46 protein-coding genes (2 of these 46 cut by a window edge) are annotated in these 57671 nt (G+C 60.7%); 21 read left to right on the top strand and 25 right to left on the bottom strand.

Going from position 1 to position 57671, the window contains the following annotated elements; genetic code table 11:
- The 3 genes from BLV09_RS23435 to BLV09_RS23425 all read left to right on the top strand — a co-directional run.
- On the top strand, positions 1-1317 hold the 3' portion of the coding sequence (locus tag BLV09_RS23435) for a cytochrome c peroxidase (RefSeq protein ID WP_146689075.1). Its footprint begins 60 nt before the window's first position; only the last 1317 of its 1377 coding nucleotides appear in the window; its start codon lies off the left edge, out of view; the stop codon is at positions 1315-1317.
- A 427-nt stretch (positions 1318-1744) separates the two neighbouring features.
- The gene (locus BLV09_RS23430; protein WP_174556562.1) at positions 1745-3766 is read left to right on the top strand and encodes a phospholipase C; all 2022 of its coding nucleotides are present in this window, start codon (positions 1745-1747) and stop codon (positions 3764-3766) included.
- Positions 3767-3877: 111 nt separating this feature from the next.
- Positions 3878-4597, top strand: coding sequence for a hypothetical protein (locus BLV09_RS23425; RefSeq protein ID WP_244548799.1), 720 nt, complete (start codon positions 3878-3880; stop codon positions 4595-4597).
- Positions 4598-4732: 135 nt separating this feature from the next.
- On the opposite strand, the gene BLV09_RS23420 is transcribed toward BLV09_RS23425, so the two are convergent.
- The 5 genes from BLV09_RS23420 to BLV09_RS23400 all read right to left on the bottom strand — a co-directional run bounded on the left by BLV09_RS23420 (position 4733) and on the right by BLV09_RS23400 (position 12648).
- Complete coding sequence (locus tag BLV09_RS23420) at positions 4733-7429, bottom strand: bifunctional diguanylate cyclase/phosphodiesterase (protein ID WP_244548798.1); 2697 nt, start codon at positions 7427-7429, stop codon at positions 4733-4735.
- A gap of 152 nt (positions 7430-7581) precedes the next feature.
- Entirely contained in the window at positions 7582-9420 is a 1839-nt protein-coding gene (gene recQ / locus BLV09_RS23415) for a DNA helicase RecQ (protein WP_146689072.1), read from the bottom strand.
- A 111-nt stretch (positions 9421-9531) separates the two neighbouring features.
- The gene (locus BLV09_RS23410; protein WP_244548797.1) at positions 9532-10251 is read right to left on the bottom strand and encodes a polysaccharide deacetylase family protein; all 720 of its coding nucleotides are present in this window, start codon (positions 10249-10251) and stop codon (positions 9532-9534) included.
- A 46-nt stretch (positions 10252-10297) separates the two neighbouring features.
- The gene (gene metA, locus BLV09_RS23405; RefSeq protein WP_146689070.1) at positions 10298-11326 is read right to left on the bottom strand and encodes a homoserine O-succinyltransferase MetA; all 1029 of its coding nucleotides are present in this window, start codon (positions 11324-11326) and stop codon (positions 10298-10300) included.
- Positions 11327-11343: 17 nt separating this feature from the next.
- Positions 11344-12648, bottom strand: a complete 1305-nt coding sequence (locus BLV09_RS23400; RefSeq protein ID WP_146689069.1) for an O-acetylhomoserine aminocarboxypropyltransferase/cysteine synthase family protein — start codon at positions 12646-12648, stop codon at positions 11344-11346.
- A 331-nt stretch (positions 12649-12979) separates the two neighbouring features.
- Between BLV09_RS23400 and BLV09_RS23395 the strand changes: the two genes are divergently transcribed.
- Positions 12980-13852, top strand: coding sequence for a branched-chain amino acid aminotransferase (locus BLV09_RS23395; protein ID WP_146689068.1), 873 nt, complete (start codon positions 12980-12982; stop codon positions 13850-13852).
- A gap of 3 nt (positions 13853-13855) precedes the next feature.
- Here BLV09_RS23395 and BLV09_RS23390 read toward each other — a convergent pair whose 3' ends face one another.
- Genes BLV09_RS23390 through BLV09_RS23380 form a run of 3 tightly spaced genes read right to left on the bottom strand, consistent with a single transcriptional unit; the run spans position 13856 to position 16966 of the window.
- On the bottom strand, positions 13856-14734 hold the full coding sequence (locus tag BLV09_RS23390) for an acyl-CoA acyltransferase (RefSeq protein WP_146689067.1): 879 nt from the start codon (positions 14732-14734) through the stop codon (positions 13856-13858).
- A 26-nt stretch (positions 14735-14760) separates the two neighbouring features.
- Complete coding sequence (locus tag BLV09_RS23385) at positions 14761-15705, bottom strand: amino acid--[acyl-carrier-protein] ligase (RefSeq protein WP_146689066.1); 945 nt, start codon at positions 15703-15705, stop codon at positions 14761-14763.
- 31 nt (positions 15706-15736) lie between these two features.
- A complete protein-coding gene (locus BLV09_RS23380) occupies positions 15737-16966 on the bottom strand; it encodes an acyl-CoA dehydrogenase family protein (RefSeq protein ID WP_146689065.1) in 1230 nt (409 codons plus the stop codon).
- A gap of 334 nt (positions 16967-17300) precedes the next feature.
- On the opposite strand from BLV09_RS23380, the gene BLV09_RS23375 reads away from it, so the two are divergent.
- On the top strand, positions 17301-17573 hold the full coding sequence (locus tag BLV09_RS23375; protein WP_100384656.1) for a phosphopantetheine-binding protein: 273 nt from the start codon (positions 17301-17303) through the stop codon (positions 17571-17573).
- Between the two features lie 21 nt (positions 17574-17594).
- Here the strand turns inward: BLV09_RS23375 and BLV09_RS23370 are convergent, their stop codons facing one another.
- Together BLV09_RS23370 and BLV09_RS23365 are read right to left on the bottom strand one after the other, a co-directional pair.
- Complete coding sequence (locus BLV09_RS23370; RefSeq protein ID WP_146689064.1) at positions 17595-18524, bottom strand: HpcH/HpaI aldolase/citrate lyase family protein; 930 nt, start codon at positions 18522-18524, stop codon at positions 17595-17597.
- The gene (locus BLV09_RS23365; protein ID WP_146689063.1) at positions 18521-19690 is read right to left on the bottom strand and encodes a CaiB/BaiF CoA transferase family protein; all 1170 of its coding nucleotides are present in this window, start codon (positions 19688-19690) and stop codon (positions 18521-18523) included. Before BLV09_RS23365 ends, BLV09_RS23370 begins: the two co-directional genes overlap by 4 nt.
- A gap of 189 nt (positions 19691-19879) precedes the next feature.
- On the opposite strand from BLV09_RS23365, the gene BLV09_RS23360 reads away from it, so the two are divergent.
- Genes BLV09_RS23360 through BLV09_RS23350 form a run of 3 tightly spaced genes read left to right on the top strand, consistent with a single transcriptional unit; the run spans position 19880 to position 23993 of the window.
- Positions 19880-21268 carry a cytochrome c gene (locus tag BLV09_RS23360; RefSeq protein WP_146689062.1) on the top strand — a complete coding sequence of 463 codons (1389 nt, stop codon included), beginning with the start codon at positions 19880-19882 and terminating at the stop codon, positions 21266-21268.
- A complete protein-coding gene (locus BLV09_RS23355; RefSeq protein WP_146689061.1) occupies positions 21265-21762 on the top strand; it encodes a (2Fe-2S)-binding protein in 498 nt (165 codons plus the stop codon). Before BLV09_RS23360 ends, BLV09_RS23355 begins: the two co-directional genes overlap by 4 nt.
- Positions 21759-23993, top strand: coding sequence for a xanthine dehydrogenase family protein molybdopterin-binding subunit (locus BLV09_RS23350; protein ID WP_146689060.1), 2235 nt, complete (start codon positions 21759-21761; stop codon positions 23991-23993). The genes BLV09_RS23355 and BLV09_RS23350 overlap by 4 nt, the downstream gene beginning before the upstream one ends.
- A gap of 60 nt (positions 23994-24053) precedes the next feature.
- Here BLV09_RS23350 and BLV09_RS23345 read toward each other — a convergent pair whose 3' ends face one another.
- Entirely contained in the window at positions 24054-25418 is a 1365-nt protein-coding gene (locus BLV09_RS23345; RefSeq protein ID WP_146689059.1) for a vWA domain-containing protein, read from the bottom strand.
- A gap of 6 nt (positions 25419-25424) precedes the next feature.
- A complete protein-coding gene (locus BLV09_RS23340; RefSeq protein ID WP_146689058.1) occupies positions 25425-26372 on the bottom strand; it encodes an AAA family ATPase in 948 nt (315 codons plus the stop codon).
- A gap of 148 nt (positions 26373-26520) precedes the next feature.
- Between BLV09_RS23340 and BLV09_RS23335 the strand changes: the two genes are divergently transcribed.
- Positions 26521-27285, top strand: coding sequence for a S1 family peptidase (locus tag BLV09_RS23335; RefSeq protein WP_146689057.1), 765 nt, complete (start codon positions 26521-26523; stop codon positions 27283-27285).
- A 16-nt stretch (positions 27286-27301) separates the two neighbouring features.
- Here the strand turns inward: BLV09_RS23335 and BLV09_RS23330 are convergent, their stop codons facing one another.
- Positions 27302-28231 carry a response regulator transcription factor gene (locus BLV09_RS23330; protein ID WP_146689056.1) on the bottom strand — a complete coding sequence of 310 codons (930 nt, stop codon included), beginning with the start codon at positions 28229-28231 and terminating at the stop codon, positions 27302-27304.
- Positions 28221-31592 (bottom strand): hybrid sensor histidine kinase/response regulator, encoded by a 3372-nt coding sequence (locus BLV09_RS23325; RefSeq protein ID WP_146689055.1) that lies wholly within the window; start codon positions 31590-31592, stop codon positions 28221-28223. Before BLV09_RS23325 ends, BLV09_RS23330 begins: the two co-directional genes overlap by 11 nt.
- Before the next feature lie 162 nt (positions 31593-31754).
- Here BLV09_RS23325 and urtA point away from each other — a divergent pair, with 162 nt between their 5' ends.
- From urtA to BLV09_RS23290, 7 genes are all read left to right on the top strand, one after another.
- Positions 31755-33017, top strand: coding sequence for an urea ABC transporter substrate-binding protein (gene urtA, locus BLV09_RS23320; protein WP_146689054.1), 1263 nt, complete (start codon positions 31755-31757; stop codon positions 33015-33017).
- 149 nt (positions 33018-33166) lie between these two features.
- The gene (gene urtB / locus BLV09_RS23315; RefSeq protein ID WP_100384645.1) at positions 33167-34093 is read left to right on the top strand and encodes an urea ABC transporter permease subunit UrtB; all 927 of its coding nucleotides are present in this window, start codon (positions 33167-33169) and stop codon (positions 34091-34093) included.
- Positions 34094-34111: 18 nt separating this feature from the next.
- A complete protein-coding gene (gene urtC, locus BLV09_RS23310) occupies positions 34112-35260 on the top strand; it encodes an urea ABC transporter permease subunit UrtC (protein ID WP_167558859.1) in 1149 nt (382 codons plus the stop codon).
- Positions 35261-35270: 10 nt separating this feature from the next.
- A complete protein-coding gene (urtD, locus tag BLV09_RS23305; protein ID WP_100384644.1) occupies positions 35271-36026 on the top strand; it encodes an urea ABC transporter ATP-binding protein UrtD in 756 nt (251 codons plus the stop codon).
- Between the two features lie 71 nt (positions 36027-36097).
- Entirely contained in the window at positions 36098-36787 is a 690-nt protein-coding gene (urtE, locus tag BLV09_RS23300; protein ID WP_146689053.1) for an urea ABC transporter ATP-binding subunit UrtE, read from the top strand.
- A 36-nt stretch (positions 36788-36823) separates the two neighbouring features.
- Complete coding sequence (gene fmdA, locus BLV09_RS23295; RefSeq protein WP_100384642.1) at positions 36824-38053, top strand: formamidase; 1230 nt, start codon at positions 36824-36826, stop codon at positions 38051-38053.
- Between the two features lie 93 nt (positions 38054-38146).
- Positions 38147-38485, top strand: a complete 339-nt coding sequence (locus tag BLV09_RS23290) for an FmdB family zinc ribbon protein (protein WP_100384641.1) — start codon at positions 38147-38149, stop codon at positions 38483-38485.
- Positions 38486-38511: 26 nt separating this feature from the next.
- Here BLV09_RS23290 and BLV09_RS23285 read toward each other — a convergent pair whose 3' ends face one another.
- The 3 genes from BLV09_RS23285 to BLV09_RS23275 all read right to left on the bottom strand — a co-directional run bounded on the left by BLV09_RS23285 (position 38512) and on the right by BLV09_RS23275 (position 42351).
- The gene (locus BLV09_RS23285) at positions 38512-39228 is read right to left on the bottom strand and encodes a DUF1614 domain-containing protein (protein WP_146691262.1); all 717 of its coding nucleotides are present in this window, start codon (positions 39226-39228) and stop codon (positions 38512-38514) included.
- An 83-nt stretch (positions 39229-39311) separates the two neighbouring features.
- A complete protein-coding gene (locus BLV09_RS23280; RefSeq protein ID WP_146689052.1) occupies positions 39312-39881 on the bottom strand; it encodes a class GN sortase in 570 nt (189 codons plus the stop codon).
- Between the two features lie 190 nt (positions 39882-40071).
- A complete protein-coding gene (locus tag BLV09_RS23275) occupies positions 40072-42351 on the bottom strand; it encodes a marine proteobacterial sortase target protein (RefSeq protein WP_146689051.1) in 2280 nt (759 codons plus the stop codon).
- A 186-nt stretch (positions 42352-42537) separates the two neighbouring features.
- Here BLV09_RS23275 and BLV09_RS23270 point away from each other — a divergent pair, with 186 nt between their 5' ends.
- Positions 42538-43305, top strand: coding sequence for a helix-turn-helix domain-containing protein (locus BLV09_RS23270; RefSeq protein WP_146689050.1), 768 nt, complete (start codon positions 42538-42540; stop codon positions 43303-43305).
- 145 nt (positions 43306-43450) lie between these two features.
- On the opposite strand, the gene BLV09_RS23265 is transcribed toward BLV09_RS23270, so the two are convergent.
- Entirely contained in the window at positions 43451-44674 is a 1224-nt protein-coding gene (locus BLV09_RS23265) for an ABC transporter substrate-binding protein (RefSeq protein WP_146689049.1), read from the bottom strand.
- Between the two features lie 417 nt (positions 44675-45091).
- Between BLV09_RS23265 and BLV09_RS23260 the strand changes: the two genes are divergently transcribed.
- Positions 45092-45742 carry a glutathione S-transferase family protein gene (locus BLV09_RS23260; RefSeq protein WP_146689048.1) on the top strand — a complete coding sequence of 217 codons (651 nt, stop codon included), beginning with the start codon at positions 45092-45094 and terminating at the stop codon, positions 45740-45742.
- Between the two features lie 41 nt (positions 45743-45783).
- On the opposite strand, the gene BLV09_RS23255 is transcribed toward BLV09_RS23260, so the two are convergent.
- From BLV09_RS23255 to BLV09_RS23225, 7 genes are all read right to left on the bottom strand, one after another.
- Complete coding sequence (locus BLV09_RS23255) at positions 45784-46776, bottom strand: ABC transporter ATP-binding protein (protein ID WP_146689047.1); 993 nt, start codon at positions 46774-46776, stop codon at positions 45784-45786.
- On the bottom strand, positions 46773-47786 hold the full coding sequence (locus BLV09_RS23250; RefSeq protein WP_100384635.1) for an ABC transporter ATP-binding protein: 1014 nt from the start codon (positions 47784-47786) through the stop codon (positions 46773-46775). Before BLV09_RS23250 ends, BLV09_RS23255 begins: the two co-directional genes overlap by 4 nt.
- On the bottom strand, positions 47786-48679 hold the full coding sequence (locus BLV09_RS23245; RefSeq protein ID WP_146689046.1) for an ABC transporter permease: 894 nt from the start codon (positions 48677-48679) through the stop codon (positions 47786-47788). Before BLV09_RS23245 ends, BLV09_RS23250 begins: the two co-directional genes overlap by 1 nt.
- Positions 48680-48690: 11 nt before the next feature.
- Positions 48691-49638, bottom strand: coding sequence for an ABC transporter permease (locus tag BLV09_RS23240; RefSeq protein WP_146689045.1), 948 nt, complete (start codon positions 49636-49638; stop codon positions 48691-48693).
- Positions 49639-49695: 57 nt separating this feature from the next.
- Positions 49696-51294, bottom strand: coding sequence for an ABC transporter substrate-binding protein (locus BLV09_RS23235; protein ID WP_146689044.1), 1599 nt, complete (start codon positions 51292-51294; stop codon positions 49696-49698).
- A gap of 191 nt (positions 51295-51485) precedes the next feature.
- On the bottom strand, positions 51486-52409 hold the full coding sequence (locus BLV09_RS23230) for a 3-keto-5-aminohexanoate cleavage protein (RefSeq protein WP_100387291.1): 924 nt from the start codon (positions 52407-52409) through the stop codon (positions 51486-51488).
- Positions 52410-52446: 37 nt separating this feature from the next.
- Positions 52447-53388 (bottom strand): 3-hydroxyacyl-CoA dehydrogenase, encoded by a 942-nt coding sequence (locus BLV09_RS23225; protein WP_146689043.1) that lies wholly within the window; start codon positions 53386-53388, stop codon positions 52447-52449.
- 346 nt (positions 53389-53734) lie between these two features.
- On the opposite strand from BLV09_RS23225, the gene BLV09_RS23220 reads away from it, so the two are divergent.
- The 3 genes from BLV09_RS23220 to BLV09_RS23210 form a co-directional block, all read left to right on the top strand.
- Complete coding sequence (locus BLV09_RS23220) at positions 53735-54511, top strand: SDR family oxidoreductase (RefSeq protein WP_146689042.1); 777 nt, start codon at positions 53735-53737, stop codon at positions 54509-54511.
- A gap of 108 nt (positions 54512-54619) precedes the next feature.
- The gene (locus BLV09_RS23215) at positions 54620-56989 is read left to right on the top strand and encodes a PAS domain S-box protein (RefSeq protein ID WP_244549197.1); all 2370 of its coding nucleotides are present in this window, start codon (positions 54620-54622) and stop codon (positions 56987-56989) included.
- 96 nt (positions 56990-57085) lie between these two features.
- Positions 57086-57671: the 5' portion of an IS5 family transposase gene (locus BLV09_RS23210; protein WP_100385826.1), read on the top strand. Its footprint extends 518 nt past the window's final position; the window shows 586 of its 1104 coding nt (coding positions 1-586); it begins with the start codon at positions 57086-57088; the stop codon falls past the right edge of the window.

Below are 57671 nucleotides of genomic sequence, written 5' to 3'. Positions count from 1 at the left end.
TACGGGCGCGTCATGGCCTTTCCGGTCGATGGCGATCAAACCACGTTGCCCCCGAAAACCGAGCTGAACGAAGACGCGCTTACCAAGCCGCGCGAGATATTCCACTCCGAAATCGCCGGCGGCAAGTCGTATATGATCAACCTCGGCAATCTGGCCTTCAGTTCGCCGTCGATCCTCGGCGGAGTGGCGCGGCAGGCCAGCGTGAGCTGCGAGACCTGTCATGTCAATGGCGCCGGCAACGCCAAGTTCTTCATGCCGAAGATGTCGACGCGCCCCGGCAATTTCGATACCACCGGGCCGCTGTTTAATCCGAACGCCGACAATTTCGTGCTCGATCCGGTCACGATCCCGAGCCTGCGCGGCGCGCGGTACCTCGCGCCCTATGGCCATGACGGTCGCATGGCGTCGCTGCGCGATTTCGTCCACAACGTCATCGTTAATGAGTTCTCAGGTCCTGAACCGTCGCCGGCCATCCTCGATGCCCTCGTTGCCTACATCCAGGACATCGACTTCCTGCCCAATGCGAGTCTCGGTCCGGGCGGGCGATTGATCGGGAAGGCCAGCGATTCGGAGCGTCGCGGTGAAGCGCTGTTCTCAAAGCCGTTTCCGCACGATCCTAATCTGAGCTGTGCCGGCTGTCACGTTCCTTCGGGCGCATTCGTTGATCATCAGCAGCACGATGTCGGCTCGGGAGGTCTTTTCAAGACACCGACGCTGCGTAACGCTGATTTCAACGCGCCATATTTCCACGATGGCCGCTTCGACAATTACGACCAGGTGGTGGGGCATTTCGATCGGGTGTTCGATCTCGGCCTGTCCACACAGGATCGGCAGGATCTCGTCGCCTATCTTACCGCGGTAGGAGACGGTACGCTGCCTTACGAGCACGACGGCGCCAGCGCATCGCTGAAGGAAATCAACGATTTCACCACCGTTCTCGGAGTTGCGATTCCGGCGGGTGACAAGGATGTGGTTTCGCTCGCGGTCGATACCATCGGCAATGAATTGCGTGAACTCACCGAACAGTATCCCGATCGGAAGAACACCAGCGTGTCGGGTGGCGAACAGCAGCGGGTCCTTGCGCGCACGGCTCTCAAGGAGCTCGTTCTTACCTTGCGGCGAATCGACATGGCGGTCGCGGACGGCCGGGCTTCTGATGCGGCCACCGACTTCAAGAACTATCGTTCTCTCATGGCAGCCGCTGTTCCCGCGGTGCTGGCCAGCGCGGAGCCGTGGTCATTGTTCAATCCCGCGGTGCATGATTCGCATTACGGGGCGCTACGGCAGGTGATGCAGTCGAAGCACGTGTCGCACTGACGTTCGCATTTTATCGAATTATTGTTCGAAGAGCGGAAAATAATTTTTCCGCTCGAGCAGATTAATTTCTGCAGTGATTCGCGGCGTCACCGAATCCACCTGATTCGATTTTTCATGGAATCGTGCGGCTGTTTGCGGAAAGCATGCTGATACGCGCGCCGTCATCCTTTGCGATGCAGGCGACGCGCTAATGAAATCCGTGTTTCTCTCCAAATTTCTTGCGCGAGCAGCACGAAAAGTTCTTCGGCGAAAGATTTTTTGAATCGTTCTGAATTTCTTTTGCGCGTTCACATCATCGATATGCGTGCGTCATGTTGACCCACTAACTAGCGCAACGTTAACTTTAACCTTGGGGTCGACAATGAAACCGACATTCAATTTGAGTAGAAGATGGAAGGCCACGACAGCGGTGTGCATCGTTTCGACGATGGCTATCGCTACCGCGGGCTTCGCTGCCAACAACGTGGGACGAAGCAACTGGGATTTGCGCTCGCATCCCAACCGCTTCCTCAACGCAGTCCAGAACAAGATCGATCAGGATCTCAACAACCTGCTCAACAAAGGCAAGGGTGGTAACGGCAACGGGTCCAACCCGGCCGAAACCGCGAAAACCGCTTCGCCGATCAAGCACGTCATCATCCTGATCGGTGAAAATCGCGGCCTCGACCACACCTTCGGTGTGTACAAGCCGAAGGGCGCGGGTCAGACGATCTCGAACCTGCTCTCAAAGGGCATTGTCAACGAGGACGGCACGCCAGGCCCGAACTTCGCCCAGGCGCAGCAGTATTCGGTCGCCGCGCAGACTTCGTACTACATCGGCGCTCCGGCCATCAGCAAGTCGCCTTACAGCGCGACCAACGCGATGCCGCAGCCCAACACCAATGGTGCCCCGTCTGCGCAGAGCGACACCGGTGCTCCGTTCAAGACGATCGCCGAAGCGAGCGTCGAGAAGGACATCGATCCGGCGAGCCTGGACATCCTGACCACCGGCGCCACCAACCTGCCGACCGGCTCTCTTGATACCCGCGTTCCCGGCGCCGGCTCTCTGACGGGTCCGTTCCCGCTGCAGGGGCCGATACTCACCGACGACGACTACACCGGCGACACCACGCACCGCTTCTACCAGGATTGGCAGCAAGACGATTGCAGCGTCGGCAACGCGACCAAGACCAACAGCTCGGGCTGTCTGGCCGACCTGTTCCCCTTCGTGATGGCGACCTATGCCAAGAACAACAGCATGGCCAACTCGATGGGCTTCTACAATGCGGAGCAGGAAGAAGCTCCGATCCTGAAGGAACTGGCCGACCGCTTCACCCTGAGCGATAACTTCCATCAATCGTTCCATGGTGGCACCGGCGCCAACCACTTCATGCTCGGCACCGGCGACGCTGCGTTCTGGAGCGACGGCAAAGGCAACCCAATCACGCCGCCCGCAAACCAGATTGCGAACCCGAACCCGGTCACGGGCACCGTCAACCAGTACACGGCCGATAACGCGTTCAGTGCTTGCGCCGACATCAACCAGCCTGGTGTCAAGCCGATCGTGACCTATCTCGAGAATCTGCCCTACGCGGCAGAGCCGAACTGCCAGCCCAACCACTACTACATGCTTGACAACACCAACCCCGGCTATCTGCCGAACGGTGCGCTGTCGGGCGCTGGCAACCTTCCGCCGTCACCGGTCAAGACCATCGGCGATGCTCTGATGGAAAAGAGCATTCCGTGGGCCTATTATGGCGGCTCGTATAATGCCGCCGTGGCACTCTCGAATGAAGCGGTTGCGGCGAACCCGACCAGCCCGAACCTGTCGGCTGCGGCGGTTGCCGATCCGGCGAACGCCGTTGGCGTAGCCTACTGCCAGATCTGCAATCCGTTCCAATATGCGACCTCGATCATGGCCGACCCGGCCATCCGGACGGCGCATGTCAAGGACACTGCCGATCTGATCACGGCGATCCAGAACAACACCCTGCCTTCGGTGTCGTTCGGCAAGCCGGACGGTCTGCTCGACGGTCATCCGTCCAGCTCGAAGGTCGACTTGTTCGAAGGCTACGTCCTCAACGTCCTCAATGCGCTCGACGCCAATCCGCAGTTGAAAGCGGAAACCGCGGTGTTCGTAACTTGGGACGAAGCTGGCGGTTACTGGGACTCGGGCTTCATCCAGTCGATGGACTTCTTCGGCGACGGACCCCGCATTCCGCTTCTGATCCTCTCGCCGTATTCGACCGGCGGCAAGGTCTATCACAACTACGGCGACCACGTGTCGTTGATGAAGTTCATCGAGCGTAACTGGAACCTGAAGCCGCTCACGAACCGCAGCCGCGACAACTTTCCGAACCCGACAGCCTCGAAGAGCAATCCGTACGTGCCGACCAACAGCCCGGCGCTTGCTGACCTGTTCGATGCGTTCGACTTCAGCCACGCGGTCACTCAGCCCTACACCGAGTGATTGTAATCTAGCCCATTGCTGAGGTGGCGCCGATCGAGCCTGATGGCTCGGTCGGCGTCGCTTTTTTGTCAACCAGCCCACATGGCGAATGACGCCCAACGGATCTTGACGATGACCAAAGGCCCAATGATTGTTTTGCTGTCCAACCGGTCATGGTTGAGCTTGCTTGCTGTTGTGGGCTTCTTGCTCTGTGGCCGCGTTTCGGCGCAGGCGCAGCAATTTTCCGCCGATCTCGTTACGCTGAAGGATGACGGTGCGTTGGCGCCGGCCGGTAGGCTGCGCGTTTCCAGCGACAAGGTGCGCATTGAAACGCCGGAACTTGCGGATGGTTTTTTTGTAATCGACGGGGCAAAGCCGGCTGCTTTTTTCGTGCGGCCCGCCGCACGGCAGTTCATGGACGCCCGCCAGTCGAGCCGGCTCACCCGAATGTTCGTGCAGGTCGATCCGGACGATCCCTGCCGGCAGTGGGAAGCCATGGCGAAAGTGGCTGGCGTTGCGGATCAGGGCTCAAATCAGGGCAATTGGCGCTGCGAGCGAATCGGAGAGGAGACGATCGACGGCAACGGTACAATTGCCTACCGCGCGGTCCTGGCTCCGAACCGAGAGCTGTTCGGCTGGATCGATCCCGCGCGCAAATTTCCGCTGCGAATCAAGACCGAGGACGGCGCCGTTATTGCAGCCCAGAACGTTCGCGACGAGCCACAGCCTGCGCAAATGTTCGAGATACCGTCGGGTTTCCGAAAATTCGATCCCGAAGCTCTGATTCAGCGGATCAAGCAAAGCGACGTCTGGGTCGCCAACGGGAAAGATTCGCAGAACCCGCATCCGTAGCGCCGCTGCTCGGCGTCGCTTCTCGGCCGGAACGCAAAGGCGGGCGATCGGAAGATCGTTTCGGGCCTGAGACGGGTTCGCAAAGCGAGCCAGCGAGGAGCGAGCTCGATTAATTATAAATTCTTCCTGCGCCGGCTATGCCGCAGCCACGCAATTTGTTTCCGGCGACAGCAGCGACCTGATTTCCATAACCGGCCGCGGGCGACTGAACAGGAAGCCCTGCATTTCGGTGCAACCGAGATCCCGCAGCATCTCTCTTTGCGACTCGGTCTCGACACCTTCGGCTGTTGTCGTCATGTTTTGCGCGTTGGCGATGTTGATAACCGCCTGCACGATCGAGGATGATCCGTCGGATTCCGTAATACCGTCGACGAAAGAGCGATCGATCTTGATCTTGTCGAACGGGAATCGTCGCAGGTAGCTCAATGAAGAATATCCCGTGCCGAAATCATCGAGCGCGATCCGCACACCGAGGGAGCGGAGGTGCTGCAGCAGAGTCCGAGCCGTTTCGTCGTCACGGATCAGCACGGCTTCGGTGATTTCGAGCTCGAGCCGGTTGGCCGACAAACCGGTCGCCGCCAGCGTATTGGCTACCTTCAGCGAAAACGCGTGACTTCTGAACTGGACCGGCGAAACGTTGACTGCAAGCCTGATGTTTGACGGCCAGCCCGCCGCCTCCGCACAAGCAGTAGCAAGCACCCAGTCGCCGATCTCGCAGATCAGGCCGGTCTCCTCCGCGATCGGAATGAATTCGGCGGGAGAGATCATCCCGCGGACAGGATGGCGCCAGCGCAACAACGCCTCGCAGCCGACGATCTCGTTGCTGTGCAAATTAACGACCGGCTGGTAATGCAGCTCGAAGGCGCCGTCGACAATGGCCTGACGCATGTCCAGTTCCAGCGTACGGCGCGCCTTGACCCGGGCATCCATCTCCGCCTCGAAAAAGCGATAGGTCCGGCGGCCATCGCTTTTGGCGCCATACATGGCCAGATCGGCGCTCTTGAGCAGCTGATCGAGATCAGTGCCGTCGTGGGGAGCCATCGCAATGCCGATGCTGGCGTCCGTCGTGACATGATGGCCGAGACATTCGTAGGGCTCGCGGATGGTTTCATAGATTCGCTTGACGAGCTCCATGACGTCGCTTGGTTGCCCGACCCCGGTTTGGACGACGGCAAACTCATCGCCGCCGAGCCGGGCAACGAAGTCCGTTTCCCTGACGCAGTTCCGCAAGCGCGATGCCACCGCCTTGAGAAGTTCGTCGCCGACGGGATGACCAAGGGAATCGTTGACGCTTTTGAACTCGTCGATATCGATATAGAGCATCGCGAGCTGCTCGCCTCGCTTCGTTCTCTCGAGCTCGCGCTCGAGCTGTTCGCGAAACAGTACGCGGTTTGGCAGATCGGTCAGCGCGTCGTAATGCGCAAGATGCGCAATTTTCTTCTCGGCGCGCCGCCGCTCCGTGATGTCCTCCTGGGTGGCGACCCATCCGCCGCTTTTCAGCGGCTGGTTGCCGATCTCAATCTCGCGCCCGTCAGGGGTTTCAATGATGGTATGGGTGGCTTTCTTTTCAGCCACGTTGCTCAGGGTGCGCGAACAGAACGCGTCGACGTCGCCCTTGAACGAGCCGAGTGCTTTTCGATAGGCGATCAGGTCGCGAAAATGCAGGCCTGGTTTCACGATATCTCGCGACAGGCCATACATTTCCAGATAGCGTTGGTTGAATAGAACAATCCGTCCGTCCTGATCATACAGCAACAGGCCCTGCGTCATGTTGTTGACGGCGGTATCGAGGCGTTCTTTTTCGAGCGCAAGTCTTCGTTCGGAGTTCTGATGCTGCTCCGAAAGTTTCCGGACGATAAGAAACAAGGTAAGACCAATCGCGAGAGCCGCAAGCGCGGCCGCGCCAACCAGGAACCGTGTTTGTTCTTGCCAGTCCGCCAGTGCACTCGAAACCTTGATCGTCGCGAGAACCGACAGAGGAAACTGGCTCAAAACACGAGCCGAGGCGAGGCGGTCTTCACCATCGACGGGACTATGCAAACGCAATGTCCCATGGTCCGCGTTCTGCAGAAGCTTCTGGGCCGGAGCTCCGTTCAAATTCTGCCCGATCATGTTTTCGACATGGGGATAGCGCGCCAGCAGCGTACCATCGCGATGCAGCATCGAAATTGCAGCCCCTTCACCAAGCGCCACGGATTCGAAGAACTTCTCGAAGTTGGCTGGCCGCAAGCCTCTGGAAACGACACCCAAGAACTGGCCATTCGGTCCAACCACGTTGCGCGCGACGACGGTGGTCCATCCGCCCGTGAAACGGCTGTAGACCGGCGCGACGACAACAGCAGGTGAAGGATCGGCCTTCAATTCCTTGAAGTAGGCCCGATCGCCAACGTTGATGGCGGGGAGCGGCCAGAACAGGGACGAGTTGATAAGTTGTCCATTTGCATCGTAAACATTTATCCCGGCGACATCCGTCGTCCCGCTGACGAATGTTTGCAGGGCGGCGTGTGCGGCCTCACCTGACATTTGGTTTTTGAACGCTTCCGGCGTGCCCGTCGACTGCATTCGCCGGGTCAGATCTCTTTCGACGGCGTCGAAATTCTCTAGCTCCCGGTCAAAATGACGGGAAAGCAGCAGAACGGTGTTTTGAAGCTCGCGCTCGCTCTTCTGCAGGGCGCGCTGCCGAAAATTCACGATCGTGAAGGAAGTGCCGATCGCGATGGCCGCGATCAGCATGATCCCGCCGAGGATCAGCAAATTAAGCGGATTGCGATAGTTGACCGTTGCAGGGCCGTCATAGCGGCCGTTCACCGCCTCGGACATATTATCGCGCATCGCCCCCTCCTGGGGCTACATACGTACAATGCTTAAATGGAGGAACCCTTGGGAATTTCGGTTAGCGAAACCTTAATTGCGACCGAACAGGGCAATCGTTGCCCATGAATTAGCCCTTGAATGCACCGGTAATTCCGAACAATCCGGGTCGGTCAGCCTTCCGCGGCGTTCACCAGCGCGATCAGGTCACGCCCATAGCGTTCGAGCTTCTTGTCGCCGATACCGGGGATGCCGCGGAGCGCATCTGGTGTCCTCGGACGTGACGATGCGATGCCGTCGATCGTGGCATCATGCAGCACGACATAGGCCGGGACGCCATGCTTGCGCGCCACTTCGGAACGCCACGCCCTCAGCCTGCCGAGCAGAGCCATATCGCCAGCGTCACCGGGAGGGGCCGCATCGGAAGCAATATCGCCGCGCCTCGATTTGGTTCGGCTGGCGCGGTTGCGCAGGTTTGCGGGTTCTTCTCGGAGTGATACCGCGGTCTCGCCCTTCAGCACGCCGCGCGCCGAGTCGGTCAGCTTCAGCGCACCAAAGGCTTCGTTGTCGGACTGAAGATGGCCCATTGCCACCAGTTGGCGCAGCGCGGAACGCCACTGCTTTTCGTTCAGTTCGCGGCCTATTCCAAACACCGACAGTTTGTCGTGTCCAAACTGCGTGACGCGTTCCGTCGTACGGCCGATCAGAACATCGATCAGATGCATCGCGCCGAAACGCTGCCCGGTGCGATAGGCGCAGGATAATAGTTTCTGCGCAATGACTTTGCCGTCGCGAACCAGCGGTGGCGACAGGCAATTGTCGCAATTGCCGCATTTGGCGTTCGAGGTCTCGCCAAAATATCCGAGCAGGCGGCTTCGCCGGCAGTCCGTGGTTTCGGCCAGACTGACAAGGGCGTTGAGCTTGCCGATCGAGACACGCTTGAACGCCTCGGTGCCGTCGGACTCCTCGATCATGCGGCGTTGCTGCACGATATCCGACAGGCCATAAGCCATCCAGGCGCTGGAGGGCTTGCCGTCGCGTCCTGCACGCCCGGTTTCCTGATAATAGGCCTCGATGCTCTTCGGTAAATCGAGATGCGCGACGAACCGCACATCGGGCTTGTCGATGCCCATGCCGAACGCGATCGTGGCGACGATCACGATGCCGTCCTCATTGATGAAGCGATCCTGATGGCGCGCGCGCAGGCGGGCGTCGAGGCCGGCATGATAGGGCAGCGCCGGCACGCCGGCTCTGGTCAGCGCGGCGGCAGTGTCCTCGACCTTGGCGCGTGACAGGCAATAGACGACCCCGGCGTCGCCGGCGTGGCGCTCAGTGATGAAGGCCTTGAGCTGTGTCTGCGCGTTTTGCTTGCCGACGATCTCATATTTGATGTTCGGCCGATCGAAGCTCGCGACGAAGCGCGGGGCATTAGCAAGCCCGAGGCGATCGGTGATCTCCTGGCGCGTCAATTCGTCGGCCGTCGCGGTCAGCGCGATGCGCGGAACGTTTGGAAAACGCTCGGATATGACGGACAGGCCGATATATTCCGGGCGGAAGTCATGGCCCCATTGCGATACGCAATGCGCTTCGTCGATCGCAAACAAGGCGATCCTGGCGCGGCCGAGCAGGGCAAGGCAGCGCGGCGTCAGCAGCCGTTCCGGCGCGACATAGAGCAGGTCAAGATCACCGGCGAGCAGCCGCTGCTCGACCGCTTCGGCCTCGTCCCGCGATAGCGTCGAATTCAAGACCGCGGCCTTGACGCCGGCCTCAAGCAGGCCCGCCACTTGATCGCGCATCAGCGCGATCAGCGGCGAGACCACGATGCCGCAGCCCCCGCGCAACAGTGATGGCAGTTGATAGCACAACGACTTGCCGCCGCCGGTCGGCATCAGCACCAGGCAGTTGCCGCCATCGGTGACATGCCTGACGATTTCTTCCTGCTCGCCCCGAAAGGCCGGCAGGCCGAACACGGAATTCAGCAGGGAGAGCGCGTTGGGAGTGAGGTTGGCCACGCTTCAGGTCTATTCCTGATTCGGGCCGTCACGCCTATTCACTTTCAAATCGGATTGGAGCGAAATATTCGTGCAGGCCCTCGAACGACGGCTTTATGCCGGTAAAGGCGTTCAGACGCCAGCCGCCCGCAGCGCGTCGGCAATGCTCAGATTGTGGATTTTGCGGCGCGACGCCGCCTCCAGGGCATGGCGCAGCAGTGAAGGTGAGCATCCGTAAAGGCTCGGCTTGGTCGCGACGTCGTGACTATAGAAAATGACCCAGCCCTTCCTGTCGATAGCTTCGTCGAATGCGCGTTCGATGCTGTCATGGTCGACCTGACCGTCGATCAGTGGCATGGCGCGCAGATATTGCAGATCCACGGTGTCGCTGTTGACACCGGGAAGGATGCCGCGCGATGAACGAAAGATTTTTCCGAGCTGACCCTTACGCCAGACGGAGCCCGTGCCGTAGGGATAGGCAAAATTCTCGATCTTGATGGATGGGTCCAGCGCCAGCAGGTAGCGGCGATTGCTCTCAATCTCCGCTGCCATCGTTGCCGCGGTAAGGTCGGTGGCGCGCGTGTGCGAAAACGTGTGGCAGGCGATTTCATGTCCCCTGCGGTGCAGGCTGACAATGTGCTCGGCGCCGATAGCGGTCCAGTTGCCGGACCAGCTATCCGCAAGCCCGCCGGATACATAGAACGTCCCGCGCGCGCTGTGCTCCTCAAGCATACCGGCGCCGGTTGTCGCCGCGCTGACGGGGGCGTCATCGAAGGTAAAGCTGACCATCGGCTGCGTATTGAGCAATCGGTGCGGCGTGGCGCACAGATGCCGCGCGAGCCGGTTGCTCACGCGCGCCTTTAATGATGACCACAGCGGGGACATAATAAGCGGCTCTCTATCGAGGATGCGTAGTTTCAGCCACGGGTTCGACGCCCTCGGAGAGATATTCGAGCCAATTCCGGAAGATCGTCGATGCCGCCGCGCTGATTGCAAGATCCGGACGAAGCGTGAGTTTTGGAAGCTCGACACTTAGCGGAATTTGTCGCTCAGCCATGGCGCGCTTCTGATAATTGGCAAGTTTTCGTTCGGTCTCTGTGTCAAAATAATTTGCGGGCACGGTTGGAAATTTATCCCGCTGACGCGCGAGATACCGGGTGATGTCGCGCAGATATTCCCGTTGCAGCGACAACGCGTCGTATTCCGGATGGCCCTGGAAGAAGACAAAGCGGCTGCGCAGCTGCTTGACGAAGATGTCGACGCCGGCTTCCGGAGATTCGGTCAGCAGTTGATATCCGCTCGCCGTCAAATCGCTCTTGCGCAGCGCATTGAGGCGCGAATGTGCGACCCTGAGCGGCGACGTGATATCCTTCGTCAGCCCATCATTGGCGACCTTGAAGCAGTCGTAAACGCCTGAGCATTTTGCATCGAGCCGTTGGCGCTTGATCCCGTCGAGATGCAGCACCGCGGCGTGCGCTGCAAGGCATGACCAGATCGTCGAACGCGTGTTGGCTTCCGCCCAGTCGATGATCCCGGTGAGGTCTTGCCAGAACGGCTCCTCGGGGAGGATCGCCGCGTTCGGCTCGGCGCCAGTTACGATCAGCCCATCGATGTGCAGGCGATCGAGATCGGCGATGTCCCTGTAGCGTCCGTGCATCAGTTGCTTTGCCTGCTGCGACCGCTTCACGGAGGGCAGCGAAAAGCAATGGAAATGGATGTGGCTGTTTCCTGCGGCTGCCTGCAGCAGGCGCGTGAACTGGCGCTCGGTCGCCTGCAGCGCGGAGTCCGGCATGTTGTTGATCAGGCCGATGGTGAGTACGGCATCAGCCTCTTTTTGGTGATTCCGGAATTCATCGACCTCGCGCAGCTGCGTGGGTGCCAGCGCGGGACTGATGATGGGCCGATGTTTGTCGAACAGCACTGTCATGCCAGGTCCCGGCCGATCTATTCCGCGGCTTCAAGCCGCTGACGCTGTGAACAGGCCTGAGCGAGTGCCTGATCGATATCCTCAATAATATCGGCGCTATGCTCGATGCCGATCGAAAGCCGGATCGTTTCCGGCAGAACGCCGGCCGTGCGCTGCTGTTCGGGCGACATCTGGCGATGCGTGGTCGAGGCCGGATGGCAGGCCAGTGATTTCGCGTCGCCGATATTGACGAGCCGCGTGATCAGCTTCAGTGAATCATAGAAGCTTTTTCCGGCTTCAAGACCGCCCTTGATGCCGAAGGTGAAGAGCGACGAGGCCTGGCCGTTCAGGTATTTCTGGACGAGTTCATAATAGGGGCTGTCGGTAAAACCGGCATAATTCACCCACGCGACGCGAGGATCGTTGCGCAGGAATTCCGCAACCTTGCGCGCGTTCTCGACATGGCGCTCGACGCGCAACGCCACCGTTTCGATCCCCTGCAGCAGCAGAAAGGCGTTGAAGGGTGAAAGAACGGATCCCATCGTTCGCTGGTAGACGCTACGTGCTCGTTGAATATAGGCGCTGGTGCCGAATTGCTTGGCATAGACAAGACCGTGATAGGACTCGTCGGGTTCATTGAAGGCCGGGAAGCGGCTCGCATGCTCGGCCCACGGAAAGCGACCGCTGTCGACGATGGCGCCGCCGAGCGTCGTGCCGTGGCCGCCGAGAAACTTGGTCAGCGAGTGAACGGCAATATCGGCGCCGTAATCGAAGGGCTTCAGCAGGATCGGCGTTGCGACGGTGTTGTCGACGATAAGTGGCACGCCATGCCGGTGCGCGACTTTCGCAAGCGCTTCGATGTCGCAGATATTGCCGGCCGGATTGCCGATCGTTTCCGAAAATACGGCCTTGGTATCCTCGTCGATCAGTCGCTCGATCGCGTCGGCCTTATCGCTATCGGCAAAGCGGGCCTTGATGCCTTGCCGTGGCAGAATATACGAGAGTAGGGTGTGCGTTGTTCCATAGAGTTGTGGAACGGAGACGATGTTTCCGCCGGTATCGGCTACGTTAACGAAAGCATAGTGCAGCGCAGCCTGGCCGCTGGCGACCGCGAGCGCACCGACGCCGCCTTCCAGCTCAGTGATGCGTTTTTCAAGCACCGACGTGGTTGGATTTGCAATTCGGCTGTAACGAAAACCTTCCGCCTCAAGGTTGAACAGAGCGGCGCCGTGATCGGCGCTGTCAAAGGCGTAGGCGACCGTCTGGTAGATTGGAACGGCAACGGATTTGGTTGTTGGATCGGGGTCGTAGCCGGCGTGAATTGCAATGGTTTCGTTGCGCATCGTGCACCTCGCGTTGGCGTTGCGCATTTCAATATGCGTCTTATTCGCCCCGCATTGTTTTTAGAGAGGAGTCATAAGCCCGGCAATAATTCACGAAGAGATTGATGAAATAACCCTAATGGAGAGCCGGGAGTTGATTAAAATTTGAATCAAAGGATATCGGACGCCGTATCGTATTTTGACGCCGTGCACGGCACGGTTATGACTAACAAATTGTGTACTCGACGCTCGTCAGTTCGTCGCTCGATCTCCGCAACGAAATCCTTAGTAATTCTGATGATAATAGCGCCGCTGCGTGCGGTTCCGCAGGACCACAGCGTGGATAGCAAAAATGGCGCAGACGATAGCACCGGTCAATTTTTCCCAGACTTGGACGTTTTTTGAAGGCGCGTGGCATGAAGGCAATGTGCCGATCATGGGACCCCGCACGCATGCAGCCTGGCTCGGATCGACCGTTTTCGACGGCGCGCGCGCTTTCGAAGGTGTGACGCCGGATCTCGACCGGCATTGCGCGCGGGTCAATCAGTCCGCGGTCAATTTCAAGCTGAAGCCCGTTGTCGATGCTGAAACCTGGCTTGGGCTCGCACGCGAGGGAATTGCCCGCTTCGATGCCAATGCCGAACTTTACATCCGCCCGATGTACTGGGCTCAGAATGGCAGCGGCGGCGGCGTGCTGTTCGATGCCGAGACGACAAACTGGTGTCTCTGTATCTATGTAGCGCCGATGCCGCAGCCGACTGGCGCGTCGATCACGCTGTCGCCTTTCCGCCGGCCGACCATGGAGAGCGCGCCGGTCGATGCCAAAGCGGCGTGCCTCTATCCCAACAATTCCCGCGCGCTGATCGAGGCGCAGACGCGCGGCTTCACCAATTGTCTCATGCTGGACATGCTAGGCAATGTCGCCGAATTCGGCAATTCGAACGTCTTCATGGCGAAAGGTGGCGTCGTCTATACGCCGGCGCCGAACGGGACATTTCTGAACGGCATCACGCGGCAGCGGGTGATCGCGTTGCTGCGCGCTGACGGCGTCAAGGTCGTCGAAACGACCCTGAGCTACGCCGATTTCCAGCGGGCCGATGAAATCTTCTCAAGCGGAAATTTCGCCAAGGTCGCGCCGGTGATCCGGATTGACGACCGGTCGTTGCAACCGGGGCCGTTCTACCATCGGGCGCGGAAACTTTACTGGGACTTTGCCCACGCCTGAACCCTACGGGCCGTACAGCACGAGCTCGGTGTCGGTCAGATCAGCAAGACGGGGCCGATGAGGGCCCTTGAAGTATTTGCGGCCGCGCCATTTGGTGTAGATGCCGACGAGGCCGGGGACGCGGCCGTTGGCGTCGAGAATGACAGAGATCTTGCCGCGTGGGATGAGAAGCCGCCCGATGGCGCCGGCGCATTGGACATATTCGGCGATATCTCGGCAATAAATCAGCTGCATCGCCGGCGGCGCAATCCATCCTTTACGGATGCGCACCGGCTGCAGGATGAAAGGCAAGGCGTCGCCGCCGGCCGTGCGACATACCAGGCTGAGGCAGCCATATCGTGCGTGCCGGGTCAGCAACTCGACGTCGGATGCGGCCAGGCCTTCGATCGCTGTCGCATCGGGCGAGATGGTCTCGATGGTCATGCCCGGCCTGACGAGTGACAGCGCCGGAATGGAGAAGAACAATCCGCTGCAATAGGAATTGAAGCCCTGTGTCTCGATGATGGGCCAGGTCCACGTCGCGGGACTGATATTGATGTAGGTAACTTCCTTGTACTTCTGCGCGATCTTGGTCAGCAGCGGGGCGTAATTTCGAAACGCCGGTTCCACATACCAGCTTGACAGATTGCAATAGATCGTCGTCTCGACGTTGTCCGTCCTGGTCGTGTACAGCAGCAAGAGCACGCCGACCGGCAGCCCGCCATGATCGAGCATGTAGCCGAAGCGTGGGTAGCCTTTGGGCACCTCGCGCGCGGCCTGACGGCGCAACCCTTGCGTCCAGTATTCGCGCGATCGGCCAACGAATCCGCGCGTCAAAAGCTCCGCGACCGTATCGATATCGGTCTCGGCGATCTCCCGGCATCGGATTTGTTGTTTGGACACGATCGTCTACCAGCCACTTCCATGCGTCACGGCGCAAGGCCGAGCAACTTGCGCAGGTCGGCCGGCCATTTGGCGACATCTGTTCCGTGGGTGTGGAACATGGCCACGGCGAGACGATCCATGCCGAATGCCACGCAGCCGGTATGCGCGGGCTCGCCGTTGGCATCGGTGATGCCCCAGGTCGTGCCGAAATGATCGCGGTGATAATTGAAGCTCATGCAGGCGGTCGGCTGCTCTTCGGAACGCAGCGGCACCAGCAGTTCGAATTTCAGGGATTGCTGCTTCTGGCTGACCGCCTTCATCTGACCGACGCGGCCAAAGAACGGATCGCTGGCGTAATCCACCCGGAAGGTCAGGCCGAGATCGCGCGCAATCGCCTGCGCGCGTACCATCCAGCGTTCGCGGAAGTCGGAAACGTCGTCAGGATTGCCAATGCAGACATATTCCCGCATCCGGAACGATTGCAGCCGGTCGAGATGGCGCGACGGTTCGCGGCGGAAACAATCGGCAGCGACGTCAAACCGCAAGCCGCCCGATGGCAGCGGGCCCCGGGCCGCAGCGATTGGATAGACCGGATAACAGGCCGCCGGCGAAAGCACGAGATCTGCAGGGGAGAGCGACGTCGTCCAGTCGCCGCCGGCGTCGAAGCGGCTGACAGCGGAATGAATCTCGCGCTCCGTGCCGTGGAGCCCGCAGACGCAGCCGAGCAGATTGGGAAAGCTCTTCAGATAGCCGGATTTCTCAAGCTGGCCGCGGTTCATGACTGGCGGAAAGCGCATCACTTCGGTGTCGGGCTCGCGATGTCGTGTGATCAGCGCGGCGAGCCGTTCGACCATGTCTTCGTACAGCGCGGTACGGGCATAGACGCCGTCGGTGCCCATCTTGTGGAATAGGACGTCGGCGAGGTGATCCAGGGGATCAGCAGCTTGCTGTGCGGTCTCCGATGGAATCGTCCGGATGGTTATGTTCATGGTCAGGCTTCCTGGGTACGACGGTTTCGGCTCAGTCGCGCAAGGTCGCGGGCACGGCGCTCATCAGGCTTGCGGTCGCGATGTTGGTGAGGATCCGGTCGTTGTTGATCATCAGCGGCGATGAAAGGACATCGCGGAGCAGACGGCCGACGCTGAATTCGCCGTCGTTGCGATATCCCGCCAGGCCGCAGGCGCGCATCGCGTGCATCACGGTCGTGACCGCAAGCTCGGAGGCTTCCACTTTGAGCAGATTGATCGAAGACTGGAAGTCGAGCGAAGAGAGCGCTCGCTCGTCATGTTCGTGGTTGGCGTAGGTGTCGAGCGTCGAGGTAATCAAGGCGCGCAGTTTCGTCAGCGTCATCTTGGCCGAGGTAAAGTGCGCAGCGCCGGGCGGCATCTGGCCGCCGGCTCCGCGGGCCGCCTTGCGAATGAATAATTGAGCGCGATCGACGGCCGCCGCGGCGATACCAGCCCAGACCGATGACCAGCACAGATGGGCGACGGGCGTCATCGTCTGCGCGTGAATCTTGTCATAGGCTTCAGGGAAGATCTGATTGGATGAGCCCGTCGCCTTCAGTTCGAAGCCCGCGCTGCACGTGCCGCGCATGCCGAGCGTCTCCCATTCGAGACTGCGTTCGAGCGTGTAGTTGTCCTTGGTGAAGGCCACCAGGACCTGATCGGATGCAGCGGCGTCGTCGGTGCGGCGGGCGATCGTGACGATGCCGTCGGCCTGCGCGCCGTACGAAATCACGGTTGCGTTGCGCACCAGCGAGATACCCGCCTCGTTTCGGCCGACGGCTGCGGCGCTGGAACGGATGTTTCCGCCGTTCTGTCCTTCCGTTGTCGATGAGGCGAGAAGCAGTTGCTCAGTCGCCACGCGGCGCATCAGCTCTTCGTGCCAGGGGCTGCCGGTTCCGTGCCGAACCAGGCAGGCAACCTTGGTCTGATGCATCGCAAAGATCATCGCCGTGGAAGAGCAGGCGCGGCCCAGCGTGTAGCACATGTCGGTGATGTCGAAGATCGACGCACCGTTGCCGCCGAATGCGGTTGGAATCTGCGCTCCCAGAAGTTTCTGCCGACGCGCAGCGTCGATGGCAGCTTTCGGAAAGCGCGCTTCGCGATCGACATCGGCGGCTTCTGCCGCAGCGACAGACGCGACGGCGGCCGTTCGCTCTAAAAACGAGGCGCTTTGATCAAGAAGGATTTGTTCGCTGACACTGCCCGCAACGGAGTCGCGGAGCCTGGTTTCCTGCACATTCATGGACGGTATGCCTCCCAGGCTTTGTCGGGGCGAAACAGAAGAGCCAGCACCACGCCCGATGTCACATCGATCGCCAGCGGCGCCTGATCGAGGCAAGGCTATGGATTTAATTCAAATGCGTCGATGAAATTCAGGGTAAACAGCCTTGCTTTCAAAATTAACGCTAATCAACCGTGCGGAACAGTTCGTGGATTCCTCAGGTCTGGTAAACGTTTGCGCAACCGTCATTAGCGTTAAGAGCAAAATGACGGTTTGCGTCAAACGAGAGTCACTGTTTCTCAAAGCGTGCCGGCGCTAAACAAGCGTTTTCAGTGCGGCAAGATGGAAAATTGAGATGCAGGAATTTAGTGTCGACGTTCAAACCAGGATCCTTGCGCTCGTCAAGTCGATCCTCGAGCAGAATGCAATGACCGCCGAAATTGGTCCACGGACGCGGCTGGTGGATGTCGGGTTGACCTCGATGGATATGGTCAATCTCATGCTTGGCGTCGAAGCCGAGTTCGATTTTACGATCCCGCAATCGGAAATCACGCCCGAGAATTTCCAATCGGTCGAAACGCTGGAACGCATGATTGCCAGCCAGCTTCAACCGGCGACCGCCGCCTGATCCAGGTCTCGGACGGGTTACTTAATCTCGCCCCTTGAAGCTCATCAAGCGCCGCACCATCCGGATGTTGGCGTGGTCCACCATCTTGCCGTCGACGGTCACAGCGCCCTGACCGTTTCGCTCCGCTTCCTCAAGCGCTGCGATCGCGCGCTCAGCATAGGCCAATTCCTCCGCGGAAGGCACGAACGCATCGCGCGTGGCTTCGATCTGGCTTGGATGGATGACCTGCTTGCCGTCATATCCCATCGCGGCCGCCTTTACGGCCGTCGATGAGGTTGCAACGGCGTCGCGGAAGGCGCCGCAAGGTCCGTCGATCGCACGCAGGCCAAATGCGCGGGCCGCCACCAGCAGACGCATCATCGGATAGGCGAACAGATCGAGCGGAACCTGAGGATGCCCCTCCGCCGCGTTGCCGACATGTCTGTATCCGGCAGGTGACGCACCGATTTCGGCGCTACGGGCTCCGATCGATGCAGCAAAGTCACCAACACCGAGGTGCAACGCAGTCACCAAGCCGTCCGCCGCAGCCAACGCTTCCACGTTGACCAGGCCGCGCGCGGTTTCGATCAGCAATTCCATCTCGACCGGCGCATCGCGCGGCCCGGCAGCGTCCATGATCCAACGGCTGATTTTCGTGATGTCGGCCACCACCTCCGCTTTCGGAATGATGAAAGCGTCGAGCCTCCGGATACCGCCGAGGCGTTTGATTTCGGCTTGGATCGATGGGCTGTCGATGGCATTGAGCCTCACCGCGACCGTTTTGGTGCCCCAGTCGTGGGTGGTGAGCGCGGCCGCGGCGGCGTCCAGCGCGGCGGCCTTCTCGGCCGGAGGCACCGCGTCCTCGAGATCCATGAATACGGCATCGGCAGACGAGGCCGCCGCGTTTTGCACGAGTCGTGCGCGATGCGCCGGTACGGCGAGATAGGTGCGCGTCAATCGCTGGGTGGTCATGTCGCGGCGGTTTCCTTCAAGCCGAGCTCTGCAAGGATCGTATCGGTATGCGCTCCGACGGCAGGAATATCGCCCATGACGGGGGTGACGCCGGGAATGGTGATCGCGGGCAGAAAGCTGGTCAGAGGTCCGTTCGGCGATCCCACCTTGCGGACCCGGTCGCGCGCATGAAGCTGCGGATGCCGCAGGAACGCCTCGACTGTGTTCATATTGGCGTTCGCAAGGGCAGCGCTGTCGAGGCGCTGCACAACCTGTTCGGCGGAGAATTTCTCGAACTGCTGCTCGATCAAGGCCTCCAGCGCATCGCGATTTTGCATGCGCTGCGGATTGGTGCAAAAGCGCGGGTCGCTCGCAAGCGCCGCGTTCTCCAAGACCTGAGCGCAGAGCGCGGTCCATTCCCGTTCATTTTGAATCCCGAAAAACACCACGCCGCCGTCGCCGGTGCGAAACGGCCCGTAGGGCGCGATGGTGGCGTGCCGGGTGCCGGTGCGGACCAATGGCTTGCCGGCGCCTTCGGTGTAATAGGCGGGATAGCTCATCCATTCGGTCATGGAATCGAACAACGAGACCTCGAATGCCATGCCCTTGCCGGTGCGCTCGCGGTTGAACAGCGCCATCAGCACGCCGTTCAGAATGTACATGCCGGTCGCGGTATCGACGACGGCGATGCCGCATTTCGCGGGCTGTTCCTGGGTGCCGTTGACCGACAGGAATCCGGCTTCGCACTGCACCAGCAAATCATAGGCTTTCTTCTGGCTGTACGGGCCGCCGCTGCCATAGCCGGAAATGTCGCAGGCGATCAGCCGCGGGAAGCGCGCAACGAGCGTGGCGGCGTCGAGGCCGAGCCGCTGCGCCGCGCCCGGCGCCAGATTTTGCAGGAACACGTCCGCATGCGGCAGCAGGGCGTCGAGCACGCGCTTGCCTTCGGCGCTTTTCACGTCAAGCGCCAGGCTCTCCTTCGAGCGATTGGTCCAGGCGAACTGGCTCGACATCCCGTTCATCACATAGTCATAGTCGCGGCAGAAATCGCCTTTGCCGGGCCGTTCGATCTTGATCACCCGCGCGCCCCAATCGGCCAGATGCCGGCTGGCAAGCGGCGCAGCGATGGCCTGCTCAAGCGAGACGACGGTGATGCCCGACAATGGCAGCCCGGACGGCTGGTTCATGGTTTTCTCCCGGTCATTTTTTCTGCTCCCGTATAGTGGGTCCCGTCCCCGGGGGTGAACACCCGCCGAAAGCGCGCCGTATCGGAAGCAAGGTCAACAGGCGGTGATCGGCGCCTTGCGGCAACGCTGATAACAAGGGATATGTGCTAAGCATAGTCCGGTCATCGACAACACAGGCAAGCGCAGGGCATGGCGGGCTCACCGCGAACGATCGCAGGAATCATCATTGGTATCCTGGTTGCCGGCGTGGCCGCGGCTTTTGCCGTGGCGTGGCGACCGGCGATCGCCGCGATCGAGCCGCCTTCGCCGCAATCGTTCGATCCGGCGCTGATCAAGCGCGGCCGCGATCTCGCGGCGATCGGCAATTGCAACGATTGTCATACGGTGCGTGGCGGTAACAGCTTTGCCGGCGGTCTTCCGGTGCCGACGCCGTTCGGCACGATCTATTCGTCGAACATCACGCCCGATCCGGAGACGGGGATCGGCCGCTGGCCGGAGGCTGCGTTCCGCCGCGCCATGCGGTCAGGCGTCAACCGCGATGGGCAGCATCTCTATCCGACCTTTCCTTACGATCATTTCACCAATGTCAGCGATGAGGATGACCAGGCGCTCTACGCGTTTCTGATGACAAGGCCGTCGGTTCACGCTGCTGCCCGCGAGAACCAGCTTTCCTTTCCGCTCGATCAGCGCTTTGTGGTCGCGGGCTGGAAATTATTGTTCCTGCGTCGCGGCAGCTATCAGCCTGACAGCACCAGGAGCGCGGAATGGAATCGCGGCGCCTATCTGGTCGACGGATTGGCGCATTGCAGCGCATGTCATACGCCGCGCAATGTATTAGGCGCGGAGCAGCCCAAGGCCCAGTTTGCCGGCGGTGATGTCGACAACTGGCAGGCTTATGCGATCAATTCGCAGTCGCCGTCACCAGTGCCGTGGAACACGGAGGCGCTGTTCAGCTATCTTCGCCAGGGCTGGCATCCCGATCACGGCGTGGCGCGGGGACCGATGGCGGAAGTGGTCAGCAATCTCTCCTCGGTCAGCGAAAGCGACGTGCACGCGATCGCGACCTATATGGCCGACGTTTTCGGCGCGCCGACGCCGGACCGCATACAGCGTGGCGAGGCCGTACTGGCGCAAGCCAAGATATCGGTCGTGCCGGCGGCAGGCGTTACCGCAACGCAGGCTTCCGCGACCAACGCAGCCGGCGCATCCATCTACGCGGCAGCCTGCGCGACATGCCATGAGACCGGCAGGGCGCTACCCTATGGCGGCGTCAACCTAGGACTGAGCACTGCGCTGAGCAGCCCGGATCCGCGCAATGCCGTCAACATCGTGCTATCGGGAGTCCGCCCGGTCGAAGGCGAGCGCAGCCCGATCATGCCGGGTTTTGCCGATAGCATGAACGACGAGCAGATCGTGGCGTTGTTGCAATTCCTGCGCGGCCGGTTCAGCAACCAACCGGCGTGGACCGGTGTTGATAAGACCGTTGAGGACGCAAGGCGTACGCAGACCGTATCTCTCCTGACATCGCCGGGGCCGTACAATGCTCCGGCCGACGCAACGCAGCGAGACAAGCCATGATGACATTGAAGGTCAATGGTAAGGATCACCAGATCGATGCCGATCCGGATACGCCGCTACTCTACGTGCTGCGCGACGATCTCAAGCTCAACGCCGCCAAATTCGGCTGCGGCCTTGGTCAATGCGGGTCGTGCACCGTGATTGTGGACGGCAAGGCGGTGTTGTCCTGCGTGACGCCGCTGCTTCTGCTCGAGGGCAAGCAGGTGACGACGCTGGAGGGCCTGGGGACGATCGAAGCGCCGGCGCCGATCCAGCGCGCCTTCATGGAAGAGCAGGCGGCGCAATGTGGCTACTGCATCGCCGGCATGATGATGCGGGCGCAGGCGTTGCTGCAAAGAAATCCCAAGCCGACCGACGCGCAGATCCGCGCGGAGATGGAGCCTAATCTGTGCCGCTGCGGAACGCATATGCGGATTCTGCGCGCCGTGCGCCGGGCCTCCAGGCTGATGGATACCGCGGATGCGTCCCAGACACTCCAAGGGAGAGCATCATGAACGCGCCCGTGATTCTCGATCGCCGCCGCGTGCTTGTGGGCGGTGGCGCGCTCATCGTCAGCTTCTCGCTCTCCAACGCCTTCGCGGAAGATCAAAGCCTGCCAGCGGCGGCAGCGGCGCCGAAGCCTCCCGGCAGTCTGAAGGAGACGCCGTTCCTGGATTCCTGGATCCGTATCGATGCCGATGGCAAGATCACGGCCTTCACCGGCAAGGCCGAACTCGGCCAGGGTTTCAAGACCGCGTTCCAGCAGATTGCAGCCGAACAGCTGGATGTTCCCTTTGCGTCGCTAACCGTCATCACGGCCGACACGGGCCGCACCGCCAACGAAGGCTATACCGCCGGCAGCCATTCGACACAGGACAGCGGCACCGCGATCCTGAATGCTGCCGCGCAGGTGCGGGCGCTGCTGGTGGCGGAGGCCGCGCGGCGCCTTGATGTGCCGGAAGAAAATCTGCGAACCGAGAATGCTGCCGTGGTCTCGCCGGATGGCCAGCGTCTGACCTATGGCGAACTGGTCTCGGGCGACATGCTGCACGTGGAGGCACAGCCAAAATCGAAGCTGAAGGATCCCGCGACCTTCAAGATCATGGGCCAGCCGGTGCCGCGCGTCGATATCCCGGCCAAGGTCACCGGCGGCGCGGCTTACGTCCAGGACATGCGCCTGCCCGGCATGGTGCACGCCCGTGTGGTGCGGCCGCCGAGCTATGGCGCGCAACTGACGGAGTGCGACCTGTCGGCGGTTGAAAAATTGCCAGGGGTCGTCAAGGTTGTTCGCGACGGCAACTTTCTGGCCGTCGTCGCCAAAAAGGAAATTCAGGCGGTCAAGGCGATGCGTGCGCTGTCGGCGGCAGCGCAGTGGAACGAGACCGCGAAGCTGCCGAAGCAGGACGATCTGCTGCATGTTCTCACCAGCCTGCCGTCGCAGGACTCGACGATCTTCCAGCAGAGCAATCCATCCGCTGTTAGCCAGAAGACCTTGGAGGCCACCTATACACGGCCCTATCAATCGCATGGCTCGATCGGACCGTCCTGCGCCGTGGCGCATTCCGTCGACGGTGTCATGACGGTCTGGACCCATACTCAAGGCGTTTATCCCGACCGCCAGGGCATTGCCGAGATGCTGCGCGTGCCGCTGCAAAGCGTTCGCCTGATCCACACCGAAGGTTCCGGATGTTACGGCCATAACGGCGCCGACGATGCCGCGGCTGATGCTGCCTTGATCGCGCGCGAACTGCCGGGCGTGCCGGTCCGCGTGCAATGGATGCGCGAGCAGGAGCATAGCTGGGAGCCGTATGGCCCGGCGATGGTGACGAAGCTCAAGGCATCGCTCGATGCCGACGGCGCGATCGCCGACTGGAATTTCGAAGTCTGGAGCAACACCCATTCGATGCGGCCCGGGGGCGCGGGATCGATGCTGGCTGCTCAGCACATGGCGCAACCCTTTGCCGTGCCGCCGCCGAAGCCGTTGCCATTGCCCGAGGGCGGCGGCGATCGCAATGCGATCCCGATCTACAAATTCCCCAACGCGCATGTCGTGCATCACTTTATCCCGGAGATGCCATTGCGGATTTCCGCGATGCGGGGGCTTGGCGCCTATCACAATGTATTTTCGATCGAGAGTTTCATGGATGAACTCGCGGTAGCGGCCGGTGCCGATCCCGTCGAATTCAGGCTGAAGCATCTGGAGGATCCGCGCGGACGCGAGGTCGTCGCCAAGGCGGCGGAAGGTTTTGGCTGGCGGAAGGAGCAGAAAGCGCCGCGCGGTCGCGGCTATGGTTTTGCCTTTGCGCGCTACAAAAATCTGGCGGCCTATTGCGCCATCGCCACCGAGATCGAAGTCAACAGCGAAACCGGCCATCCCCGTCTGGTTCGCGCGGTTGCGGCCGTCGACAGCGGCCAGATGGTCAATCCGGATGGCCTGACCAATCAGATCGAAGGCGCGATCATGCAGTCGATGAGCTGGACGCTGTATGAAAGCGTGACCTTCGACGACCGCAGGATCACCAGCATCGACTGGCAGACTTATCCGATCCTGCGGTTCAATTCGGTGCCCGACAGCATCGACGTCCACATCATCAATCGGCCTGGCCTGCCTTTCCTCGGCAGTGGCGAGACCGGGCAGGGACCGGCCGCGGCATCGATCGCCAACGCCATTGCCAACGCCACCGGCAAACGGTTGCGCAACCTGCCGCTGACGCGCAAGCGCATCAAGGATGCGATCGACGCGTAAGAAAAAATTTGTCGTCGTCCTCGCGAAAGCGGGGACGACAATCATGGGAGTCGTTCGTCCCTATTGATACGTCGCTACGATGTTCGAGACCGCGCGCTCAAGCTGCTGCGCGGTGGCGCATTGGCGCACCACGGTGCAGAGCGTCGAATAGCGCAGCATCTCGGAATCGCCAAAGCCCCAGGCCATCCGTCCCTCGGGGTTGAGCCACACAACCCGCTTTGATCTCTCCGCGATGCGGCGAAGGATATCCGCGCGCGGATCGAGGTTGTTGGATCTCGCGTCGCCGAGCACGATGACGGTGGTCTGCTGCGTCACCGCGCTCATCCACTGCTTTTCGAAGTCGGCGAACGAGTTGCCGTAATCGGACGAGCCGAAGCCGACCTTGGACATGATCTCCTGCATCGCCTCTTCCGGCGTCTTGGATTCCAGGATGTCGCTGACCTCGATCAGATGTCCGGAAAACGCAAAGGAGCGTACGTCGGATACGACTTCATGCAGGCTGTGGATCAACAGCAGGAAAAAATCGGAGACGCGCGCCACCGAGCCGCTGACGTCGCAGAGCGCAACGATCTTCGGCCGGTCACGCCGCCGCCGCTTCCAGGCGGTGAGGAAAGGGATGCCGCCCCACGCCGCATTTCGGCGAATGGTGCGGCGGACGTCGAGATGGCCGCGCCGCTGCCGTTTACGCGGCTTGCTGTAGCGCTCGCGCAGCCGGCGCGCGATCTGACGAATCAGGCGCCGCATCTGCTCGACCTGCCGGGGCTCGATGCGGGATAGCGGCGCGTTCCGCAAAATCTCGTTGCGCAGGTTTTCCGCTTCCTCGCGGCCATAGAGCAGCAACGCTTGCGAAACCGTATCGCGAACGGTCTCGCGCAACGCTTCGAGAGCCGCTGCCAGCCGCTCCGCCAACGCGGGATTGGCCGTCGACAAGTCGTCGATATCGTCGCGCAGGCGTTGAATACCCATCGCATCGAGAATGCGACCGGAGAATATCCCGCGCTGGGTGAAATACCTGATGTCGGACAAGGCAGCCGCACTCGATGCATTTGCGATCGCCGCTGCGATCTCCGAGCGATCCTGCGACAGCAACATCTGCGCGAGCGGGCCGAGGCTGTCCGTCGATTGACGGCCTGCGCCTTCGGCTGCTCCAGTCTCCGCTGGTTCGGACTGGTCTGTGCCTTCGCCATTCTCGGGTGCGGCCTGCGACGGCTCCGGATGATCGAAGAACAGATCGAAGCACTCACCAAGCGCCTTCTTTTCGTCCTGCGTCTTGGCCAGCGTCAGCAGGAGCGTGTCGCGCAGGATGCCGCGATCGTAAAATCCGACATTGGCCACGGCGCGCATCGCGTCGATGCTTTCGGCGGGCGAGACCCGGACGCCCGCTCCCCGCGCCGCGCGAAAGAACCGATGCAGGTTCTCCCTCATCCCAGTTCACCCGAAGACGTTATGATGGGAAGCCTTGGCGATAAAGGTGCTGACCTGCGGCAACGTCGCCTCGATATCGGCCTCGTATTTCAGCAGTACGTTGAGCGTATCCTTGACCATCTCGTGGCCGAGCTCTGACGCCTGAAGAAGCACAAGAACGCGCGCCCAATCGATGGTCTCGCTCACCGATGGCAGCTTCTTCAGATCAAGCGTGCGAACCTCGTGGATGAAGCCGACCATCTGCCTGCGCAGCGATTGCGAAATTCCAGGCACGCGGCTTTCGACAATGCGTTCCTCGAGCCTTTGCTCGGGAAAGCCGATGTGAAGATGAAGACAGCGCCGCTTCAGCGCGTCGCCAAGATCGCGCTCGCTGTTGGATGTCAGGATCACCGTTGGCGGCACGGCGGCGACAACGGTGCCGAGTTCGGGAATGCTGACCTGAAAATCGCTGAGAATTTCGAGCAGGAGAGATTCGAACTCGGCATCAGACTTGTCGATTTCATCGATCAGCAGCACGCAGCCGTTGGGCTGCTCCAGCGCCTGCAACAGCGGACGTGGCTCGACGAATTCCTTGGAGAAGAACACGTCGCCAAAATCGTGCAGCTGATCCAATGCCGCGTGAAGCGTTTCGGCGTCGCCGAGCACTTCGCCGAGCTTGTCCTTGAGGATCTGCGTGTACAGAAGCTGCTTGGCGTATTTCCACTCATAGAGCGCCTTGGCCTCGTCGAGCCCCTCATAGCATTGCAGGCGGATCATCTTGAGTCCGCGCCACGCCGCGATCGCCTTGGCCAGCTCGGTCTTGCCGACGCCGGCGGGGCCTTCGACCAGGATCGGCTTCTCGATCTGCTGCGCCAGATAGACCGCGGTGGCGATCTGCCGGCTTGCAATATAGCCCTGCGAGGCGAGGCCGTTTTCTACGGCTTCGATGGAGGCCGAAGGCCGATGTTCCGCCACGAATTTCAACTCCCGATGCGCTAAATATTTGAAGTGTTCTGCCTGCGTTCCGGGCAAAGAACAAGCCCGGCGCCTGCCGATTTGGAGTTCCTATGCCCGGCCGACCAGCTCTTGGCGATCGGCTTGGTTAAGGGTTATTGCTGGCGCGATGAAAACATGGATTGGAACGATGGCGGGCCTGGCGCCGCTGCTTGTCGCGCCGGCTTACGCGATCGTCGGTGGCGCGGCGCCGTCAACCGAGGGTGTCGGTCGCTCCGTCGTCACCATCGTCGGCTCGCGCGGCAATTTCTGCACCGGCACCTTGATTGCGCCTGATCTGGTGCTGTCGGTGGCGCATTGCGTACAGCCCGGCGCGATCTACAAAATCGTCGAATATGGCGCGGACCACCAGCCGCAGCTCAAGGACGTGAAAAAGGTCGCCACCCATCCCGGTTTCAATATGCAGACCATGCTGGCCCATCGTGCCACCGCCGACGTAAGCTTGCTGCAGCTCGATACCCCTAAAAAGAACCCGTCGCCGATTGGTGCGCCCACGACTCCCCTCACCGCGGGCAACCGCTTCACCATTGCCGGCGTCGGCGTGACCATTCGCGGCGACGGAAAGAGCGGAGGGACCGTTCGCACCGCTGATCTCGTTGCGACCGGTCAGCCGGGAACGTTGCAGATACGGCTCGTCGATCCGGCCGGCCAGGGGGCGCGCGCTGGCCTCGGCGCCTGCACCGGAGATTCCGGCGGTCCGGTGTTCGAGGATCAACAGAGCAAGCCGGTGCTTGTCGGCGTCGTCAGCTGGTCGACCGGGCCGAACGGCGCCGGCGGTTGCGGCGGCCTGACCGGTGTCACGCCGCTCACGCTCTATCGCGATTGGATTGTGAAGACCGCCCAGCAGTGGGGCTCGACGCTGGCGACGCCGTAGCGTCAAACAGGGCAGCTCACGAATTGCGGCGGCTGGCGTTGGTCGCGATGGCGGCGGCGGCGGTGCGATTCTCGACGCCGAGCTTGGCGTAGATCTGCTCGAGATGCTTGTCCACCGTTCTTGGGCTAAGACCGAGAATCTGGGCGATGTCCCGATTGGTTTTGCCCTTCGATAGCCATGACAGCACTTCGCCCTCGCGCGTCGTCAGTCCGAGTTCGCTGCTGAATTTTGCCGGCAAATCCGGGCTGGAATCCTTGGCCAGACGCAGCAGGAATTCGTTCGGGCCAAGCTTGCCCATGTATTGCAGCTGAAGCTGCTCGTTGCTGGGCAGCGGCGCCATGGTCTGGGATTTTGATCCAGCTTTGCCTTTTTGGGCCTGTTCAAGCCATTGCAGCATGGAATGCGGTAGCTCAAATTCATCGTCGGTCGCGGCGCCGAGATTGTCCGATAACAGTTTCTGCGCCTGCGGCGTCGCCCACATGATCTTGCCTCGCCCGTTGACCGCGAGCAGGAAGCGTCCGGACACATCGAGCGCCGCGCGGGCGCTCTGGGTCATGCGGGCGTTGGCCAAATGGACCCTGATCCGAGCCAGCATTTCCTCAATCGCGATGGGCTTGGTGACGTAATCGACGCCACCGGCTTCGAGCCCGCGCACGATGTGTTCGGTTTCCGCCAGCCCGGTCATGAAGATCACCGGCACATTGCTCAGGCCGGCGTCGCGCTTGAGACGCCGGCATGTCTCAAAGCCGTCCATGCCCGGCATGACGGCGTCGAGCAGGATGATGTCGGGCGTGATCTGATCGACGATCCGCATCGCGGCAGCGCCGTCCATGGCCACCATGACCGTCATGCCTGCGCCGTCGAGCGCGTCGGTCAGAAGCCGCAGCGTTTCCGGCGAGTCGTCGACGACGAGTGCAACATCGCGCTTTCTGGCTTCAGTGATCATAGCTATACAGCGTCTTCAGGGTTGCCATGTATTGATCGAGATCGAAGCGATCGATCAGCGCGCGCATCTGCGCGACAAAATCGCCGTGTTCGGGATGATCGGTTCCGATTTCATCGAGCTTGAGCTGGATCGCTCGGATGTAACCCATCTGTCCAAGACCGATCAGTTCCTCGACGTGCTTGGCGGGTGGACGCGAGCCCCTGTCCGGCTTCCAGTGCGGAACGTCGCTCTGGTCGGTCTCATATTGCCATTCGATCTTGAGGAGCTGGCGGATCAATTCCAGCAGCCTGGGAATATCGATCGGCTTCATCAGATAGCCGTCGTGAAATGGTTGCGCGAGCGGCGTGCCGTGGGCTTCCAGCGCGCTTGCCGAAACCATCAGGATGCGGGCCTGATGGTGACCGTTCGAACGCAGTGTCTCCGCGACGGTCCAGCCGTCCATGCCGGGCATCGAGATATCCAGCAGAAACAGATCGGGCCGGCAATGCTGCGCCAGCGCGAGACAGCCAGGTCCATCCGGCGCGCTGAGCAGGATGAAGCCGAGCGGCGTCAGCACTTCGCGCAGCAGATCCCGCTGCACCGGGTCGTCGTCAGTAACCAGAATGGTCTTGCGCGCACCGTGGTAGCCGAAGACGGTCGCATCGACCGGTGCAATCCGGGTCGGATTGGTGACTTCCGACAGCAGCATTTTCACGCGGAACGTGCTTCCCCTGCCGACAGTGCTGATCACCTGGATGTCGCCGCCCATCACGCCGGCAAGCAGGCGGCTGATCGTCAGGCCGAGGCCGGTCCCGGTTTGCGGTTGAGAGACGCCCAGCGCGCCGCGCTCGAAAGGCGCGAAAATACGCTCAAGATCGTCGGCTCGAATTCCCGGACCGGTGTCGATCACCTCGAATTCGGCGACGGGACTGCGGTAATGAACGACGAATTGCACACTGCCGGCCTGCGTGAATTTGATGGCGTTCGACAACAGGTTGATCAGGATCTGACGCAGGCGTTTTTCGTCGGCGAAGACCACGACAGGCAGGATAGCCGGGCGTTTGAAAACAAAATCGATGCCCTTGGCGGCGGCCTGCAGGCGGAACATCCCGACCAGCTGATCGAGAAAGTCGTGCAGTCGCACCTCGTCGCGCGACAGATACAACCGCCCCGCCTCGATCTTCGAAATGTCGAGTATCCCGTCGATTAACCCGGACAAATGATCGGCGCTGCGGCGTACCACGCGCACCTGGTCACGCGGCTTGGATTGCAGGCTCGAATCCTGCTCCAGCAATTGCGCATAACCGCTGATGGCGTTCAGCGGCGATCGCAGTTCATGGCTGAGTCCAACGACATACCGGCTCTTGGCGAGATTGGCGGATTCGGCGACTTCCTTGGCGCGCTGTAGTTCGGCGTCGGTGCGCTTGTGGGCGTCGATTTCCTGGATCAGGAGCGTCGTCTGACGTCGCGTTTCGGCCTCCGCCGCGCGCCGGCTTTGCTGCGCAAGCACGAACAGCCATGCAACCACGCCGATGATGATCGTCAACGCGAAGAACACCTTCCACAGCACGTCGGATAGCTGCAGATTGTCGGCATGAACCGCCGGTGAAGTCTGCAGGTAGATCAGGCCAAGCGTGAGTCCGACCAGGCCCGCGGAAACCGCGAAAACGCCGAGATAGTGTCCGAGTTGCGAGTTGATCAGTGCATAGATCGGCTTTGGAAGGCGGTCGCCGAGGGTTTCGGAAACCTGCGCCTGGATTCGTGCATGCGGCTTGCAAAGGTCGTGGCAGCGCGCATCGAGCGAACAGCACAGCGAGCAGATCGGTCCGGCATAGGCAGGACACGACGCCATGTCCTCGGGCTCGAACGAATGTTCACAGATGCAGCACTGGATCGCTTCCAGATTCTGCCAGCTCCGCTTCGGCTTGCGCGCGATGTAATATTTGCCGCCGGTGGCATAGGCGATCAGTGGAGCGGAGACGAACGCCGCGATGAGCGCGACGAACGGTGAAAGCGCCTTCGCCGTCGGCCCGAACAGGCCGTAGAACGCGCTGATGGAAACGACGGTGGCAATCGTCATCGCGCCGACGCCGACCGGATTGATGTCGTAGAGATGCGCGCGCTTGAATTCCATGTGCTGCGGGCGCAAGCGGAGCGGTTTGTTGATGACGAGATCGGCGACCAGCGCGCCGACCCAGGCGATGGCGACATTGGAATAAAGCGCGAGCGTCTGCTCGAGCGCCTTGTAGACGCCGATCTCCATCAGCAGCAGTGCGACGAGCACGTTGAAAACCAGCCAGACCACGCGGCCGGGATGGCTGTGGGTCAGCCGGGAAAAGAAATTCGACCAGGCGATCGAACCGGCATAGGCATTGGTGACGTTGATCTTCAACTGCGACAGGATCACGAAGCTGCCGGTCAACGCGAGGGCGAGATCCGGTTGCGACAACACATAACGAAATGCTTCGAGATACATATGCGCCGGCTCGGCGGCATGCTCGGCGGAGACGCCGTGGCTCAGTGCAAAGAACGCCAGGAACGAGCCGGCGAGCAGCTTGAGCGCGCCGAGAATGATCCAGCCGGGCCCTGCGCTGAGAAGCGCAATCCACCACGCCGTTCTCGAGGTTCGCCGGTCGCGCGGAAGAAAGCGCAGGAAGTCGACTTGCTCGCCAATCTGCGCCACCAGCGAGAACACGACCGAGGCGGCGGTGCCGAACAGCAGGAGATCGAGATGGCCGTTGGGATCGCCGTGCTCGCCAGGAAATTTCACCCATTCCGCAAAGGAGTGCGGATTGGCGTAAGCGATCGCTGCAAAGGGCAGGATGTGAAGAATGATCCACAGCGGCTGCGTCCACAGCTGAAACCGGCTGATCAGCGTGATGCCGTAGGTGACCAGGGGAATAATGATGACGGCGCTGACGAGGTAGCCGATCGGGCGCGGGATTCCGAAGCAGATCTCCAGCGCGGTGGCGAGGATTACCGCCTCGATGGCGAAGAAGATGAAGGTGAAGGAGGCATAGATCAGCGAGGTGACGGTCGAGCCGATGTAGCCGAAGCCCGCGCCGCGCGTGAGCAGATCGATGTCGATGCCGTATTTAGCAGCATGATAGGCGATGGGCAGGCCGCAGCAGAATATGATGACGCTGACGACGAGGATGGCGGCGGTGGAGTTGGTTACGCCGTAATTAAGTGTGATCGTACCGCCGATCGCCTCCAGCGCCAGGAACGAGATCGCACCGAGCGCAGTGTTGGCAACGCGAGCGGCGGACCAGCGCCGCGCGCTCTTGGCGGTGAAGCGCAGCGCGTAATCTTCCAGCGTCTGGTTGGCAACCCATTGATTATACTGGCGCCTGACGCGGTCTATCCGCTGCCGCCCTGCCACTAGGTACTCCTCATTGCGAGCGAATTACCTGCAATCCCCATTCCAAAATCTACGTCGCTATTTTGCGGTGCAATATACGCGATCTTGCGTATCCGTGCACTGCACAATCCGAGCAATCCTTGCCTGACCAATAGCGTGTCCTCGAACAGGAATGGGGTGCTCATGTCAGACGAAATTAAACCGGGCCTGAAGTCGCCGCTTCGGCGCAAACTGCTGATGGGAATGGCGGCACTACCAGCCATATCGATGCTTCCGCGTCCTTCCTTCGCGGACGTTCCCGCGACATCCGCCGTCAATACCACCGGTCTTGCAGTGACTGATACCGAAGTCACGGTCGGCATCCTACACTCCGTCACCGGCACCATGGCGATCAGCGAAACCGGTTCGGTGGAAGCCGAAAAACTCGCGATCTCGCAGATCAACGAGGCCGGCGGGGTGCTCGGCCGCAAGATCAAATTCGTCCAGGAAGACGGCGCCAGCGACTGGCCGACCTTCGCCGAGAAGGCGAAGAAGCTTCTGGTCAACGACAAATGCGCTGCCGTCATGGGCTGCTGGACCTCGGCGTCGCGCAAGGCGGTGCTGCCGGTGTTCGAGCAGTACAATGGCATGCTTTACTATCCGACCTTCTATGAGGGTCTCGAGCAATCCAAGAACGTGATCTATACCGGGCAGGAAGCCACCCAGCAGATCCTCGCCGGCCTCGACTGGGTCAACAAGACCAAGGGCTCCAAGACCTTCTATCTGCTGGGCTCGGACTACATCTGGCCGCGCACCTCCAACAAGATCGCGCGCAAGCATATCGAAGGCCATTTGCAGGGCTGCAAGGTGGTCGGTGAGGAGTACTTCCCGCTCGGCAACACCCAGTTCAACTCGGTCATTAACAAGATCAAGCTGACCAAGCCCGACGTGATCTACGCCATCATCGTCGGCGGATCAAACGTCGCATTCTACAAACAGTTGAAAGCCGCCGGCATCGACCTGTCGAAGCAGACGCTTTTGACCATCTCGGTGACCGAAGACGAAATCGACGGCATCGGCGGTGAGAATATCGCGGGCGCCTATGCCTGCATGAAATACTTCCAGTCGCTCGACAATCCGAACAACAAGGTCTTCGTGCCGGCATTCAAGAAGATGTGGGGCGAGAAAACCGTGATCGGCGACGTGACGCAGGCGGCCTATCTCGGCCCGTGGTTATGGAAGTTAACCGCGGAGAAGGCCGGAAGCTTCGACATCGACAAGATCGCGGCGGCTTCGCCGGGTGTCGAGTTCAAGGGTGCGCCGGAAGGTTACGTCCGCATCCATGAAAACCACCACCTGTGGTCGAAGACGCGCGTCGGCCGGGCCAAGGCCGATGGCCAGTACGAGCTGATCTATGAAACCGCCGATCTGGTCGAGCCGAACCCGTTCCCCAAGGGATATCAGTAAGGGTCATCGGTGAGATCGATCCTAACCTGACGCGTTCATCCGTCGCTTCTGGCGTGGACCGCTGGCCCACGCCTTCAATCCCGGCGTCGCGAATCCGTTCGCGGCGCGGGCCTGACTGACCACGCCTGCCTGACCACGGAGGACAGATCATGTTTGGTGATTATTCAATCGGCGATCTCGGCGCGATTTTCGCGATGCAGGGTTTCGCAGGGCTGATCCTGTTTTCCGTCTACGTGCTGATGGCGCTGGGGCTTGCCGTCATCTTCGGCCAGATGGGCGTCATCAACATGGCGCACGGCGAATTCATGATCCTGGGCGCCTACGTTACCTGGATGACATCGAACGCCTTTCAGCAATATCTGCCCTCGCTGTTCAGCGGCTACTTCTTCGTCGCCATGGTACTGGCTTTCATCGCATCGGGCTTGCTTGGCATGCTGGTCGAATGGGCGCTGATACGGCATCTCTACAAGCGCCCGCTCGATACGCTGCTCGCGACCTGGGGCTTGAGCCTCATCCTGCAGCAGGCCTATCGCTCCATCTTCGGCGCACGTGAGGTCGGCGTCGAACTGCCGGAATGGATGATGGGGTCGTGGCAAGTCACCGACGCCATCCAGATCCCGATCAACGGCATGTTCGTGATGGTCTTGACCATATTGATCACGCTGGCCGTCTCCTATGTTCTGTTCTGGTCGCGTTGGGGCAAACAGGTTCGCGCGGTTGTGCAGAACCGCGTGATGGCCGGAGCCGTCGGCATCAATACCGAGAAGGTTGACCGCTACACCTTCGGTCTCGGCTGCGGCATTGCGGGAATAGCCGGCAGCGCCTTCACCATGATCGGATCGACCAGTCCGACCGCAGGCCAGCTCTACATCGTCGATACCTTCCTTGTCGTCGTGTTCGGCGGCGCGGCCAGCCTGTTCGGCACCATCGCATCGGCTTTCACGATCTCCCAGACTCAATCGACCCTGGAATTCTTCCTGTCGGGGTCGATGGCTAAGGTCATCACGCTCCTGACCATCGTCGCGATCCTGATGATGCGGCCGCAAGGGCTCTTCGCGCTCAAGGTTCGCAAATAAGAACAAGAAAGCACGGTCATGATTGTCAACTCGCGCTTCTTCAATCGCTCCGAACTTATCGGCTTTGTGACGCTCGCTCTTCTGCTGTTCGTTATCCTGCCGCTGACGCTTGACATCTTTCGCCTCAACCTTGTTGCGAAATACCTGACTTACGCCTTTGTCGCGATCGGACTTGTGTTGTGCTGGGGATATGGCGGCATTCTCAGCCTCGGGCAGGGCGTGTTCTTCGGCCTCGGCGGCTATTGCATGGCGATGTACCTCAAGCTCGAGGCCTCCAGCGTCGCCAACACCAAGATCCAGTCGACCCCGGGCATCCCTGATTTCATGGACTGGAATCAGATCACCCAACTTCCCCTGTTCTGGAAACCATTTCACAGTTTTACTTTCACGGTGCTGGCGATCCTGCTGGTGCCCGCCATCTTCTCCCTGATCATTGGTGCTGCGATGTTCAAGCGCCGGGTCGGCGGCGTGTATTTCGCGATCATCACGCAGGCGATTGCGGCCATTCTCACCATCCTGATCGTCGGCCAGCAGGGTTACACCGGCGGCATCAACGGCATCACCGACCTGCGAACGCTGCATGGCTGGGACATTCGTACCGATCACGCCAAGCTGATCCTGTATTTCATCGAGGTGGTGTGCCTGTTCGGCTGCATCATGGCAGCGCAGTTCATCCGCCTGACCAAGCTCGGCCGCATCCTGGTGGCGATGCGCGAAAAGGAGGATCGCGTCCGCTTCTCCGGTTATAGCGTCGCGAATTTCAAGATTTTCGCGTTTTGCGCGGCCGCGATCTTCGCCTCGATCGGCGGCGCCATGTTCACGCTGAACGTCGGTTTCATGTCGCCGTCCTTTGTCGGGATCGTGCCGTCGATCGAAATGGTGATCTACACCGCCGTCGGCGGCCGGATGTCGATCTTCGGCGCGGTCTACGGCACGTTGCTGGTGAACTTCGCCAAGACGAGTCTGTCGGAATCGTTCCCGCAACTCTGGCTATTCGGGCTTGGCGCACTGTTCATCGCCGTCGTGCTGGCCTTCCCCAACGGTCTGTCGGGCATCTGGCAGGACTATGTTCAGCCGCACATCGATCGCCTGATCTCGTCGCGTAAACCGAAATCCGGTGACGGCTGGGACGACAAGTCCGTAGCCGACGGCGCGCCGGCGGAGTGAGGAGGCATTCATGCTCGTAGGACATCAGCCCAAGGAATTCCTGCTCGCGGTCGAGTCGCTGACCGTTTCCTTCGACGGCTTCAAGGCAGTCAATGATCTGTCCTTCTATGTCGAGGAGAACGAGATCCGAGTCATCATCGGGCCCAACGGCGCCGGCAAGACCACGGTGCTCGATCTGATTTGCGGAAAGACCAAGGCGACATCCGGCTCGATTCAGTTCCGTGGCCAGGAGCTGACCAGGATGAAGGAGAACCAGATCGTTCAGACGGGCGTCGGGCGAAAATTCCAGACACCGTCGGTCTATGACGATCTCACGGTGTTCGAAAACCTGGAAATCTCCTATCCGCGCGGCCGCACGGTGTTCGGCGCGCTGACGTTCAAGCGCGATGCCGCGGTGCGCGACCGCGTCGAGGAAGTCGCGGAGATGATTTTCCTGAAGGACAAGCTGAACATGTATGCGGACCTGCTCAGCCACGGCCAGAAGCAGTGGCTCGAGATCGGAATGCTGCTGATCCAGGACCCGGACCTGTTGATGTTGGACGAGCCGGTTGCCGGCATGAGCGTCAGCGAACGCGTCAAGACGGCGGAATTGCTCAATCGCATCATCAAGGATCGTTCGGTGCTGGTGATCGAGCACGACATGAAATTTGTCGAGGACATCGCCCACAAGGTGACGGTTCTGCACCAGGGGCAGATCCTGTCGGAGGGCACGATGGAGCACGTCAAGAACGACCCCAAAGTCATCGAGGTCTATCTCGGGCACTAGAGCATGGACTGGGAAAGGGGAGTCCGGCTTTCGGACAAGATGATGCCCCACGAAAGACAAGGAGCGCTTTGATGCTGGCTATCTCGGATCTTCACGTCGCCTACGGCCAGAGCGAGGTGCTGCACGGCCTCAATGTCTCGGTGGCGGCGAACGAGATCGTTGCGATCATGGGACGCAACGGCATGGGCAAGACCACGCTGATGAAATCGCTGATGGGCATCATGCCGACCAAGAGTGGTTCGGTGACCATGGAAGGCACCGAGCTCAGCAGCTTGAAGAGCTATGAGCGCGTCGCCAAAGGCCTTGCTTATGTGCCGCAGGGCCGAATGATCTTTTCGACCATGACGGTGCAGGAGAATATCGAGACCGGCCTCGTCGCGTCAGGCGAATCCGAAGTGCCGGGCGATATTTACGAGCTGTTTCCGGTGCTCCTGGAAATGAAGGGCCGTCGCGGCGGCAACCTGTCCGGCGGCCAGCAGCAGCAATTGGCGATCGCGCGTGCGCTTGCCACCAAGCCCAAGGTGCTTTTGCTGGATGAGCCGACCGAGGGCATCCAGCCGTCGATCATCCGGGAGATGGCACGCACGCTGAAACGTATTCGCGACGAACGCGGATTGTCGATCGTGGTCTCCGAGCAGGTTCTGAGCTTTGCGCTCGATATCGCAGACCGGGTTCTCGTCATCGAGAACGGCGAGATCGTTCGCGACGATACGCGCGACAACGTCGATGCGGCGCAGATCTCGAAGTACTTGTCGGTCTAAATCGTACCTTAACTCGTAAAACAGGGGAGCTTTTTGATGCCAGATACACTGATCAAGGTCGATCTCACGCAGTCGGCCTACGAAAACGACATGATCCACAACCGCTGGCATCCTGACGTTCCGATGGTGGCCTGGGTCAATCCGGGCGATGATTTCATCGTCGAGACCTATGACTGGACCGGCGGCTTCATCAAGAACAACGATTCTGCCGATGACGTCCGCGACATCGATCTGTCGATCGTGCATTTCCTGTCCGGCCCGATCGGCGTCAAGGGCGCGGAGCCCGGCGATCTCCTGGTGGTCGACCTGCTTGACGTCGGCCCGAAGAAGGAGAGCCTGTGGGGCTTCAATGGCTTCTTCTCCAAGCAAAATGGCGGCGGGTTTCTGACCGAACATTTCCCGCTGGCGCAGAAGTCGATCTGGGATATCAAGGGCCTGTTCACCTCGTCGCGTCATGTGCCCGGCGTCAATTTTGCTGGTCTGGTCCATCCGGGACTGATCGGCTGCTTGCCCGATCCGAAGCTGCTGTCGACCTGGAACGAGCGGGAAAGTGCGCTGATTGCGACCAACCCAACGCGCGTGCCGGGGCTGGCCAATCCCCCTTTCGCTCCGACCGCTCACGCCGGTCGTGCCAAAGGGGATATCAAGGCCAAGATCGGCGCTGAGGGCGCTCGGACGGTGCCTCCGCGCGAGCACGGCGGCAATTGCGATATCAAGGATCTGTCGCGCGGCTCGAAGATTTATTTCCCCGTTTACGTGCCCGGCGGTGGCCTCTCGATGGGCGACCTGCATTTCAGCCAGGGCGACGGCGAGATCACCTTCTGCGGCGCGATCGAGATGGCCGGCTGGCTGCACATCAAGGTCGACGTGATCAAGGATGGCGTCTCGAAATACGGGATCAAGAATCCCATCTTCAAGCCGTCGCCGATCACGCCGAACTACAAGGACTATTTGATCTTCGAGGGCATCTCGGTCGATGAGAGCGGCAAGCAGCACTATCTCGACGTTCACATCGCCTATCGACAGGCCTGCCTGAACGCGATCGAATATCTCAAGAAGTTCGGCTATTCCGGCGCACAGGCCTATACGATTCTGGGCGTAGCTCCGGTGCAAGGGCATATCAGCGGCGTTGTCGACGTTCCGAATGCCTGCGCCACGCTGTATTTGCCCACCGAAATCTTCGATTTCGATATCATGCCGTCGTCGGCTGGGCCGATCAAGCATATCAAGGGCGGTGTCGACGTGGCGCTCTCGCCAGACAAATGATCCCTGCGCGACGGGATGCGGGATGGTGCGTATTGGCCGTCCCGCATCCGCCGCCGCTGATGTGGTCGAATTTCAATTGCGCGGGAAATCAACATGCCGGTCTATGACTATCTCTGCAACGATTGCGGTCCGTTCACGGATATGCGGCCGATGTCGGAATGCGACGCGCCGCAGGATTGTCCGCAATGCGCGAGCGTATCGCCGCGCGCGATCCTGACAGCGCCGAACTTTTTCTGCATGCCCTCCGACAGGCGGAAGGCCCATGCCACCAATGAGCGCAGCGCCAACGCGCCCAAGACGCTCGGCGAATACAAGGCGTCGCATGCACCGGGCTGCGGATGCTGTTCCGGCAAGCCGTCACGCCTGGTGAAGAAAACCCGAAGCGGCGCAAAGAGCTTTCCGACCGCGCGTCCGTGGATGATCAGCCACTAAAGGCGATGTTGGTCGCGGTTACTTCTCTACCGACCCGGCCGCATGCGCGATGGCGAGGCTATACCGGCGAGTAGCACCGCAAGAATGCCGGTGAGAAAGATGCCGTCGAAGGTTCCCGCGCCGCCGATCGAGGCCACCGGCGCACCGAGCCCGCTGATCTTGTCGAGATTGAGAAGATCGGCGCCAACAAGCGTTCCCATCGAGCCGCCGATATAGGCCAGTGGCGGCGCGTATTCGCGGGAAAGGATAAACGCCAGGATTGCCGTGGTCACGACGGGTGCGAATACCGGAACCGCGATGCCGATGCCCTGCACCGGCGTGGCCATCGAATGGATGATGAAGGCGATCGCGACCACAGCCAGCGTTGCCTTGAGCCAGAGCTGATATCGGATAACGAGATAGGCGGACATCAATGCCGGGATCACCGCGCCGCCGATATTCACCGCCAGAACCGTACCGGGCCATTGCGCCACGAGCGGCACGATATAGCGCATGCCGTAGAATTCCACGATCTGGCCGGATCTGACCGGCGTTCCCGGCAGGACCGTGACAGGAATATTGAAATAGCTGCCGATCAGCGACCCGAACAGCAATAGCAGCGCCACGCCGGGTCCCACCCCGAGCCGCATATAGGCATATCTGAGAATGCGGAGCTGAATCAGGATGACCAGCCCGGCCAGCAGGACCACCAGGATCGAAAACAATCCCGGGGTCATCGGCAGGTAGTGAACTTGGGAGTGCATCATGGCAGCGCTTCAGTTTCGAGGGCGTTCAAGCCGAAACATCTCACGGGACTGGCGCAATTTAAATAGCCTGACGCATGCAATCAGGCATCGGGTCCGATCATGGTGGCGTGCAGGAGATAACGTTCGGGTCCCGGTGTCAGTGCATCGAACGGCCAGCAGGTCGACAGGATCAGTTCGTGGCCGTTACTCAGCGGGTCAATCCCTGAGTTGTCAAAACGCACGACCGAGCTGGCGTCGGCCCGGTAGCGGAACATCCTGCCGTCGCTTCGCATGACATCGATCTCGTCGCCGATGGCGACATCACGCAGAAAGCGGAAATGCGTATCGCGATGCGCGGCGTAGACGGCCACGCCGCGCTCGCCGGCATCGGGCGTTAGCTCGACATGACCCGGACCGAAGGCGAGGGCTTGCCCGCTGCTTCCGGCAAGCACGATGGCGCTGGCGCCAAGCCGTTTCACCTCAATGCGTGCAACTGGCCAGGTATCCGCCCAGCCCCAGGGTTTTGTTTCGTGACCGGTGGCGATGGCCTCGGCAAAGGCCCGCTCAAGCAGAACCTGCGCGAGCAATGCCTTGGCCTGGATGTAGGCGCCCTGTCCGAACAGCACGAGACCCGCGAGCGCGAACAGGAAAGGGGCGACGATGCGTTGCATTGGCTTTGTCCTTCCGTCATTGCGAGGAGCGAAGCGACGAAGCAATCCAGACTGTTTCCGTGGTGAAATCTCTGGATTCCTTCGCTTCGCCAGCAATGACGATGGTGGAAAGTTGCGCGCGCGGCCCGGGGGAACGGGAGGCCGCGCGCGCTTGCGGGAGGAGGGTGGTGGCGCCTCCGTTCATGCGGCGTCAGCGCGCAAACATCGGACGCCGGTTGAACACGAGCAGGATCAGGCTCAGCGCCAGCAGGATCAGACCTGTGATCATCTTGAGTTCGGCATCGGTCGCCGTCTTCGGCAGCCTGACCGTGTCGGGGATGGGCGCGACCATCGGGAGCGGACGCTTCGCTGCCGCGACTTGAACCCGGCCATCACCGACGTCAGCGCGCCGTTCCGTCGGCGGCGTCGGCAGTTGCGGGCGCTCGCCGAAGACCTTGGCAAAATCCCAGCCTGCCGGCAGGTTGAGCGGAAGTTCGGTGAGTTTCAGTGGCTCGCCTTCAGGACGGCTCGGTGTCTTGTCGATCGCGACCAGACTGGTCAGCCGGCTCACGAGTTGATGTTCCAGCGCCAGCGCGAGAATGGTCTTGTCGGCTTGCTCCGGGCTTACTTGCCGCGTCGTGCGTGCGATTTCGGCATCGCTGATCTTGCGACGTGCCCACAGCTTGGAAAGGCCCTTGCCCTCCGCCGCCTTTGCCAGCGGCAAGGTCACGACCCAGGGCCGGTCGCCGATACGCCCCTTGATCTCGACCGAGCCTGCGAGCTTGTCGAGTTTTGCCGCCAGCACCAGCGGTTCATCGCGATAGAGATCGGGGATCGCGGCCGGCGTGATGTCGGCCGCCGCATCGGAAAATTTCGCGGTGAGGCCGGTGACGGCAGGATTCTCGAGCTTGGCAAACAGATCGCGCATCCGCTCCTCGACCTGATCGACCGAGCCGATATGGGTAAAAGCGCCCCGCCCGAGTTCGGCGGCGCGGGTCATCAGATAGGTGTTGGGCGCCGAGCCGATGCCGACCATGAACACGCGCGAGCGGCCGCGCATCGCCGTGATGGTTTCGAACAATTGCTGCTCGTTGCCGATATCGCCATCCGTCAGGAACACGACCTGACGAAGGTAGTTCGTATCGCCGTCGTTATTGTTGTCGGTCAGCGCCGCGCGCATCGCCGGCACCATTTCCGTACCACCGGCAGCCTGCAACGCAGTTACGAACGACGTGGCTTGACCGATATGCTGGGCATCGGCCGGCACCGAATCCGGGAACAGCACATCCATGGTGTGATCGAAACGGATGACGTTGAAGCGGTCGCTGGGCTGCAAACGGCCGAGCGCATAGATCAGGCTCGCCTTGGCCTGCACGATTGAAGTGCCACCCATTGAACCGGAATTGTCGATGACGAACACCACTTCGCGCGGCAGTGGCTTTCTCTCGGCCTGCTCCACCGAGGGCGGCGTGACAAAGGCCAGCAGATAGTCGGCGTTGCCGACATGCTCGCGGAACAGTCCGACCGACGGCGCCTTTTCGGCTGATGGTTTCCAGGTCAGCTCGAAGTCGCGATCGGCCGCAACCTCGCCTTCGGCAAGCCGGATGATGCGTGTCGCACTGTCAGGGCTTTCGATCTTCACCGCGTGATGATGGCTCTTCACTTCGCCGAGCGGAAAACCCGCTTGCAGGTGAACCGTGATGCTGGTCGGGTTTACGGGTGCGTTTTGCGCGGGGTCCAGTACCGGCGGCGTGATGCGGTCATGGTCCGGTACCGGGTCCGAAGTGGCCGATCCCCAGCCGCCGCCATCGGCGCGCAAGTCGACGCTCTGCACCACCGGCGCGGGATTGTAGCGCGGGCCGATCACCAGCGGCACACGCAGCGAGAACTCGTTGCCGGATTGATGCACCGGCTCCTGATATTCGATCTGTATCAGCACGGTTTCGCCGGGGCCGATATTGGCGACCGAGTTGGTGAAGATGTTGGGCCGTTCCTGTTCGGTCAGCGCAGCCTTCTGTCCGTTCGAGCGGGCCTGCTCGTAGATGACGCGGGCCTGCTGCCGCTCTCTGATATCGCCGACGATGACGCGGTCGCCGACCACCATCTTGAGCGTATCGACGGCGCCGCCCTCTGGCAGCGGATAGACATAGGTTGCTTCCACCCAGTCTTGCGTCGGGTTGCGGAAGACCTGCGTAACGCGGGCGCGGATCGTTGGACCTGAAACGGTGAGGTCGACATCGACGCCGAGTCGCGTGGCGTCGGCGTAGCCATCATCGGTTTTCAACAGCAGCGAGCCGGTCCGCGCATCGCTAGGCCTGACAAGGGCCGATTGCGGGCCTTCGGCCGACCACACCGGCTCGAAGCTCAAAAACAATGCTGCGAACCCGACCAGGATTACGGCAACACCCTGCATCACAAGGAACAGCAGCAGCCTGACTATTCGCGACAGGTTCGAGCGGCTGTTGATCCCAATTCCATTATAGATAGTCATTTTGCTTGCTCCCGAAGCAGGTTTCGCCGCCTCAATCTGTGCGGGACGGCCTGCTTTGGCGCGAGCAGAATGATCGGCATTGTTCAGCCGCGGTCCGTTCAGGCGCGCCGCGGCAGATACGGTTTTGTGCGGTTTTGTGCTGGATTGTGCGTCTGCTAGAATGGCGGGAATCGAGCAGGGGTGACGATGTCGACGCCGGACAAACAGCTTTCCGCCGAGCAAAGCCGGCAGGTGGCGGAGACCATTCGCGAAGAGATCGCGCGCCGCCGTATCTCGCGGCAATCACTCGCCGAACAAGCCAAGCTCAGCCTTTCGACACTGGAGAAAGTGCTCGGCGGGCGCCGCCCATTCACATTGGCGACCACCGTGCGGCTCGAACAGGCGCTCGGCGTTTCCTTGCGCAAGAGCCAGGATATCGCGCCGCCGCCCGCGGCGCCGATCAACGGCGATACAGCGCCCGACGCCTTGGGTTCTTATTCGCGCCGCGCGGCGGCGTGGCTCGAAGGCGCGTATGTGACGCTGCGCCCGTCATTTGGGGAAAAGGATTCAATCTACGCCTATCGTACCGAAATATCCTGGGATGCCACGGCCTCATCGCTGGTGTTCCACGAAGGCGAAAAGCTGGATGCGGCCTACACACAGTCTGGTGAAGTTGCGGTGCCGAACCAGTCGGGTTTTATCTATCTCGTCACCAACCGACATGGCCAGTATCGGCTCATTACGGTATCGCGCCCGAGAATCACCGGCGAAATGTACGGCATCATTACGACGCTGCTCGCCGGGCGTGGCTCGCTGCTGACGCCGATCGCGGCGCCCATCGCGTTTTTGCCGGCCAAGATGGTGCCAAATCCGTCTATGGGGCGGATTTCGTCAGACGACGCCAATTACGCTGTGTACCGCGAGCACCTGCGCCGTACCATCGACGAGCCGTTCGCGCTGTTCTTGCAGGGCTGAATCTTGCAAGGCTGATCTCTCAAGGCTGAATGGAGGAGCGAAGTTCGCTCCTCCATTTGTTTTTTAATTTACGAACGCTACTTATAGCGTTTTCGAGCGAAGTGGATACCGGTTCGCGTGAAGAAAACGCTTCAAATCAAAGACTTTAACCGCCGGTCTCGGCACTGATGATGTCGCCGAACAGTTCCCACTGGCCGTTCTTGAACTGCATCATTTTCAGCTGTTCGATCGGAGCGAAGTCGGTCGCGCTGGTGTTGACCTTGATGCCGGGGATGAGCGTATCCGGGGCGAAGTCCTTCAGGCTTGCGGCCTGCTTCATCACGTTTTCCCGGGTCAGATTGTCACCCGCCTGCTTCAGCACCTGCACCATGGTCTGGGCCGCGGCGTAGCCGTAGACCAGATTGGCGTCGGAGATGTTTGCGCCCGGCATGTACTTGTCGGCGAACGCCATGAATTTCTTCATGCCTTCATCGTTCTTCCATTGCGGGTCGGAAGCATCCTTGAGGTATCCGGCCGACAATACGCCTTCCGACGCGTCGAGACCGGCAGGCTTCATGACCGCACCGATCGAGATCGAGACGTCGGTCATCAAATGTATCGGCTTCCATTCGAGCTCCGCCATCTTCTTGATGGCTTGCGCTGCAAATTTCGGTGTCGAGATATTGACGAGTACGTCGGCGCCAGTGCCCTTCAGCTTGACGATATGCGAATCGATCGAGGGCTCGCTGGTCTCGTAGCTCTCTTCCGCGACAATCAGCTGGGAAGCCTTGTCGCCGAAGATGTCCTTGATGCCGGCGACGTAGTCCTTGCCGAAATCGTCATTCTGGTAGAACACCGCGACCTTGGCGTCGGGTTTGTTCTTCAGGATGTACTTCGCGAAGATCCGGGCTTCGACGCGGTAGCTCGGCTGAAAGCCCATGGTCCACGGAAACTCTTTCGCATCATTCCACTTGCTGGCGCCGGTGGCGACGAAGAGCTGCGGGACTTTCTTGGTATTCTGATATTTTTGCACCGCGGTCTGAGTCGGCGTACCCAGCGCGTTGAAGATCAGGAACACCTCGTCGCTTTCGATCAGCTTGCGGGTCTGCTCTACGGTCTTCGGCGGGCTATAGCCGTCGTCATAGGTGACGAAGTTAATCTTGCGGCCATTCACGCCGCCTTCGTCATTGATCATCTTGAAATAGGCGTCCTCGGTCTTGCCGATCATGCCGTAGGCGGAAGCAGGGCCGCTATAGGCCTCGATGTTGCCGATCTTGATTTCGGTGTCGGATGCGCCGGTATCGTATTTCTTTTGGGCGAATGCGCTTTGTGTGGCCAGCACCGTGAAGGCGGTCGCGGCCGCGAGCAAAACCAGTTTCTTCTTCTGCATAGAAAGCACCTTTTCATGGAATGGATATTGACGAGGGGGAGCGAAGCCCGATCATGGCGGAAGCAAGCGGCTTCCATCCTGTCGAGGGAGTTGGACGGACTATGTGCAGGAGAACAGGCGCTCACCGATGCCGCAGCCGGGCGCGTTATCCGGCTTCCGGCGGCCAAAATGGATGATCCAATCTGGGTAGCGAACTGGCAATGTATCCTCCCTGTGGCCAGCGGTCTTGCGCCGCTTGATCCTGCACCGAGGTGGTGCGGGCATAACATGCCCAACTCCGTGCAGGCTGACCAGTGGGAGTTTAGGACTTTAAGCCGTCCAAGGCCAATTTAGACAAAAGGCGGGATGATGCTTTTATAGTCATGGAAACAGTATCCTGCGATCCACCGCTATCGTTCGAAAATGAGGGAACGTCTGATGATCACGCTATACCATTGCGCCGCGGCGCGCTCGTTCAGGCCGCTGTGGACGCTGGAAGAGCTCGGACTCCCCTATGAGCTTAAAATGCTGCCATTCCCGCCAAGGGTTAAGGCCAAGGAATATCTCGGCCTTAACCCGCTCGGCACGATCCCGTTCCTGATCGATGGCGATACGCGCATGACGGAGTCGGCGGCGATCGCCCAATATCTGGTGACGCGCTACGGTCCGACGCCGCTGGCCGTGGCTGTCGACGAGCCGGACTTCGGCTCTTTCCTGAACTGGCTGCACTTCGGCGAAGCCACGCTGACTTTCCCGCAGACACTGGTGCTGCGTTACACGCAACTCGAACCGGAAGAGCGGCGCAATCCGCAAGTGGCGACTGATTATTCGAAATGGTTTTTCGGCCGGCTCCGTGGACTCGAGGCCGCCGTCACCAAAAGCGAGACGGTCTGCGCGGGTCGCTTTACGGCAGCCGATATCTCGGTTGGATATGCGCTGCTGCTGGCGCGAGATATCGGTCTCAGCGAGAATTTCACACCTGGCGTCGCCGCCTATTGGCAGCGATTGCAGGCACGAGACGGTTTTCGACGGGCGGTTGCGGCCGAGGATCTCGCGGGCGTGCAGCAAAAGGTACCGCGGCGCTCCTGATGTTCGGCGCACTTCCGCGCAGGTGGACCACTGGCTAATTTCTAAACGCTCAGGCCGGTTTCCTTATTGAGGAAGCAGGCGACTTGATGACGCGTGCCGGTTTCAGTCAATTTGGGCCGTTCGATCTTGCAGCGCGCCATCGCATGACGACAGCGGGTGTGGAAAGCGCAACCGGATGGAGGATTGATCGGGCTCGGCACGTCCCCGTCGATCATCGGCTTGAGACGTTTTGCTCTCGGATCCGCCAGTGGAACGGAGGCGAGCAAGGCTTGCGTGTAGGGATGCCGCGGGTTTGCGAACAGCTCGGTCTTTTCAGCCACCTCGACAATCCGGCCGAGATACATCACGGCCACGCGGTGGCTGATATGAGCCACGACCGCAAGGTCATGCGCGATGAACAGATATGAGAAACCGTGCTTGCCTTGGAGATCGATCAACAGATTGATCACCTGCGCCTGGATCGATACGTCGAGTGCCGATACCGGCTCGTCGCACACAATCAATTTGGGGTCGAGCGACAGCGCACGCGCGATGCAGATGCGCTGGCGCTGGCCGCCGGAGAATTGATGCGGATAGTTCCGCATCTGGTCCGGCCTTAGGCCCACCTGCTCGAACAGCTCCGCAACCCGCTCGCTCTTTTTGCGGCCGGTCGCGATGCCGTGGACGGTAAGGGGCTCGCCGACGATGTCTCCCGCCGTCATGCGCGGATTGAGCGAGGCGAACGGATCCTGAAAGACGATCTGCATCGAGCGCCGGCTTGGGCGCATCGCGGCCTTGCCGAGATGGGTGATGTCCAGTCCATTGAGCCGGATCGTGCCGCCGGTCGGCTCGACGAGGCGCAGGATGCTGCGCGCGACCGTTGATTTTCCGCAGCCGGATTCTCCGACAAGTCCCAATGTCTCGCCGACGCCAACGCTGAAGCTGATGCCGTCGACGGCGTGTACCGTGCCGACGATACGACGCAGAACGCCGCTCCGCACCGGATAGTGTTTGACGAGGTCCGATACTTCCAGCAGCGCGGGAGATCCGGTCATGGCAAATCCGCCGTTTCCGCTGCTCGCCAGCACGCCGCCAAATGACCTGGCTCCCAGGCCTGCAAGGGCGGATATTCCTCGTGGCAACGCGCGATGGCGAGCTTGCAGCGCGGGGCGAAGGCGCAACCCGGTGGTAAATTGATCAGCGACGGCACCATGCCGGGAATCTCGGTCAAGCGCGCGTCAGCTTTCGCATGCTGTGACGGTACCGCCGGAATCGAGGCCATTAGGCCGCGGGTGTAGGGATGTCGCGGGCTGGCGAACAGAGTTTCGACATCGGCCTCTTCGACCTTCTTGCCCGCATACATGACGATGACGCGTTGCGCCGTCTGGGCGACCACGCCAAGGTCGTGCGTGATCAGGATCAATCCCATGCCGAGCTCGTTTTGCAGCTCGAGCACCAAGGCCAGTATTTGGGCCTGTATCGTGACATCAAGCGCGGTGGTCGGCTCGTCCGCAATCAACAGCGCCGGCCGGCAGGCCAGTGCCATCGCGATCATCGCGCGCTGGCGCATGCCGCCCGAGAGTTGGTGCGGATATTCCAGCGCGCGCCGCTCGGGCTCGGGGATCCGGACGAGGCGCAGCATTTCGACGGCCTGTTTCCAGGCTTCCGCCTTGGTGATGGTTCGATGCAGGCGCACGGCCTCGGTGATCTGGTCGCCGATCCGCATCACCGGATTGAGCGAGGTCATCGGTTCCTGAAAGATCATCGAGACGCGGTTGCCGCGGATCTGCCGCATCCTGTCTTCGTCAAGTCCGAGCAAATCGGTCCCTTCCAGCATGACGGAGCCGCCCACGATCCGGCCGGGTGGATCGGGCACAAGCCGCATGATGGAAAGCGCCGTCACGCTCTTGCCGCAACCGGACTCTCCGACGATCGCCAGGGTTTCGCCGCGGCGGACCGTGAACGAAACGTCGTTGACCGCCCTGAACAATCCCGAATTGGTGAAGAACACCGTTTGCAGGCCCTTCACGTCGAGGACGACATCTTCGGTTTTCACGTCGGTCATCAACCGCGTTGCCTCGGGTCGAGGATGTCGCGAAGCGCGTCACCGAACAGGTTGGTTCCGAACACCGCAAGACTGATCGCGATCCCTGGGAAAATCACCAGCCACGGCGCGGTGCGGACATATTCCGCCGCCGATTCCGACAGCATCCGTCCCCATGACGGGTACGGCTCGGGAATACCGAGGCCGAGGAAGGACAGCGACGCCTCGGTGAGGATCGTGGAGCCAAGCTGCGCGGTCGCCAGCACAATGAGCGGCGCCAGCGTGTTCGGCAAGACATGGCGTAGCGCAATGCGCATCTCACTCATGCCGATCGATTTGGCCGCTTCCACAAAAGGTTGCTCGCGCAACACCAGCGTATTGGCGCGGATTACGCGGGCGACGGTGGGAATCAGCGGGATCGCAATCGCAATGATGACGTTCGGCAGCGACGGCCCCAGCGCCGCCGTCATGACCAGCGCGAGGACCAGCAGCGGCAGCGCCTGCAGGATATCGGTGACCCGCTGAAACAGCAGATCGACCCAGCCGGACAGATAGCCCGATGTGAGACCAATGATGACGCCGATCGACGAGCCGAGCGCAGTCGAACCGATGCCGACGGCGAGCGATATCCGGGCACCATGGACGATCCGGCTCCAGACATCGCGGCCGAACGAATCCGTTCCCATCCAGTGCTGCGCGTCGGGATGGGAGAGGGCATGCGCGGAATCGATCGTAAGCGGATCGAAGCGGCAGATGAAATCGGCGAGCGCTGCAACCCACACGAACATCACCATGATGAACAGGCCGGCGGTGCCGAGCACGTAGCGTTGCGCAAGGAAAACCAGCCTGCGCCAACCATGCGTAGCGTTGGCGCCGGCGCGTCTTAATTCGCTATCGTAGTTGATCGCGGTCAAGCAGGAGCCTCTCAGTCCGTATAACGAATCCGCGGATCGAATACCGCGTAGAGCATGTCGACCGTGAAGTTCGCGAATACGACGATCACGGCGATGAACATCACGAGATTCTGCACGATTGGATAGTCGCGCCACCGGATCGCCTCGACCAGAAAACGGGCGACGCCGGGAATATTGAAGACGGTTTCGGTGACGATCAGCCCGCCGATCAGGAATGCCGCCTCGACGCCGATCACGGTGATGACGGGGAGAATGGCGTTCTTCAGGGCGTGGTGATAGTTGACGGCCGCTTCCGATGCGCCTTTGGCCCGCGCGGTGCGGATGTAATCCTGCCGCAGGATTTCCAGCATCGAGGAGCGCGTGATCCGCATCGTCAGCGCGGCGCTGCGAAAACCGACCGCCATGGAGGGAAGACAATAGGTCGCGAACATCTCACCGAACGTTTTCGGGTCTGGATTGAAGATCGGAATGCTTCCGAACAGCGAGACGGAAGCCATCAGGATCAGCAGGCCGAGCCAGAAGGAAGGCAGCGACAGGCCGCTCAGGCTGACGACACGCAAGGCATAATCGAGTCGCGAGCCCTGATTGACGGCGCTGATCACGCCCAGGGGAATGCCGATCGAGGCGGAGAACAGCAGCGCCAGGCCGGCCAGTCGCGCCGTGATCGGAATTCGCGGCAGGATCTCGTCCAGCGCAGGCTTCTCGGACACATAGGAATAGCCGAGATCGCCGTGAAGCAGCCCGCAGATCCAGCGCAGATATTGCACGACGATCGGTTGATCGAGGCCCAGCTCCTGTTGCAGATGCACCTTGTCGGCGGGATCGACGTAACCCGCGGCAGCAAACAGGATATCGACGATGTTGCCCGGTACGATGTGCAGCAGCACGAAAATGACGACCGAGACCCCGAACAGGGTCACGAGCATCAATACGAGGCGTCGCACAATGTAAGCAAACACCCAGTTGCTCCGGTTGGCCGACTGGCGAGGTCTTGTCAGGGCTTGCGAAAGTGAAACTTATTTATCCAGCCAGACGTCCTCATAGCGGTAGCCGTTGTAGGAGCTGTTCACCATTACGGTAACGCCCTTTACATAAGGCTGCCAGCAGGTTCCCGTGCGGGCGTGGAAGATGATCGGTCGGGCAACGTCTTCCTGCAGCTTCTTGTCGATGTCCCAGACCAGCTGCTTGCGCTTGGCGACGTCGGTCTCGACCGACTGCTGGTCGAACAGCTTTTCGATGTCGCGGTTGCAGTAATTGGTGTAGTTCCGTTCCGAATTGCAGGAGTAGTTCTCGTAGAAGGACTGATCGGGATCGTCGACCGCGTTCCCCGTGAGGTTGAGGCCGAGCGTGTAGTCCTTGCGCGCGATCTTTGGAAACCAGTTGGCGGTTTCGACGACGTCAAGTTCGCCATCGATGTAGATGCTCTTGAGCTGATCGATCAGGATGACGGCGGGGTCGCGGTAGACAGGAATGTTGCGCGTCGAGACCTTGACCGCGAGATGCTTGTCGGGGCCGTAGCCCGCCTTCTGCATCAGCTTGCGCGCCTCCTCGCGATTGGCGTTCACGTCAGGCCCATAGCCGGGAATCGTTTCAAGCATTTCCTTCGGCATGGACCACAAGCCTGCCGGCGCGGGGAGCATGGTGCCGCCGATATCGCCCTGTCCTTCGAACATGATCGAGATGAACGCCTTGCGATCGAGCGCCAGCGCCATCGCGCGGCGGATGTCCAGATTGTCGAACGGAGGCGAGGACGAGTTGACGATGATGTTGGTGCTGACGTTGTTCGGCTCGACCACGCATATCGCATTCGGCGCCTGTGACTTGACGTCCTTGAGCAGCGGGATCGACACCTCGGTCGGAAACGTCATGTCGAACTTCCCCGCGACGAACGCCAGGATCGCCGTCGAACGATTGGGGATAATCGTGAATTCGATGCCGTCGAGATGCGGCAGGCCTTTTTTGAAATAATCGGGATTGCGAACGAGCTTGATCGATTCGTTGGTTTTGAATTCGACGAATTTGAAGGGACCGGTGCCGATCGGGTGGGTGCGCATCTCCGCCGGTGAAACATGACAGGGATAGATCGGCGTATAGCCGGAGGCGAGCAATGCCAGCAGCGCCGGCTGAGGCCGCTTCAAATTGAACGAGGCCTCGTAGTCGCCGTTCGTCGTCACGTCGTTGACCTGGTCGTACCAGGATTTGCGTGGGTTCTGGCGGAACTTCTGCGCCGACTTGCCCATCAGCATGTCAAAGGTGCATTTGACATCCGCTGATGTGAATGGCTTGCCGTCATGCCATTTGACGCCCTGGTGCAATTTGAAGGTCAGCGTCTTGTTGTCGCTGCTCCAGGCCCAGCTATCCGCCAGGTCCGGCACGATCGAATCCATGCTGTTTTGGGCAACGTCCTGCTTGTAGATGACGAGATTGTTGAACACCGGCATGAAGGGAACATTGACCGAGTAGGTCGCGCCCTCGTGGATGGAAGCGCTGCCCGGGCTATCCCGGTGATAGATCCGCAAAATGCCGCCCTGCTTGGGTTCACCTGCGGAAGCAACGGTCGAAACCGCCAGCAATGATAGCGCCGCCGCGACGGCAAGCGCTTGCACGCTCCGCATGGTTCCCTCCCTTGGCATCCCGGCCTCATTTCGGGCCGTTGATGCCAAACGATACCATGGCGAAGCGCGCAGGCAACCAGCAAGGTCGGGTGCCGATATTGATACTTCGGCCTAATATTATGATCCGCCGAAGTGCGACATCTTGTCAGTTATCGCCGCGAACCGTATGGCTTCGGTTTGTCGCCGAGCCGTCAAACCTCCAGCTTGTCGCCGCCTTTCAGGTCGAGAATTTCGCGGGCCTCGTCCGGCGTCGCCACTTCAAGGCCGAGGCCTTCGACGATCTTGCGGGCGAGTTGCACCTGCTCGGCATTCGACGCCGCCATGCGTCCGGGCGCCGCCCACAGCGAGTCTTCGAGGCCAACGCGGATATTGCCGCCCATGGCCGCAGCCATCGCCGCGATCGGCAGCTGATTGCGGCCGGCGCCGAGCACGGACCAGACGAACTTGTCGCCGAACAGCCGCTCGGCGGTCCGCTTCATGTGCAGCACGTCCTCGGGATGCGCGCCCGTTCCACCCTGCAGGCCGAACACCGTCTGCACGAACAGCGGCGGCTTCACCATGCCCTGCTCGAGGAAGTAATTCAGGTTGTAAAGATGCGCGGTGTCGTAGCACTCGAATTCAAAGCGGGTGCCGGTCTCGGACAATGTCTTCAAGACATATTCGATATCCTGGAACGTGTTGCGAAACACGATGTCCTTGTTCTCAAGATGCTTACGCTCCCATTCGTGTTCGAATTTCTTGAAGCGGTTGAGCATGCCGAAGAAGGCAAAATTCATCGACCCCATGTTGAGCGAGGCGACTTCCGGCTTGTAGACGGCGGCGGGACGGACGCGCTCGTCCACCGTCATGGTGGGCGCGCCGCCCGTGGTCAGGTTGATCACGGCGTTCGAGCGCTGCTTGATGATCTTCAGGAACGGTGCAAACGCTTCCGGACTCTGGTCGGGTTGGCCGGTCTTCGGATTGCGGGCGTGCAGATGCACGATCGCCGCGCCGGCTTCGGCAGCATCAACAGCGGCATCGGCGATCTCCTGCGGCGTTACCGGCAATGCTTTCGACATCGACGGGGTATGGATAGCGCCCGTGACGGCGCAGGTGATGATGACTTTGCGGCTCATGGCTTATTCTCTTTCTTGCGGGTCGAAATAGGGATGATCAGCTGTTTTGCGTTCGTTTGTGCGCGGCGAGCGCCGCCAGGCGTTCATTGCGCCGCTGCGTCAGCGCGGCGATGCGTTCAGGCGAGGGCTGATGCGGCCACGCGGCGATGACCCGATCCACATTCGGGCTTTGATAGACCTCGGGACCGGCCGCTGTCGCCGCAAGCTCCTTGTAGAAGCCGGTATAGCGCGCACAATAATCCGGAATGCCGCCGGGTGCATTGAGCTCGATGGTCTCGAACGGGCCGAGAAACGACCAGCGCAGTCCGAGGCCATCCTTGACGGTGTGATCAAGATCTTCCGCCGAGATATAGCCTTCGCCGACCAGCCGGAACGCTTCGGCGAGAAGCGCACCCTGCAGACGGTTGAGGACAAAGCCGTTGATTTCGCGGTTGACGGCGACCGGCACTTGCCCGATCGCACGATAGATCTGGCGTGCGCGGTCGATCGTGTCAGGCGAAGTCCACGGCGCGCCGCACAATTCGACCAGCGGAACCAGATGCGGCGGATTGACGGGATGCCCGACCAGGCAGCGCGCCCGGCCACGCAACGTTTCCGTGAAACGCGATGCGGTGATTGCCGAAGTCGAGGACGCCAGCACCGCGTCCGGGGGCGCCAGCCTGTCGAGCTCGGCGAAGATGGTCTTTTTCTGCTCGATCAGTTCCGGGCCGTTTTCCTGCACGAACTCGGCGCCGTCGACGGCCTCCTTGAGGCTTGCCGCCACAGTGAGCCGTGCCGCGGCGCCATCGGGATCATCCGCCAGTCCGTGGCGCGCCAGTGCGTGCAACTCGTCGTGGATCAGGCCGATGGCCGCCTTGAGCGTGGCTTCATGCGGATCGGTCAGCCGAACGCTCCATCCGGCGCGGGCAAAGATCGCGGCCCAGGCCCTTCCGATCAGGCCAGCGCCAACAATGGCGACCTGTCGATTTTCCTTTTTCATTTTTTCCTCGTTAGCCGGAACACGTGTCGCGTCCACTCAATGCGCCGTGATGGGCGATATGTCTATCGTCGTTGGATATCGTTCTTGCCTCCCCAATTGCGGCCGCACGGCGCGGCGTTCTGTTGTCCGGCCTGCGAGGCGCCATCTGTGTCAGCGCCTAGTCTCGCTTGCCGTGATTATTTGTCGCCATTAGAGTTACAAAAGACCGGGCCGTTGTCGATTCCTCTGTTGAAGTTACCGCTGCATGGGAGAGTTGACTTAAGCTCTGCTCGATCTGGCCGGACCGCGAGCTTGCGGCCGACATTCTTCCAACTGACGTGGTTTCAAACGACATCTCGGAGCGATCATGGATCTCGATATCAAGGGTTTGCGCGTGCTGGTTACGGCCGGCGCCAACGGCATCGGACGCGCCATCGCGCGCCGCTTCGCAGGCGAAGGCGCCACGGTTCACATCTGCGACGTCGATGAAACGGCATTGTCCGCACTTGTAGCCAGCGATCCCGCGATCACCTCGACGCGTTGCGACGTCTCCGACCGAGCCGCTGTCAAGAACCTGTTTGCGGAGACGACAGCAAAGCTCGGCGGCCTCGATGTGCTCGTCAACAATGCCGGCATTGCGGGGCCGACATCCAAGGTCGAAGATATGAATCCGGAGGATTGGGACCGCTGCCTGGAGATTTGCCTGACCGGGCAATTCAATTGCACCCGGCTTGCCGTGCCGCTGTTGCGCGACAGCAAGAACGCTTCGATCGTCAACATCTCGTCCGCCGCGGGCCGGCTCGGTTTTGCGATGCGTGCACCCTATGCGGCCGCGAAATGGGGTGTGATCGGCTTCACCAAATCGCTGTCGATCGAGCTTGGGCCGGACAATATTCGCGTCAACGCGATCCTGCCCGGGCTCGTTGCCGGCGACCGGCAGCGCCGCGTATTGGAAGCCAAGGCGCAGCAGCGCGGCATTTCTTACGCTGAGATGGAGCGGACGGCATTTTCCTACACATCGATCAAGGACTACGTGACGCCGGAACAAATCGGCGACCAGATCGTGTTCATGTGCAGTCCGCGCGGCAGGACCATTTCCGGCCAGGCGATTTCGATTTGCGGCGATACGCAAATGCTCGGATAGGCGGGAGAGTATCGCTTTGAGGGCTAGATCGCCTTAGTATCAGGTCCTCGGCAACCCAAGGGCAGCGCGGGAATGGCAGACAGCGACGGGCATCACGCTCGAACCGGAATGTCCTATGCTTCCGCGCCGGGGGATGTCTCGGGCACCCCGGCAGGCCTGCAGCAGATCGCAAAGGTCGCTGCGGTCATGCTCGATCTGCGGCATGGCTTTCGGAATGAACGCCGCTCTCCGGAGTATCGTGCGATTCATGGTCTGGCGGCAGACGTCGACGATACCCACGAGGATTGGGTTCAGCGGCTACACCCGGAAGATCGTGACCGCACCGTCCAGCACTTTCTTGAAGCTGTAAACAGCGCCACCGAACAGTTTTCCTATCAATACCGCATCATCAGACCGAGCGACGGGCAGGTGAGATGGCTTGCGACCGAAGCCCGGATCGAGCGAAGTTCGGATGGAAAGCCTTTGCGTCTGGTCGGCGCGCATATCGACATCACCGATCTCGCGATCGCAAAGGAGGCATTGCGGGAGAGCGAGGAGCGGTTCCGGCTGATTGCCAACAGCGCCCCGGTCCCGATGTGGGTCAGCAAAACCGATGGCACGCGGGCCTTCGCAAATCAGGCCTATCTGGAATTCCTCGGCGTGCCCTATGAACAAGCGCTCGCGTTCGATTGGCGGAAGATCTTGCATCCGGATCACGCCGCACGGATCATCAGAGAGAGTATTGCGGGTGAGGCATCGCTTAAGCCGTTTACGCTGGAGGGGCGTTATCGCCGCGCCGACGGGCAATGGCGGTGGATGCGATCGGAGTCACAGCCGCGCCGGGATCCGGCCGGAAGGCACATCGGCTTTATCGGGGTGGCTCACGATGTGACGGTTGCGAAGGAGGCCGAAACCGAGCTTCGCCGTCTCAATGAAACGCTGGAGCAGCGGATCAGGGAGCGCACCACGCAGCTTGCGTCCAGCGAAGCGCAAATGCGCGCCATCATCGAAACCAGCAATCAGTACCAGGGTCTTTTGGATATCGAAGGCAATGTGTTGTATGCGAATGCGACGGCGTTGGCGGGCATTCGCGCCAATGCGCAAGATGTCGCCGGAATGCCGTTCTGGAATACGCCATGGTTTTCCGGCACCGAGGGGATGCGCGACGTCGTTCGCAATGCTTTTCGCACCGCCATCACAGGCGAGAGTGTCCGGGCCGAAATGCGGCTCAATCTGCCGGCCGGCGAACGGTTTTTCGATTTCACGATGCGCCCCGTCTTCGATCAGCATGGCGTCGTTTCCGCAGTCCTGCCTGAAGCGGTCGACACCACGGAAAGGCGGCAGGCCGAGGAAGCGCTTCGCCAATCGCAAAAGATGGATGCGGTCGGCCAACTGACCGGCGGCGTCGCTCACGACTTCAATAACCTGCTCACGATCATCCGCTCCGCGACCGACTTCCTGCGCCGGCGCGAATTGAGCGAGGGTCGGCGCCGCCGATACATCGATGCGATCTCGGACACGGTGGATCGGGCGTCGAAGTTGACCGGTCAACTTTTGGCTTTTGCCCGCCGCCAGCCGCTGACACCGCAGGTGTTTGATGTCGGCTCGCAGGTCGAAAGCATCGCGCAGCTGATCCGTCCGCTGATGGGTGGCAGAATTCAGATCGATCTCGATCTTTGCGATGTCAGTTGCTTTGCGACGGCGGATATCGCGCAATTTGAAACCGCTTTGGTCAATCTTGCAGTCAACGCCCGGGATGCGATGGCCGGCGAAGGCAGTCTGCTGATCTCCGTCAAGACGGTCGATGTTATTCCTGCGCTCCGCGGCCACGCGAGCCGCGGGGGCGAGTTCGTCGCGATTTCCGTGACCGATACCGGATCGGGGATTCCGGCCGACAAGCTCGATGCCATCTTCGAACCCTTCTTCACGACCAAGGACGTGGGCAAGGGGACAGGTCTGGGCCTCAGTCAGGCACTTGGATTTGCCAAGCAGTCGGGCGGTGAAATCAAGGTAACCAGCGTTATGGGTGAGGGGTCGACGTTTGTGATCTATCTGCCCCAGGCCGAGACTCCGGCTGATGACGCGGAAGTTGCTATTGCCGGCGCCGAAGCTGCGATCAGCGGCCGCGGGCATTCTGTCCTCGTGGTCGAGGACAATGAAGACGTTGGACAATTTTCGACCGAATTGCTCAAGGATCTGGGCTACGCGATCAAATGGGTTCCCAATGCCAGGGAGGCGCTCAGGGTTCTCGCGGAGGACGAACTGGCGTTTGATCTGGTGTTTTCCGACGTCATCATGCCCGGGATGAATGGCGTTGAACTTGCGGTCGTCATTCGCGAACGATATCCCGGCCTTCCGGTGGTTCTGACCAGCGGCTACAGCAGCGTGCTGGCGGAAAACGCCCATCGCGGTTTTGAGCTGATTCAGAAGCCTTATTCGGTTGAAGCGCTTTCCAGGACCCTTCGAAAGGCCATTTCCGAGCGACGTGTTCTGGAATGAACGTCGCGCTGCGCCTCTAGCAGGCTGTTGAAGAAGTCTCTGGCGAAGCGTTTTGGATCGTGATTCCCTAGGACAGGATTTTGCTGAGGTGACGCGATGCGGGGAAGTGACGAAGGGTCTGGCTCGCTTTTCAGTTATGTGGACCTGGAGGCTCGGGTTCGCGCCGACCACCCGCTCCGGGTGATTAGGGACTTGGCGAATGCGGCGCTGGGCGATCTTTCTGGGGAGTTCGGCAAGCTCTACACGGACTTCGGCCGCCCCTCGATTGCACCGGAGAAGTTGCTTCGGGCGATGCTCCTGCAGGCGTTCTATGGGGTTCGCTCGGAACGGCACCTGATGGAGCGGATGGAGTTCGATCTTCTGTTCCGCTGGTTCGTTGGGCTTGGGGTGGACGATGCGGTCTGGGACCATTCGACCTTCTCGAAGAACCGCGATCGGCTGCTTGAGGGCGAGATTGCGGCCAAGTTCCTGAGCGCGCTTTTGGCGCAGCCGAAGGTCAAGCGTCTGCTATCGAGCGATCACTTCTCGGTGGACGGTACTCTGATTGAAGCTTGGGCTTCGATCAAGAGCTTCCGACGGAAGGATGGCAGCGACAAAGATCAGGACGGTCCGGGACGCAATGCCGAGCGTAGCTTCCACAAGGAAAAGCGATCCAACGAGACCCATGCGAGCACGACCGATC

Origin of the sequence: Bradyrhizobium canariense (assembly GCF_900105125.1) — a bacterium.
Taxonomy (GTDB): Bacteria; Pseudomonadota; Alphaproteobacteria; order Rhizobiales; family Xanthobacteraceae; genus Bradyrhizobium; species Bradyrhizobium canariense_A.
The sequence above is the reverse complement of the archived record's forward strand: the minus strand, read 5'-3'. Positions and strand labels throughout refer to the sequence as shown.

Coding starts and splice junctions, on each gene's coding strand:
- BLV09_RS23430 (WP_174556562.1), top strand. CDS start 1,745: ATGGCTATCGCTACCGCGGGCTTCGCTGCCAACAACGTGGGACGAAGC.
- BLV09_RS23425 (WP_244548799.1), top strand. CDS start 3,878: ATGACCAAAGGCCCAATGATTGTTTTGCTGTCCAACCGGTCATGGTTG.
- BLV09_RS23420 (WP_244548798.1), bottom strand. CDS start 7,429: ATGCGCGATAATATGTCCGAGGCGGTGAACGGCCGCTATGACGGCCCT.
- metA (WP_146689070.1), bottom strand. CDS start 11,326: ATGACAGTGCTGTTCGACAAACATCGGCCCATCATCAGTCCCGCGCTG.
- BLV09_RS23400 (WP_146689069.1), bottom strand. CDS start 12,648: ATGCGCAACGAAACCATTGCAATTCACGCCGGCTACGACCCCGATCCA.
- BLV09_RS23395 (WP_146689068.1), top strand. CDS start 12,980: ATGGCGCAGACGATAGCACCGGTCAATTTTTCCCAGACTTGGACGTTT.
- BLV09_RS23385 (WP_146689066.1), bottom strand. CDS start 15,705: ATGAACATAACCATCCGGACGATTCCATCGGAGACCGCACAGCAAGCT.
- BLV09_RS23380 (WP_146689065.1), bottom strand. CDS start 16,966: ATGAATGTGCAGGAAACCAGGCTCCGCGACTCCGTTGCGGGCAGTGTC.
- BLV09_RS23375 (WP_100384656.1), top strand. CDS start 17,301: ATGCAGGAATTTAGTGTCGACGTTCAAACCAGGATCCTTGCGCTCGTC.
- BLV09_RS23370 (WP_146689064.1), bottom strand. CDS start 18,524: ATGACCACCCAGCGATTGACGCGCACCTATCTCGCCGTACCGGCGCAT.
- BLV09_RS23365 (WP_146689063.1), bottom strand. CDS start 19,690: ATGAACCAGCCGTCCGGGCTGCCATTGTCGGGCATCACCGTCGTCTCG.
- BLV09_RS23360 (WP_146689062.1), top strand. CDS start 19,880: ATGGCGGGCTCACCGCGAACGATCGCAGGAATCATCATTGGTATCCTG.
- BLV09_RS23355 (WP_146689061.1), top strand. CDS start 21,265: ATGATGACATTGAAGGTCAATGGTAAGGATCACCAGATCGATGCCGAT.
- BLV09_RS23350 (WP_146689060.1), top strand. CDS start 21,759: ATGAACGCGCCCGTGATTCTCGATCGCCGCCGCGTGCTTGTGGGCGGT.
- BLV09_RS23345 (WP_146689059.1), bottom strand. CDS start 25,418: ATGAGGGAGAACCTGCATCGGTTCTTTCGCGCGGCGCGGGGAGCGGGC.
- BLV09_RS23335 (WP_146689057.1), top strand. CDS start 26,521: ATGAAAACATGGATTGGAACGATGGCGGGCCTGGCGCCGCTGCTTGTC.
- BLV09_RS23330 (WP_146689056.1), bottom strand. CDS start 28,231: ATGATCACTGAAGCCAGAAAGCGCGATGTTGCACTCGTCGTCGACGAC.
- urtA (WP_146689054.1), top strand. CDS start 31,755: ATGTCAGACGAAATTAAACCGGGCCTGAAGTCGCCGCTTCGGCGCAAA.
- urtB (WP_100384645.1), top strand. CDS start 33,167: ATGTTTGGTGATTATTCAATCGGCGATCTCGGCGCGATTTTCGCGATG.
- urtC (WP_167558859.1), top strand. CDS start 34,112: ATGATTGTCAACTCGCGCTTCTTCAATCGCTCCGAACTTATCGGCTTT.
- urtD (WP_100384644.1), top strand. CDS start 35,271: ATGCTCGTAGGACATCAGCCCAAGGAATTCCTGCTCGCGGTCGAGTCG.
- urtE (WP_146689053.1), top strand. CDS start 36,098: ATGCTGGCTATCTCGGATCTTCACGTCGCCTACGGCCAGAGCGAGGTG.
- fmdA (WP_100384642.1), top strand. CDS start 36,824: ATGCCAGATACACTGATCAAGGTCGATCTCACGCAGTCGGCCTACGAA.
- BLV09_RS23290 (WP_100384641.1), top strand. CDS start 38,147: ATGCCGGTCTATGACTATCTCTGCAACGATTGCGGTCCGTTCACGGAT.
- BLV09_RS23285 (WP_146691262.1), bottom strand. CDS start 39,228: ATGCACTCCCAAGTTCACTACCTGCCGATGACCCCGGGATTGTTTTCG.
- BLV09_RS23280 (WP_146689052.1), bottom strand. CDS start 39,881: ATGCAACGCATCGTCGCCCCTTTCCTGTTCGCGCTCGCGGGTCTCGTG.
- BLV09_RS23275 (WP_146689051.1), bottom strand. CDS start 42,351: ATGACTATCTATAATGGAATTGGGATCAACAGCCGCTCGAACCTGTCG.
- BLV09_RS23270 (WP_146689050.1), top strand. CDS start 42,538: ATGTCGACGCCGGACAAACAGCTTTCCGCCGAGCAAAGCCGGCAGGTG.
- BLV09_RS23265 (WP_146689049.1), bottom strand. CDS start 44,674: ATGCAGAAGAAGAAACTGGTTTTGCTCGCGGCCGCGACCGCCTTCACG.
- BLV09_RS23260 (WP_146689048.1), top strand. CDS start 45,092: ATGATCACGCTATACCATTGCGCCGCGGCGCGCTCGTTCAGGCCGCTG.
- BLV09_RS23255 (WP_146689047.1), bottom strand. CDS start 46,776: ATGACCGGATCTCCCGCGCTGCTGGAAGTATCGGACCTCGTCAAACAC.
- BLV09_RS23250 (WP_100384635.1), bottom strand. CDS start 47,786: ATGACCGACGTGAAAACCGAAGATGTCGTCCTCGACGTGAAGGGCCTG.
- BLV09_RS23235 (WP_146689044.1), bottom strand. CDS start 51,294: ATGCGGAGCGTGCAAGCGCTTGCCGTCGCGGCGGCGCTATCATTGCTG.
- BLV09_RS23230 (WP_100387291.1), bottom strand. CDS start 52,409: ATGAGCCGCAAAGTCATCATCACCTGCGCCGTCACGGGCGCTATCCAT.
- BLV09_RS23225 (WP_146689043.1), bottom strand. CDS start 53,388: ATGAAAAAGGAAAATCGACAGGTCGCCATTGTTGGCGCTGGCCTGATC.
- BLV09_RS23220 (WP_146689042.1), top strand. CDS start 53,735: ATGGATCTCGATATCAAGGGTTTGCGCGTGCTGGTTACGGCCGGCGCC.
- BLV09_RS23215 (WP_244549197.1), top strand. CDS start 54,620: ATGTCCTATGCTTCCGCGCCGGGGGATGTCTCGGGCACCCCGGCAGGC.